The sequence below is a fragment of the Streptomyces sp. NPDC057438 genome (assembly GCF_042802995.1).
Taxonomy (GTDB): domain Bacteria; phylum Actinomycetota; class Actinomycetes; order Streptomycetales; family Streptomycetaceae; genus Streptomyces.
Map to the genome: position 1 here is coordinate 24,846 of NZ_JBHVDD010000050.1, position 41,718 is coordinate 66,563.

General features: G+C 71.9%; 32 protein-coding genes and 1 pseudogene. 16 read left to right on the forward strand and 17 right to left on the reverse strand.

The genetic code is table 11. The features are described from left to right. Positions 1-107: 107 nt before the first annotated feature. Entirely contained in the window at positions 108-245 is a 138-nt protein-coding gene (locus ACFU5F_RS25140; RefSeq protein ID WP_162934351.1) for a hypothetical protein, read from the reverse strand. Continuing rightward, positions 211-1,545 (reverse strand): OFA family MFS transporter, encoded by a 1,335-nt coding sequence (locus ACFU5F_RS25145; protein WP_383891335.1) that lies wholly within the window; start codon positions 1,543-1,545, stop codon positions 211-213. The genes ACFU5F_RS25140 and ACFU5F_RS25145 overlap by 35 nt, the downstream gene beginning before the upstream one ends. A gap of 274 nt (positions 1,546-1,819) precedes the next feature. Between ACFU5F_RS25145 and ACFU5F_RS25150 the strand changes: the two genes are divergently transcribed. From ACFU5F_RS25150 to ACFU5F_RS25175, 6 genes are all read left to right on the forward strand, one after another. After that, complete coding sequence (locus tag ACFU5F_RS25150; protein ID WP_383891338.1) at positions 1,820-2,791, forward strand: 2-dehydropantoate 2-reductase; 972 nt, start codon at positions 1,820-1,822, stop codon at positions 2,789-2,791. A 10-nt stretch (positions 2,792-2,801) separates the two neighbouring features. Next, the gene (locus tag ACFU5F_RS25155; RefSeq protein WP_383891341.1) at positions 2,802-4,727 is read left to right on the forward strand and encodes a molybdopterin oxidoreductase family protein; all 1,926 of its coding nucleotides are present in this window, start codon (positions 2,802-2,804) and stop codon (positions 4,725-4,727) included. A gap of 6 nt (positions 4,728-4,733) precedes the next feature. Continuing rightward, the gene (locus ACFU5F_RS25160; RefSeq protein ID WP_383891343.1) at positions 4,734-6,566 is read left to right on the forward strand and encodes an NADH-ubiquinone oxidoreductase-F iron-sulfur binding region domain-containing protein; all 1,833 of its coding nucleotides are present in this window, start codon (positions 4,734-4,736) and stop codon (positions 6,564-6,566) included. Beyond that, on the forward strand, positions 6,563-7,423 hold the full coding sequence (locus ACFU5F_RS25165; RefSeq protein WP_383891346.1) for a 2Fe-2S iron-sulfur cluster-binding protein: 861 nt from the start codon (positions 6,563-6,565) through the stop codon (positions 7,421-7,423). The genes ACFU5F_RS25160 and ACFU5F_RS25165 overlap by 4 nt, the downstream gene beginning before the upstream one ends. Before the next feature lie 8 nt (positions 7,424-7,431). Next, a complete protein-coding gene (gene fdhD, locus ACFU5F_RS25170; RefSeq protein ID WP_383891349.1) occupies positions 7,432-8,295 on the forward strand; it encodes a formate dehydrogenase accessory sulfurtransferase FdhD in 864 nt (287 codons plus the stop codon). 153 nt (positions 8,296-8,448) lie between these two features. Beyond that, positions 8,449-9,684, forward strand: coding sequence for a hypothetical protein (locus ACFU5F_RS25175; RefSeq protein ID WP_383891352.1), 1,236 nt, complete (start codon positions 8,449-8,451; stop codon positions 9,682-9,684). Here ACFU5F_RS25175 and ACFU5F_RS25180 read toward each other — a convergent pair. Further along, the gene (locus ACFU5F_RS25180; RefSeq protein WP_383891355.1) at positions 9,623-10,666 is read right to left on the reverse strand and encodes a bile acid:sodium symporter family protein; all 1,044 of its coding nucleotides are present in this window, start codon (positions 10,664-10,666) and stop codon (positions 9,623-9,625) included. The genes ACFU5F_RS25175 and ACFU5F_RS25180 overlap by 62 nt on opposite strands. A gap of 141 nt (positions 10,667-10,807) precedes the next feature. Here ACFU5F_RS25180 and ACFU5F_RS25185 point away from each other — a divergent pair, with 141 nt between their 5' ends. Both ACFU5F_RS25185 and ACFU5F_RS25190 read left to right on the forward strand, forming a co-directional pair. Further along, positions 10,808-11,683, forward strand: a complete 876-nt coding sequence (locus ACFU5F_RS25185; protein WP_383891415.1) for a LysR substrate-binding domain-containing protein — start codon at positions 10,808-10,810, stop codon at positions 11,681-11,683. Between the two features lie 472 nt (positions 11,684-12,155). Then, positions 12,156-13,982 (forward strand): AMP-dependent synthetase/ligase, encoded by a 1,827-nt coding sequence (locus ACFU5F_RS25190; protein ID WP_383891358.1) that lies wholly within the window; start codon positions 12,156-12,158, stop codon positions 13,980-13,982. Positions 13,983-14,018: 36 nt separating this feature from the next. Here ACFU5F_RS25190 and ACFU5F_RS25195 read toward each other — a convergent pair whose 3' ends face one another. After that, entirely contained in the window at positions 14,019-14,795 is a 777-nt protein-coding gene (locus tag ACFU5F_RS25195) for a Tat pathway signal sequence domain protein (RefSeq protein WP_383891361.1), read from the reverse strand. A 231-nt stretch (positions 14,796-15,026) separates the two neighbouring features. Here ACFU5F_RS25195 and ACFU5F_RS25200 point away from each other — a divergent pair, with 231 nt between their 5' ends. Continuing rightward, positions 15,027-15,863 (forward strand): aldo/keto reductase, encoded by an 837-nt coding sequence (locus tag ACFU5F_RS25200; RefSeq protein ID WP_383891364.1) that lies wholly within the window; start codon positions 15,027-15,029, stop codon positions 15,861-15,863. 144 nt (positions 15,864-16,007) lie between these two features. On the opposite strand, the pseudogene ACFU5F_RS25205 reads toward ACFU5F_RS25200, so the two are convergent. The 4 genes and pseudogenes from ACFU5F_RS25205 to ACFU5F_RS25220 all read right to left on the reverse strand — a co-directional run. Beyond that, positions 16,008-16,738, reverse strand: a pseudogene (locus tag ACFU5F_RS25205) (SDR family oxidoreductase); the annotation flags it as partial. Positions 16,739-16,856: 118 nt separating this feature from the next. Further along, positions 16,857-17,798, reverse strand: coding sequence for a class I SAM-dependent methyltransferase (locus tag ACFU5F_RS25210; protein ID WP_383891367.1), 942 nt, complete (start codon positions 17,796-17,798; stop codon positions 16,857-16,859). 139 nt (positions 17,799-17,937) lie between these two features. Next, complete coding sequence (locus ACFU5F_RS25215) at positions 17,938-18,534, reverse strand: dihydrofolate reductase family protein (protein WP_383891370.1); 597 nt, start codon at positions 18,532-18,534, stop codon at positions 17,938-17,940. A gap of 187 nt (positions 18,535-18,721) precedes the next feature. After that, positions 18,722-20,434: a glycoside hydrolase family 6 protein gene (locus ACFU5F_RS25220; RefSeq protein ID WP_383891373.1), complete on the reverse strand. Its 1,713-nt coding sequence runs from the start codon at positions 20,432-20,434 to the stop codon at positions 18,722-18,724. Between the two features lie 382 nt (positions 20,435-20,816). Between ACFU5F_RS25220 and ACFU5F_RS25225 the strand changes: the two genes are divergently transcribed. The 3 genes from ACFU5F_RS25225 (at position 20,817) to ACFU5F_RS25235 (ending at position 27,593) form a co-directional block, all read left to right on the forward strand. Beyond that, positions 20,817-23,732 (forward strand): glycoside hydrolase family 48 protein, encoded by a 2,916-nt coding sequence (locus ACFU5F_RS25225; RefSeq protein ID WP_383891376.1) that lies wholly within the window; start codon positions 20,817-20,819, stop codon positions 23,730-23,732. A 98-nt stretch (positions 23,733-23,830) separates the two neighbouring features. Continuing rightward, positions 23,831-26,491, forward strand: a complete 2,661-nt coding sequence (locus ACFU5F_RS25230) for a cellulose binding domain-containing protein (RefSeq protein ID WP_383891380.1) — start codon at positions 23,831-23,833, stop codon at positions 26,489-26,491. A 184-nt stretch (positions 26,492-26,675) separates the two neighbouring features. Then, on the forward strand, positions 26,676-27,593 hold the full coding sequence (locus ACFU5F_RS25235; RefSeq protein ID WP_383891383.1) for an endonuclease/exonuclease/phosphatase family protein: 918 nt from the start codon (positions 26,676-26,678) through the stop codon (positions 27,591-27,593). A 115-nt stretch (positions 27,594-27,708) separates the two neighbouring features. Here the strand turns inward: ACFU5F_RS25235 and ACFU5F_RS25240 are convergent, their stop codons facing one another. Beyond that, entirely contained in the window at positions 27,709-28,452 is a 744-nt protein-coding gene (locus tag ACFU5F_RS25240) for a class I SAM-dependent methyltransferase (RefSeq protein ID WP_383891386.1), read from the reverse strand. Positions 28,453-28,457: 5 nt separating this feature from the next. Then, on the reverse strand, positions 28,458-28,763 hold the full coding sequence (locus tag ACFU5F_RS25245) for a 4a-hydroxytetrahydrobiopterin dehydratase (RefSeq protein ID WP_383891389.1): 306 nt from the start codon (positions 28,761-28,763) through the stop codon (positions 28,458-28,460). Between the two features lie 205 nt (positions 28,764-28,968). Between ACFU5F_RS25245 and ACFU5F_RS25250 the strand changes: the two genes are divergently transcribed. Then, positions 28,969-29,826, forward strand: coding sequence for a helix-turn-helix domain-containing protein (locus ACFU5F_RS25250; protein WP_383891391.1), 858 nt, complete (start codon positions 28,969-28,971; stop codon positions 29,824-29,826). A 131-nt stretch (positions 29,827-29,957) separates the two neighbouring features. After that, positions 29,958-30,821, forward strand: coding sequence for a helix-turn-helix domain-containing protein (locus ACFU5F_RS25255; protein WP_383891394.1), 864 nt, complete (start codon positions 29,958-29,960; stop codon positions 30,819-30,821). A 32-nt stretch (positions 30,822-30,853) separates the two neighbouring features. On the opposite strand, the gene dnaK is transcribed toward ACFU5F_RS25255, so the two are convergent. The 4 genes from dnaK to ACFU5F_RS25275 all read right to left on the reverse strand — a co-directional run bounded on the left by dnaK (position 30,854) and on the right by ACFU5F_RS25275 (position 36,140). Further along, positions 30,854-32,731 carry a molecular chaperone DnaK gene (gene dnaK, locus ACFU5F_RS25260; protein WP_383891396.1) on the reverse strand — a complete coding sequence of 626 codons (1,878 nt, stop codon included), beginning with the start codon at positions 32,729-32,731 and terminating at the stop codon, positions 30,854-30,856. A gap of 105 nt (positions 32,732-32,836) precedes the next feature. Next, positions 32,837-33,262 (reverse strand): OsmC family protein, encoded by a 426-nt coding sequence (locus ACFU5F_RS25265; RefSeq protein ID WP_012999567.1) that lies wholly within the window; start codon positions 33,260-33,262, stop codon positions 32,837-32,839. Between the two features lie 124 nt (positions 33,263-33,386). After that, complete coding sequence (locus ACFU5F_RS25270; RefSeq protein ID WP_383891417.1) at positions 33,387-35,504, reverse strand: alkaline phosphatase family protein; 2,118 nt, start codon at positions 35,502-35,504, stop codon at positions 33,387-33,389. 147 nt (positions 35,505-35,651) lie between these two features. After that, positions 35,652-36,140 carry a hypothetical protein gene (locus tag ACFU5F_RS25275; protein ID WP_383891399.1) on the reverse strand — a complete coding sequence of 163 codons (489 nt, stop codon included), beginning with the start codon at positions 36,138-36,140 and terminating at the stop codon, positions 35,652-35,654. A gap of 163 nt (positions 36,141-36,303) precedes the next feature. Here ACFU5F_RS25275 and ACFU5F_RS25280 point away from each other — a divergent pair, with 163 nt between their 5' ends. Both ACFU5F_RS25280 and ACFU5F_RS25285 read left to right on the forward strand, forming a co-directional pair. Next, complete coding sequence (locus ACFU5F_RS25280; protein ID WP_383891401.1) at positions 36,304-37,077, forward strand: MBL fold metallo-hydrolase; 774 nt, start codon at positions 36,304-36,306, stop codon at positions 37,075-37,077. Between the two features lie 43 nt (positions 37,078-37,120). Beyond that, positions 37,121-37,735 carry a DedA family protein gene (locus ACFU5F_RS25285; protein WP_383891404.1) on the forward strand — a complete coding sequence of 205 codons (615 nt, stop codon included), beginning with the start codon at positions 37,121-37,123 and terminating at the stop codon, positions 37,733-37,735. A 92-nt stretch (positions 37,736-37,827) separates the two neighbouring features. Here ACFU5F_RS25285 and ACFU5F_RS25290 read toward each other — a convergent pair whose 3' ends face one another. The 3 genes from ACFU5F_RS25290 to ACFU5F_RS25300 all read right to left on the reverse strand — a co-directional run bounded on the left by ACFU5F_RS25290 (position 37,828) and on the right by ACFU5F_RS25300 (position 41,386). Continuing rightward, positions 37,828-38,916 (reverse strand): MBL fold metallo-hydrolase, encoded by a 1,089-nt coding sequence (locus tag ACFU5F_RS25290; protein WP_383891407.1) that lies wholly within the window; start codon positions 38,914-38,916, stop codon positions 37,828-37,830. A gap of 422 nt (positions 38,917-39,338) precedes the next feature. Next, a complete protein-coding gene (locus ACFU5F_RS25295) occupies positions 39,339-40,556 on the reverse strand; it encodes an aminotransferase class I/II-fold pyridoxal phosphate-dependent enzyme (RefSeq protein ID WP_383891410.1) in 1,218 nt (405 codons plus the stop codon). A gap of 134 nt (positions 40,557-40,690) precedes the next feature. Next, on the reverse strand, positions 40,691-41,386 hold the full coding sequence (locus ACFU5F_RS25300) for a hypothetical protein (protein ID WP_383891412.1): 696 nt from the start codon (positions 41,384-41,386) through the stop codon (positions 40,691-40,693). Positions 41,387-41,718: the final 332 nt, after the last annotated feature.

Below are 41,718 nucleotides of genomic sequence, written 5' to 3' on the forward strand. Positions count from 1 at the left end.
CGTGCTGGGGGGGGGGCGGGCGGGCGGCGCGGGGGGCGGCGCGCCCGCGGCCGGGGCCCCCCCGGGGCGCCCCCCCCCGCGCCCCGCCCCCCCCACGGCCGGAGTGCTCACCCGGTGAACAGTTGCGTGGCCTTGCGCACCAGTTCGTACAGTCCGTAGGCGAGGGGTACGCCCACCCACACCCAGGCGAAGGCGATCAGGGGGCGGCGGTCAGGCGGATTCGGACTGGCGTCGCTGGACTCCATCGGTGGCCTCCCTCGGGGCGGGGACGTGGAAGCGGGGGTTGACGGGGCGGACCAGCTCGTTGGCGACGAAGCCGATCACGAGCAGTCCGATCATGATGAAGAAGGACGTGCCGTACAGGTCGGGGCCTGACTTGCCCGCCTCCTCCTGCCGGTCCGCGATCCAGTTGACGATCAGCGGTCCGAGGACGCCGGCCGTGGACCAGGCGGTGAGCAGCCGGCCGTGGATGGCGCCGACCTGGTAGGTGCCGAACAGATCCTTCAGATAGGCCGGGACCGTGGCGAAACCACCGCCGTAGAAGGACAGGATGACCAGGGCACAGACGATGAACAGCGGCTTGGAGGAGTCGCCGAACTGGGCGATCAGCAGGTACATCAGCGCGCCGACGCCCAGGTAGACGCGGTAGATGTTCTTGCGTCCGATCAGGTCGGACGTGGACGACCAGACGATCCGGCCGGTCATGTTGGCCGCGGAGAGCAGTGCGACGAAGCCGGCGGCGGCGGTGACGGTGACCGGGGTGGAGGAGTCGGCGAAGAAGTCCGTGATCATCGGGGCGGCCTTCTCCAGGATGCCGATGCCCGCGGACACGTTCATGCAGAGGATGACCCACAGGCACCAGAACTGCGGGGTGCGGATGGCGTCGCGGGCCGAGACCTGGGGGCCGTCCAGCACGCTCGGTCCCGCCTCGACCGGCTTCTCGGTGCGCGGTACCCGTACGAGCAGCACGCCGAGCAGCATGAACACGGCGTACGCCAGGCCGTGCACCAGGAAGGCCAGGGCGATGCCGGAGGAGTCGGAGCCGAAGGACTCCAGCATCTGGGCGGACCACGGCGAGGCGATGAGCGCGCCGCCGCCGAAGCCCATGATCGCGATGCCGGTGGCCATGCCGGGCCGGTCGGGGAACCACTTGATCAGGGTGGAGACGGGCGAGATGTAGCCGATGCCGAGACCTATGCCGCCGACGAAGCCGTAGCCGAGGACGATCAGCCAGTACTGCTCGGTGGCCGCGCCGAGCGAGGCGATCAGGAAGCCGGAGGAGAAGCAGATCAGCGCCACCGTCATCGCCCAGCGCGGCCCGTTGCGCTCGACGAGGGTGCCGCCGAACGCGGCGGACAGGCCCAGCATGACGATGCCGAGCTGGAAGGGCAGGGCGCTCTGGGTGCCGCTGAGGCCGAGCGCGGATTCGAGTGGGGGCTTGAAGACGCTCCAGGCGTAGGCCTGCCCGATGGAGAGGTGAACGGAGAGCGCGGCCGGGGGGACGAGCCAGCGGCTCCAGCCCGGAGGTGCGACGGGGGGACTCATGATCCCGGACGGTAGGGAGCGGCGAGGGGGGTTGAACAGGCGGCGCGGCGACCGTATGCGGTGAGCGGTATGCACGGCGCGCCGAACGGTCGTTCCTCGGCCACGCCGCAGGTCCGCGTACCGGCCACCTTCATGTCCGGGTAATGGCTTGCCCGGTCGCTGCGGGAACCCTTGCCGCCTCAAGTTCCATACTGTAGACAATATTTCGTCGACACAGTTCGTCACCCGTGCTCCATCTCCGCGGTATCCCTCGACCGAACGGAGCTCCCTCACCATGAAAGTCGCAGTTCTCGGCGCCGGTGCGATCGGCGCCTACGTCGGCGCCGCGCTCCACCGCGCCGGCGCGGACACGCATCTCGTCGCCCGTGGACCGCACCTCGCGGCCATGAGGCGGGACGGGGTGCGCGTGCTCAGCTCGCGCGGGGACTTCACCGCCCGCGCCCACGCCACCGACGACCCGGCCGAGATCGGCCCGGTCGACTTCGTGTTCCTGGGCCTGAAGGCCAACTCGTACGCGGCGTGCGGGCCGCTGATCGAGCCCCTGTTGCACAGCACCACGGCGGTGATCGCCGCCCAGAACGGCATCCCCTGGTGGTACTTCCACCGGCACGGCGGCCCGCACGACGGCCGGCGTGTCGAGAGCGTCGACCCGGGCGGCGCGGTCAGCGCGGTGCTCGCGCCCGAACGGGCCGTCGGCTGTGTCGTCTACGCGGCGACCGAGCTCGAAGGCCCGGGTGTCGTACGGCATCTGGAAGGCACCCGGTTCTCCATCGGCGAGCCGGACCGCACGGTCTCGGCGCGCTGCCGGGCGTTCGGCGAGGCCATGGTCGCCGGTGGCCTGAAGTGTCCGGTGGAACCCGACCTCCGGGGCGACATCTGGATCAAGCTGCTCGGCAACATCTCCTTCAACCCGATCAGCGCCCTGGCCAGGGCGACCATGCGGCAGATGTGTCTGCACGGCGGCACCCGCAAGGTCATCGAGACGATGATGGCCGAGACGATGTCCGTCGCCCGCGCCCTGGGCTGCGAGGTCGGTGTCTCCGTCGAACGGCGGATGGCCGGGGCCGAACGCGTCGGCGACCACCGCACCTCCACGCTCCAGGACCTGGAGCGCGGCAAGCCGCTGGAACTCGACGTCCTGCTGGCCGCCGTCGTCGAGCTGGCGGACATCACGGGTGTCGAGGTGCCCACCCTGCGCACCGTCCACGCCATCTCGGACCTGCTCGCGCTGAGGAGCGCGGCATGAGGAGCGCCGTATGAGGAAACGAGACCGGACCCCGAAGACCTACACCCGGCTCACCCATCCACTCGTCCGCGACTCCCGCGACGAGCCCTTCCGGCGCGCGAGTTGGGAGGAGGCACTGGACCGCGCCGCGCGGGGCATCGCCCGCAACCGCGACGCGTTCGGTCTGTTCTCCTGCGCCCGCGCCACGAACGAGATGAACTACGTGGCGCAGAAGTTCGCCCGCGTGGTCATGGGCACAAACAACGTCGACTCGTGCAACCGCACCTGCCACGCGCCGAGCGTCGCCGGCCTCTCGGCGGCCTTCGGTTCCGGCGGGGGCACCTCCTCGTACGAGGAGATCGAGCACACCGACGTCATCGTGATGTGGGGTTCCAACGCCCGCTTCGCGCACCCGATCTTCTTCCAGCACGTGCTGAAGGGCATCCACAACGGCGCCCGGATGTACGCCGTGGACCCGAGGCGGACCTCCACCGCCGAGTGGGCGGAGAGCTGGATGGGGCTCAACGTCGGCACCGACATCCCGATGGCCCACGCGATCGGCCGGGAGATCATCCACGCCGGGCTCGCCAACGAGGCGTTCATCGAGCGCGCGACCAGCGGCTTCGAGGAGTACAGGGCGCTGGTCGAACCGTGGACGCTGTCGCTGGCCGAGAAGGTGACGGGCGTACCGGCCGCCGCCATAAGGGAGTTGGCGCACGCGTACGCCCGGGCCGAACGGGCCCAGCTGTGCTGGACGCTCGGCATCACCGAGCACCACAACGGCACGGACAACGTTCGCGCGCTGATCAACCTGTCGCTGCTGACCGGCCACGTGGGCCGCTACGCGTCGGGCCTGCAGCCCCTGCGCGGTCAGAACAACGTGCAGGGCGGCGGCGACATGGGTGCCATCCCCAACCGGCTGCCCGGCTTCCAGGACATCCTCGACCCCGCGACCCGGCTGAAGTTCGAGTCGGCGTGGGACACCGTCATCCAGCCGCACTACGGGCTGAACCTGACGGAGATGTTCGAGGCCATGGAGGAGGGCTCGCTGAAGGCCGTGTACTGCATCGGGGAGAACCCGGCGCAGTCGGAGGCCGACAGCGAGCAGGCCGTACGACGCCTGGGACAGCTGGACTTCCTCGTCGTCCAGGACATCTTCCTGACGAAGACGGCCCAGCTGGCGGACATCGTGCTGCCCGCGACCGCCGGGTGGGCCGAGACCGACGGCACCACCACCAACAGCGAGCGGCGCGTCCAGCGGGTACGCCGTGCCGTCACCCCGCCCGGTGAGGCCCGTGAGGACATCGACATCATCTGCGACCTCGCCTCCCGGCTCGGGCACGACTGGAAGTACGCCGACGCGGAGGCCGTCTGGAACGAGCTGCGGTCGGTGTCGCCGGACCACCACGGGATGACGTACGACCGGCTGGCGGAGCACCAGGGCATCCAGTGGCCCTGCCCGGACACGGACGGGCTCGAACCGCCCTATCTGCACGGGCGGTTGTGGGACCCGGACCCGGCGGGGCGCGGCAGGCCGGCGCCCTTCGGGATCGTCCAGCACGATCCGCCCGTGGATCTGACGGACGAGCGTTTTCCGATCCGGCTCACCACCGGGCGACGGCTGGACTCGTACAACACCGGTGTGCAGAGCGGTGGTTACGCCTCGCCGCTGCGGCGCGGGGAGTACATCGAGCTGTGCCCGGAGGACGCCGAACGCTACGGGGTCGCGGTCGGCGAGGAGGTCCAGGTGTCCTCGCGGCGCGGATCGGTGGTGGCACCGGTGTGGATCGACCTCGCCCTGCGGCCCGGTCTCGCCTTCATGACCATGCACTTCCCCGACGAGGTGGACACCAACCAGCTGACGATCGAGGCCAACTGCCCGATCGCGGGGACGGCGGAGTTCAAGGCGTCGGCGATCCGGATCGAGAAGCTGCCCGTCGCGACCATCGTGAGGTGATGTCAAGTGGACCTGCACTTCGGTGACAGCAAGCCCACGGACGAGGAGAGGGCGGCGGTCGACGCGTTGCTCGGGCCGCCGGAATCCTCCTGGGAGGGTGCGGCCCGCGACGAGATGACGGCCGGCGATCTGCGGTGGGCGCGCGGCGGCCGGGAGGCCCGGGACCGCCGAGACCTGCTGTTGCCGGGGCTGCACGCCCTCAACGACCGGGTCGGCTGGATCAGCGAGGGCGCGCTGGACTACCTCTGCCGGCGGCTGACCGTGCCGCCGGCGGAGGCGTACGGCGTGGCCACCTTCTACGCGATGTTCTCGGTCCGGCCGCGTCCCGCGACCGTGCTGCACGTCTGCACGGACCTGGCGTGCGCGGCCGCCGGGGCCGCCGACCTGTGCGCCGGGATCGAGGCCCACCTCGGCCCCGGCAGCGGGGTGAGCGTGCAGCGCGGCCCGTGCCTCGGGCTGTGCGAGCGGGCCCCTGCGGCGCTCGCGATCAGGGCGGGGGACCCGGTGCGTACGGCGGTGGCGGCGCCCGCGACCGTCGAGTCGGCCGTGCTCGCGGCGAGCGCGCCCGACTCGGCGGACGAGGAACCCCCGGCCGTCATGGCGGTGCCCCAGGCCGGGGACCCGTCCCTGACCCTGCTGAGCCGGGTCGGCGTCGTCGATCCTTCCTCCCTCGACGACTACCGCGCCCACGGCGGCTACTCCGCGCTGCGCCGGGCCTTCGCGCTGGGCCCCGCGGGGGTCATCCGGGAGGTCACCGACTCGGGCCTGGTCGGGCGCGGCGGCGCCGCCTTCCCCACCGGCCGGAAATGGCAGGCCACGGCGTCGCAGCCCGACCGCCCCCACTACCTCGTCTGCAACGCGGACGAGTCCGAGCCGGGTACCTTCAAGGACCGCGTGCTCATGGAGGGTGACCCGTTCTCCCTGGTCGAGGCGATGACGATCGCCGGGTACGCGACCGGTGCGCACCGGGGTCATCTGTATCTGCGGGGCGAGTACCCGCGGGCCCTGCGGCGGCTGGAGAACGCGATCGCCCAGGCCCGCGCCCGGGGGCTGCTCGGCGACGACGTCCTCGGGCAGGGCTACGCCTTCGACATCGAGATCCGCCGGGGCGCGGGCGCCTACATCTGCGGCGAGGAGACGGCTCTGTTCAACTCCATCGAGGGCTACCGGGGCGAGCCCCGCTCGAAGCCGCCGTTCCCGGTGGAGAAGGGCCTGTTCGGCAAGCCGACGGTGGAGAACAACGTCGAGACGCTCGTCAACGTGCTGCCGATCCTCACCCTGGGCGCCCCGGCGTACGCGGCGATCGGCACCGGCCGCTCCACCGGTCCCAAGCTGTTCTGCGTCTCGGGCAGCGTCGACCGGCCCGGCATCTACGAACTGCCGTTCGGGGCCACCCTCGGCGACCTGCTCACGCTCGCCGGGGTGCGGGACCGGCTGCGGGCCGTCCTCCTCGGCGGCGCCGCCGGCGGTTTCGTACGGCCCGACGAGCTGGACATCCCGCTCACCTTCGAGGGGACGCGGGAGGCCGGCACGACACTCGGCTCGGGGGTCGTGATGGCCTTCGACGACACCGTCCCGCTGCCCCGGCTGCTGCTGCGGATCGCGGAGTTCTTCCGCGACGAGTCCTGCGGGCAGTGCGTGCCCTGCCGGGTCGGGACCGTACGGCAGGAGGAGGCGCTGCACCGGATCGCCGAGCGGACCGGCGCGGCGGCGGCCGGTGACATCGCCCTGCTCAGGGAGGTCGGCCGCGCGATGCGGGACGCCTCCATCTGCGGTCTCGGGCAGACCGCGTGGAACGCCGTGGAATCCGCGATCGACCGCTTGGGGGCGTACGAATGACCGTGATCCCGCTGGGAGTGCCGCGTCGTCTGCTGGAGTTCACCCTCGACGGTGAGCCGGTGCGGGCGCCCGAGGGCTCGACGATCCTCGACGCCTGCCGGGCCGCGGGCAAGGACGTGCCCACCCTCTGCGAGGGCGACACGCTCGCCCCGAAGAACGCCTGCCGGGTCTGTGTCGTCGAGGTCGAGGGGGCCAGGACCCTCGTGCCGGCCTGCTCCCGCAAGGCCGAGCCCGGTATGGAGGTGCGCACGGACACCGAGCGCGCCCGGCACAGCCGCAAGATCGTCCTCGAACTGCTCGCCTCCTCGGTCGACCTCTCGACGACCCCCGAGGTCGCCGGGTGGCTCAAGGAGTACGAGGCGAAGCCGGACCGCTTCGGCCCGGACGCCGCCCGGCTGAACGAGGAGCCGAGGGTCGACAACGAGCTGTACGTGCGGGACTACGACAAATGCATCCTGTGTTACAAGTGCGTGGACGCCTGCGGGAGCCAGTGGCAGAACTCGTTCGCGATCTCCGTCGTCGGGCGCGGCTTCGACGCGCGGATCGCGGTCGAGCACGACGGCCCCCTGACCGATTCGGCCTGTGTGTACTGCGGGAACTGCGTGGAGGTGTGCCCGACGGGCGCGCTGTCCTTCAAGTCGGAGTTCGACATGCGGGCGGCGGGCACCTGGGACGAGTCGGCGCAGACGGAGACGACCACGGTCTGCGCGTACTGCGGTGTGGGCTGCAACCTCACCCTCCATGTGCAGGACAATGAGATCGTGAAGGTCACCTCGCCGCACGACAACCCGGTGACCCACGGCAACCTCTGCATCAAGGGCCGTTTCGGCTACCAGCACGTACAGAACCGGGACTGAGACACGACATGGGACGAGTCACGGAACGACGCAAGGTGATCCGCATCCGGGACGGTGCGGTCTCCACCCGCCCGGACACCCTCGTCGCCGAGGAACCGATGGAGATCCGGCTGAACGGCAAGCCGCTCGCGATCACCATGCGCACCCCGGGGGACGACTTCGCGCTGGCGGCGGGGTTCCTGGTCAGCGAGGGCGTGCTCGCCGAACGGTCGGACCTGCAGAACATCGTCTACTGCGCGGGGGCGGCCGCGGACGGATCCAACACGTACAACGTGGTGGACGTGCGGACCGCTCCCGGGGTCGTCGTCCCCGACATCACCCTCGAACGCAACGTCTACACGACCTCGTCCTGCGGGCTGTGCGGCAAGGCGTCGCTGGACGCCGTGCGGACGACCGCCCGGTGGGCCGTCGACGACACCCACGGGGGCGAGGCTCCCCCGGTCCGGCTCGACCCCGGCCTCCTCGCGGACCTCCCCGACCGGCTCCGCGCGGCGCAGCGGGTCTTCGACCGGACCGGGGGTCTGCACGCGGCGGCCCTGTTCTCCGAGGACGGCGAACTGCTCGACGTACGGGAGGACGTGGGGCGGCACAACGCGGTGGACAAGCTGGTGGGGCGGGCCCTGCAGAGCGGGGCGCTGCCGCTGTCGAGGGCGGTGCTGCTGGTGTCGGGGCGGGCCTCGTTCGAGCTGGCGCAGAAGGCGGTGATGGCGGGGATACCGGTGCTGGCGGCGGTGTCGGCGCCGTCGTCCCTCGCGGTCGACCTGGCGGCGGAGACCGGGCTGACCCTGGTGGGGTTCCTGAGGGGGGCCTCCATGAACGTGTACGCGGGCGAGCACCGGATCGCTCTGCGGGCCGCGGCCGACCGGAGCTGACCGGCGCTCCCGCGACACGGCGGCGGGGCCCCTTGCGGCGGGGAGCGCCCCCTGCGCCCTCGGGGCCCCGCCTTTCGCTCCGCGCGGAACACCGCGGCCGGATCCCGCGACTGCCCATGGACCGGGTGGACGCGGGCAACTAACGTCCCTCCCGTGCCCGACGACGCAGGAGCACGACGGCGGACGGGGGCCGGACCGGTCCTGATCCTGGCCCTGGTCCTGGCCCTCGCGGCCGTGCTGCTCACGGCCCTCCCGGACGACGACCGGGAGGGCGGCGGCGCCTGCACGGCGCGGACGGTCCGGGACTGGGACCCGGACGCGGCCCTGACCGGCGAGTTCACCAGGTACGGCGACGACGCGACCCGTACCGACGACTGGACCGGCGGCGACGGGACCCACTCGGTCCGGCTGCCCGACGGACGGCTGCTGTGGCTGTTCTCGGACACCTATCTGGGGCAGGTGCACCCTCCGCCCAACCCGGCGGGCGAGTCCGTGGCGTGGCGGGACACGGCGACGCCGCTGGTGCGCAACTCGGCCGTGCTGATGTCCCCCGCGGGCCGTCTCGAAGCCACGCTCCCGGCCCCGGTCTTCCCGGACCCCGCCCCGGGCCACTGGCGCTGGCCGGTGGCCGCCCGGGTGGAGCCCCGTTCCCCCGGCTCGGACGAGAAGGTCGTCCGGGTGCTGCTGTGGACGCGTACGACCGGCCGGTCGCCGTGGATCTACGGGGTGCCCACCTCCACCGAGGTCGCCACGCTGTCGCTGCCCGGTCTGCGGCTGGAGGGGATCACGACGGTGCTGGACCAGGCGTCGGTCACCGATCCTGCCCGTCGGGTGCTGTTCGGGACGACCGCCGTCGACGCGGGCGACTGGACGTACGTCTTCGGCGGCACCGACGCCCAGGCCGCCTCCCGGCCGACCTCGCACGCGTACGTCGCCCGGGTGCCGCGCGGCAGGCTCGGGGAGCCGGGGGCCTGGGAGTACTGGGGCGGCGAGCGGTGGGAGGTGCGGGGGCGGCCGGCGGCCGTGCTCGGGAACGGGGCGGACAAGGGGGTGGGCAGCGCCTTCACCGTCGTACGGGACGGGCGTACCTATGTGCTGCTCACCATGGCCGCCGGGACCGCGGGGCTGACGACGGTGACCGCCTACTGGGCCTGCTCCCCCACCGGGCCCTGGCACGGGCCCACCAAGGGGTTCCGTGCGCCACTGCCGGGCGCCGGGGTCGCGGCGTACAACCCGCAGGCGCACCGGGCGGCCGGGGACGGGCGGCTGGTGCTCAGCTACGACGTCAACTGGCTGGACGCCGACGCGGCCGCGGCGCAGCTGAACATCACGCGGAACGTGTCCCTGTACCGACCGCGGTTCGTATCGCTTCGTCTCGCTGCTCCGTGACGGCCGGATCCTCCACCGGGTCCTGGGCGCGGCGTTTGGCGATGACCGCGCAGACCATCAGCTGCATCTGGTGGAACAGCATCAGGGGCAGCACGGCGAGGGAGGCCTCGGGGCCGAACAGGACGCTCGCCATGGGCAGTCCGGAGGCCAGGGACTTCTTGGAGCCGGCGAACTGCAGGGCGATCCGGTCCGCCCGGTCGAAGCGCAGGGCCTTGCCGCCGTACCAGGTGAGCAGCAGCATCACCGCGAGCAGGACGGCCTCCACGCCGAGGAGTCCGGCCAGCCGCAGCGGGCTGACCTGGCTCCAGATCCCGCGGACCATGCCCTCGCTGAAGGCGACGTAGACGACGAGGAGGATCGAGGCCCGGTCGACCAGGCCGAGGACCCGCTTGTGCCGGGTGACGAAGCCACCGATCCAGCGGCGGGCGAGCTGTCCGGCGACGAACGGCACGAGCAGCTGGAGCACGATCTTCAGCACCGAGTCGGCGGAGAACCCGCCGGCTCCGCCGCCGAGCAGAGCGGCCGCCAGCAGCGGGGTGAGGACGATACCGGCGAGGGAGGAGAAGGAGCCGGCGCAGATCGCGGCGGGCACGTTGCCCCGGGCCATCGAGGTGAAGGCGATCGACGACTGGACGGTCGACGGGACGAGGGTGAGGAAGAGCAGCCCGGTGTAGAGGGAGTGGTCCAGGAACACCGGCTCCAGGCCGCGGGCCGCCAGGCCCAGCAGCGGGTAGACGACGAACGTGCAGGCCAGGACGGTGATGTGCAGCCGCCAGTGCTTGAGGCCGTCGAGTGCCTCGCGGGTGGAGAGCCGGGCGCCGTAGAGGAAGAAGAGGAAGGCGATCGCGGCCGTGGACGCGCCCGACGCCACCTCGGCGGCCGCACCGCGCGCCGGGAGGAGCGCCGCGAACCCGACGGTGGCGAGCAGCAGCAGGACATAGGGATCGATCGGCAGCCGGCTCGGCCACTTCAGGCGGTTCACGGTGCTCCACGTGCGTTCGACGAGGGTGGGTCCGGGGCCCGGAAGGCCCCCCTCCATCGTCCTCCCCGGCCCCTTGATCGGGAATCCGTCATACCGCACTGACTGTCATCACGTTTACCGATGACCGGTAGGGTGGCGATCGTGTACGACCCCTCCCAGCTGCGTACCTTCCTCGCCGTGGCGCAGACGCTGAGCTTCACGCAGGCCGCCCGGCGGCTGGGGCTGCGCCAGTCGACGGTCAGCCAGCACGTGCGCCGTCTGGAGGACGCGGCCGGGCGGCAGCTGTTCTCGCGGGACACCCACTCCGTGGAACTGACGGAGGACGGCGAGGCGATGCTGGGGTTCGCCCGGCGGCTGCTGGAGGTGCACGAGCAGGCGACGGCGTTCTTCACCGGCACCCGGCTGCGCGGACGGCTGCGGTTCGGCGCGTCCGAGGACTTCGTGCTCACCCGGCTGCCGGAGATCCTGGAGGCGTTCCGGCACGACCATCCCGAGGTGGATCTGGAGCTGACGGTCGAACTGTCGGGCACGCTGCACGAGCGGCTCGCGGCCGGGCGGCTGGACCTGGTGCTGGCGAAGCGGCGCCCGCAGGATCCGCGCGGCGAACCGGTGTGGACGGACCGGCTCGTGTGGATCGGAGCGGAGCGGCTCCGCGTGGACCCCGACCGCCCGGTCCCGCTGATCGTCTACCCGCCGCCCGGCATCACGCGCGCCCTGGCCCTGGAGGCGCTGGAACGCGAGGGCCGCCCCTGGCGCATCGCCTGCACCAGCGGAAGCCTCAACGGGCTCATCGCCGCCGCCCGAGCGGGCCTCGGCGTGATGGCCCACTCCCGCCGTCTGGTGCCCCCCGGCCTGGTGAGGGTCCCCGAGCGGGCCGGGCTGCCGGAACTCGGCGAGGTCGACTTCGTCCTCGTCCACGGCCGCCGCCCCGGGACGGCGACGAACGCGGCGGAAGCCCTGGCAGCGGCGATCCTCACGGGCGGAGACCGCCTGCACGGCGGGCCACGGAGACTGTGAGAACAGCCCCGGCCGGGGGTCGGCGGGGCGGGGTCCGGCCGGAGGTGGCCGCCTTCGCATCCGGCATCCGACATCCAGGCAAGGACCGTGACGCGTGCCCCGGCGACACCCGGCGGAACGCCCCGACGGCAGCCCGGCCGGAGGCCACGACCGCGCCCCCGCCGGAGTGCCGGTCCGCGCGTCGGGCCCTGCGCGGGGGCGGCCGGCGGACATGAGGGGTCTTCGTGTTCGGTGTGGCCGGTACGTGTCCGGAGGGACACGTACCGTCATGGGCGCGTGCGGGTTCGGTGGAGATTGACCTCGTGGAACTCGCCACGAGGCCGGGCAGTATGCCGGAGTCATCCGCTTCTGGGGACGTTTCCCGGTGTCGGCCCGTGCCATGCGTCCCTATGCGCCCCCTTCACAACCCTCCCGCCGGTTCTCGCGGTGAGGTAGCTTTCACGCGCTGTTCGGAGCGCCACGAGGAGCGGGTTTGCGCGAGTTCACCAACCCCCCGTTGGCGTCGGCGCCGCCGGTGGGCGGCCTGGCCGACGTCGTCTTCGAGCACGCCCAGGAGGACCCGGACCACATCGCGCTCGGCCGCAAGGACGAGCGGGGCGAGTGGCGCGACATGACCTCCGCCGAGTTCCGTGACGAGGTTCTCGCGCTGGCGAAGGGGCTGCTGGCGCAGGGCATCCGGTTCGGCGACCGGGTCGCCATCATGTGCCGCACCCGCTACGAGTGGACCCTGTTCGACTACGCGCTGTGGACCGTCGGCGCCCAGGTCGTCCCGGTCTACCCGACCTCCTCCGCCGAGCAGGTCTTCTGGATGCTCTACGACTCGCAGTGCACGGCGGCCATGGTCGAACACGAGGACCACGCGATGACCATCGCCACGGTCATCGACCGGCTGCCCCAGCTGCGCCGGCTCTGGCAGCTGGACGTCGGCGCGGTGCAGGAGCTGTACGAGTCGGGCGCGCACCTCGACGACGAGGTGGTGCACCGGCACCGTCTCGCGGTCACCCCGGAGTCGATCGCGACGATCATCTACACCTCCGGCACCACGGGCCGCCCCAAGGGCTGTGTCATCTCGCACGCCAACTTCATGGTGGAGGCGGACACGGTCATCGAACGCTGGGCCCCGCTGTTCACCTCCCGCAGGGGCGACGCGGCGGCGACGCTGCTGTTCCTGCCGCTCGCGCACGTCTTCGGGCGGATGGTGCAGGTCGCGGGCATCCGCGGGAAGGTCAAGTTCGGTCATCAGCCGCAGCTCAACGCGGCCGTTCTGCTGCCCGACCTCGCCGCCTTCCAGCCGACCTTCTTCCTCGCGGTTCCGTACATCTTCGAGAAGGTCTTCAACGCGAGCCGGCGCAAGGCCGAGCGCGAGGGGAAGGCCGGGCCGTTCGAGAAGGCGGTCGAGGTCGCCGTGAAGTACGCGGACGCGATGGAGGCGAAGGCCTGGGGCATCGGCCCCGGCCCGTCGGCGGGCCTGCGGATGCAGCACCAGTTCTTCGACAAGGTCGTCTACGCCAAGATCCGGGAGGCGATGGGCGGCCGGATCAAGTACGCGATGTCCGGCGGCTCGGCGATGGACCGGCGGCTCGGACTGTTCTTCGCGGGAGCGGGCGTCCACATCTTCGAGGGGTACGGCCTGACGGAGTGTACGGCGGCCGCGACGGCCAACCCCCCGGAGCGCACCCGGTACGGCACGGTCGGCCAGCCCATCCCGGGCATGAGCGTGCACATCGCGGACGACAGCGAGATCTGGCTGCGCGGGCCCAATGTCTTCCAGGGCTATCTGAACAACCCCAAGGCCACCGACGAGACCCTGCACGACGGCTGGCTCGCCACCGGCGACCTGGGCTCGCTGGACGAGGACGGCTATCTCACCATCACCGGGCGCAAGAAGGAGATCCTGGTGACGTCGGGCGGCAAGAGCGTCTCGCCGGCGATCCTGGAGGAACGGGTGCGCGACCACCCGCTGGTCGCCCAGTGCATCGTCGTCGGCAACGACCGTCCGTACATCGCGGCCCTGGTCACCCTGGACGGGGAGGCGGTCGAGCACTGGCTGCAGATGCGCGGCAAGCCGGCGCTGCCGGCGGCCGAGCTGGTGCGCGACCCGGAGCTGGAGACCGAGGTGCGACGGGCGGTGGTCGCCGCCAACACCTTGGTCTCACAGGCCGAGTCGATCCGTACGTTCCGTATCCTCGCGCACCAGTTCACCGAGGAGCACGGACTGCTGACGCCGTCGCTGAAGCTGAAGCGCAGGGCGATCGAGAAGGCGTACGCGAAGGAGGTGGAGGCGCTGTACCGGGCGTGACACCGCCCCGGCCGGCCCTGCCTCCCCCTTTCCCGGTCAGACCAGTTGGTAGCCCTTCATGTTCCGCAGCAGCAGGTGGCAGTTCCGCAGGGAGCCCGAGGTGTCTTTGAGGGAGCGGTAGATGCCCCACTTGGGGCGCAGGCGGTCGGCGAGGAAGGTGTCCACGCCGGAGCGGGAGACGTCGATCAGGGTGGCCGGGCCCTTCCTGAGGATCCAGCGCACCGAACCGGCCGAGTCGTTGCCGATCCTGACCTGGAAATCGACGTCGACCCAGGAGTCGTGCAGGGGCGCCAGGGCGGTGCGGCCGACGAGGATGCCGTCGATCGGCAGCGTCAGCTCGATGGTCTGTGTTCCGTCGACCCGCCGCAGGGACTGCACCACCAGTGGCGAGGTGCCGGCGCCGGGCTGCTTCATCTGCATGATGTGCGTGAAGCTGGTGGTCGCCCGCAGCGAAGCCGGAATGTACATCCCGTAGGTGACGCGCCAGGTCTGGCCCTCGGTCCAGCGCAGGAAGCCGCCGCCCGTGCGCAGGCCGGTGACCTCGTGACGCTGGCGGTCGGTGGCGGTGTCCCGGTCGACGGTGTGCATGTCGAAGCGCCAGGTGTCGCCGACGGCGCGGATGTGCGGCGAGGCGGAGGCGTGCGAGCCGGCGCGGTCGTCCTCCAGGGTCTCGAAGGCGCGCAGTCCGTCGGCGCTCGCCGAGGGGGACCACCTCAACTGCCAGGAGGCGGCGTGCGCGGCGGGGGCGGACAGCCCGGCCGCGGCGGCACCGCCGAGCGCGGCGCCGAGGACGTTCCTTCGCGTGGGGGTCATGAGCCATCCATTCGCGTATGTGACCATCAATCAGCGGCGCGCGCTGCGGCAGTGACAGAGTCTCCTCATGACCGTGTTCGGTCAATGGTCCAGACCGATACGCTTGAACCACCGGATCCATTTCCGGCCGATCTGCGATTCGGAGCGCGAGGGGTCCGCTCAGGAATGCATCGCGCTCCGTGATCGTTGACGATGGGAAGTACCACCCGACGACCTAAGGATCGAGAGCTCGTGAGCAGCAAGGTCCCCCCGATCATCCTGAACAACGGCGTCGAGATGCCCCAGCTGGGCTTCGGCGTGTGGCAGGTGCCGGACGACGAGGCCGAGCAGGCGGTCACCACCGCGCTGGAGGCCGGCTACCGCAGCATCGACACCGCCGCCATCTACGGCAACGAAGAGGGCACCGGCAAGGCCATCGCCTCGGCCGACGTGCCCCGCGAGGATCTCTTCGTCACCACCAAGCTCTGGAACAGCGACCAGGGCTACGACTCCACCCTCCGCGCCTTCGACACGTCCCTGGCCAAGCTCGGCCTGGAGTACGTGGATCTGTATCTGATCCACTGGCCGATGCCCGCCCGGGGCAGGGCCGTGGACACCTTCAAGGCGTTCGAGAAGATCTACGCGGACGGCCGCGCGAAGGCCATCGGTGTCTCCAACTTCCTTCCGGAGCACCTGGAGACGCTGATCGAGGCCACGAGCGTCATCCCGGCGGTCAACCAGATCGAGCTGCACCCGCACCTCCAGCAGCGCGCGGCCCGTGAGTACCACGCGGAGCAGGGCATCGCCACCGAGGCCTGGTCGCCGCTCGGCCAGGGCAAGGGGCTCCTGGAGGTCCCGGCGCTCATCGCGATCGCGCAGAAGCACGGCCGCACCCCCGCCCAGGTGGTCCTGCGCTGGCACCTCCAGCTGGGCAACGTGGTCATCCCCAAGTCGGTGACCCCGTCCCGCATCAAGGAGAACATCGAGGTCTTCGACTTCTCCCTGGACGCGGAGGACATCGCCGCGATCAGCGCGCTGAACGAGGACCGGCGCATCGGTCCGGACCCGGCGACGTTCGACCAGGCCTGAGACCGGGCCCCGCCCCGCGCCTGCCCGGCGCGCCGGGAGCACGGGGACGGCTGACCGCCCGTCGGACCTCGTCCGGCGGGCGGTCCGGCGTGCCGGCGCCGCGTCCGGGAGCACGCCCGCCAGGACGCGGCGCGGTTCTCGGACCGGCTGCCCGATCGGGCGCGCGACGACGGTGTTGACGTCGACGCCGGGCGGCTGCCGGATCGCCCGGACCACGGAGTCGGCGATCTGGTCGGCCGTCAGGAGGCGGCCGGGCGGCAGGCTGCCGCAGGCGTCCCAGAACGGGGTCTCCACACGGCCGGGCGCGATCAGGGTCACGCCGACGCCCCACTCGGTGACCTGCCGCCTGGTGTTCTCGGCGAGCCCGGTCACCGCCCTCCCCCACTCTCGGCTTCGCTCGAGCGGGAGGTACCCCCATGGTCGCCCGTAGATGTTGCCGGGACCGCGGATGAACCCGGCGACGCTGCCGACCAGCATGATCCGCCCCCGGGTCTCCTTGAGGGCGTCGGTGGAGGCCCTCACGAGCAGGCCGGACCCGGCACATCGGTCAGCACCATCTCCGTCCACCCCGCGGGGTCCCCCTCGGCGACGGTGTCGTGGGTGCCGAACCCGGCGTTGGCGACGACGGTGTCGATCCGCCCGAACTCCTTCAGCGTGGCATCCACCGCCGCCTGGACGTCCGCGTACTCGGCGGCGTTGCCCGGAATCGTCAACAGTCCCTCGGGATCACCGAGTTCGACGGCGAACGCCCGCAGCCGCTCGGCCCTGCGGCCGGTGACGACCACCCGGTGGCCGAGGTCGAGCAGCCGCCGGACGACCGCGGCGCCGATGCCACTGCCGCCGCCGGTGATGAGCGCGACCGGTGCTTCGGGCATGGGCTTCCCCCTCTTTCTCCTGTCGGCCGACCGGAGTGGGGCCGACAGACGGAGTCCACCACGTGAAGCGTTCTCGAAGTCGAGGCCGGTCGTCGTCGGTGCGCGCCGGGGACGTGCGTCAGCGCCGGGCCATGTGCACCGTCTGGGCCGCGAGGACGAACAGGTCCGTGCGGTGGTGCAGGCTCGCCTTGTCGTCGGGGTCGAGGAGCCGGTCGACGGTCGCGAGGTCGGTGGCGTCGAGGAGGTCCGCGAGGTTCCCGCGGCCGCGCTGGAAGGAGGCCACGGCGTAGGCCCGGGCGGCCTCCGGGACGGGAGCCGGAACGTCCAGCAGGAAGGTGCGGGACGTCGCCTCGCGCAGGCCCGCCGCGGTCAGCAGCCCCGGCCAGTCCTCGGGCTCCGCGACGCTGCCGGGCAGCGCGGCCCGCATCTCGCCGAACCACCGGTCCTCCGCGGCGTCGAGCCGGGACTGCAGTCCGGGGCGGCCGATGCCGATGTCACGCGGCAGGAACCGGCTGGGCAGCCCGCCCTCGACGACGGCCAACGTGCCACCGGGGGCCAGGCGTTCGGCGAAGGCGGCGAGGCCCGCGCGCTGGTCGCCGAGGTGGTGCAGACTGCGGCTCGCCCACAGCAGGTCGGCGGGGTACTCCAGGTCGCCCAGCCCGTCCGGCAGTTCGGCCTCCAGGATGCCGAACCGGTCGGCGAGCCCGAGCCGTTCGGCACGGGCGCGGGCCCGCTCCAGCAGCGGTCCGGAGCCGTCCAGGGCGACGACCCTGGCACCGGGGAACACCTCGGCCAGCAGACAGCTCACGACCCCCGGCCCGCTGCCGACGTCGACGACCAGCCCCGGGTCGGGCTGCCGGGTGGCGACCCAGGCGGCGGCCTGCCGGTTCAGCGGCGCGAACAGCTCGGCCTGTTCCTCCAGATGCTCGGCCAGCTCGCCCCAGTCGACGTCGTTGTGGCCACTGTGGCCACTGTGGTGTTGATGGCCGTGCTGGCCGCTGTGGTGTTGATGGCCGTGCTGGCCGCTGTGGTGTTGATGGCCGTGGTGGTGCTGTCCCATGGCGGTGTGCCTCTCTTCCGGGTGCGGCCAGCTTGCTCCGACGCGCCGGAGAAGGGCCACTCCCCTTGCCATATCGGCAAAACCGCTGTGCCGATACAGCGTCGATACACCTCTGACGCGCGGCCGACGGAACGCCGGCTCAGTCCTGGTCCGCCGTCCGGTAGACGCACACGTTCGCCCCCGTACCACTGGTGGTCGTGGAGACCAGTTCCAGGGTGCGCTTGGCGCCGTCGCCGGGGAAGATCGTCTTTCCGCCGCCGAGGACGACCGGCATGACGATCAGGACCAGTTCGTCGGCGAGACCCTCCGCGAGGAGGGTGCGGGCGAGGGTGGGGCTGCCCATGACGAGCAGGTCGCCGCCGTCGGCCTCACGGAGTTTGCGGAGGTGCGCGACGGCCTCCGCGCCCGGGATCCGCGTGGTGTTCTCCCAGGTCAGTTCGGATTCGGCGAGCGTGGCGGACACGACGTACTTGCGCAGGGAGTTCATCCGGTCGGCGAAGGGGTCGCCCGCCCGGTCCGGCCACGCCCCGGCCATCGCCCGCCAGGTGCGGCGGCCGAAGAGGAGCGCGTCCGCCCGGCCCAGCGCGCCGTCCCAGGCACCGCCCACGACCTCCGGGTCGAAGAACGGGTGCGTCCAGCCGCCGTGGGCGAACCCGCCCTCGGTGTCCTCGTCGGGACCGCCGGGCGCCTGCACGACGCCGTCCAGGCTCATGAACTCGCAGATCACGATGCGCATGGGGTTCTCTTTTCCTGCCACTGTCACTGTCACGGGCTTACGGCGATGAAGACCGCCGCGCCGCCCGGAACTCATCGCTCCCGCCCACCTCCCTCATCGTGACGTGGCTCACACGGACATGCCACCGGTCCGCCAGAGGGTGGGGGAAGTGTGACTGCCCCTGGCGGACCGGCTCAGCGGAGCGGACTCAGAGCGCGGGGTACGCGTTCTGCATCAGCTGCTGGAACTGGGCGGAGAACCATTTCCCGGAGATCGGGGCGTTCCCGAGGGCACCGGACATGTTGTGGTTGTTGCGCGGGTTGCCCGTGTACGTCGGGTCGCACATGCGGTCGAAGCCCTTGCCCTCGTCGTTCGGGATGAGGGAGCTGGACCCGTCGGACTCACCCGGCGGCTTCATCCACACGTAGGCGTCGATCCCCGTCGCCGGGGCGGCCTTCGGACGTTCCCCGAGACCGGCTCCGGCCTGGTTGCACCAGTTGCCGGTGTTGAAGCGGCGGTCGTAGCGCCCGCCGTCCACGTACGTGTCGACGGTGGTCGTCGCCCCCGGTCCGGTGGGCCGTGCGGCGCCGCCCCAGCCGTTGCGGGAGGTGTCGATCAGCATGCCGATGTTCGAGTTGAAGCCCGCCGTGACCGCCTGGGCACGGAAGGCCTGGGCGAAGGACAGCTCGTCGACGTAACGGTTCCAGTCCACCCACTTCGACTCACGGACCGACTTGCCGCCCGCGGTGTCGTTGATGGTGAAGTTGTTCTCCTTCAGCGCGCTGTAGTTGGCCGTGTTGGTGATGAAGCCGTGGACGTCGTTGACCGTGGCGCCCTCGGCGGTCGCGGCCTCCTTCATGATGGCGGCGGAGGGGGCGAAGTTGTCGTCCCAGCCGAGCCAGCCGTGGTGGCCGGCGTCGACGTAGTTGTAGACGTTGGGGACGTCACCCAGCTTGTTGAGCGCGTACCCGACACCCTTGACGTAGTTCCCGTTGGCCTTCATCACGTCGCACTGGGGCACGGCCGTCGGGCGGCTGCCGACGTTGGTGACGAGGTTGGGCAGCGAGTCGATCTCGATCGTGGTGACGATCCGCAGGCCGGCGTACTTGGAGTCGGCGAGGATCGCCTTGATCGGGTCGATGTACTGCGTCTTGTACTTGTCGATCTCCGTCGGGCCCAGCTCGCCGTTGGAGGCGAGGGCCGAGCAGTCACGGCCGGGCAGGTTGTAGATCACCAGCTGGACGACGAGTTCGCCCGAGCCCTTCTGCTTCAGCGCCTCGTCGAGGTGGGCGCGCAGGCCCATCTTGCCGCCCGCACCCGCGATGGCGGCGGTGCGGTCCAGCCAGACGCCCGTCGGCTGGTTGGAGATCCGGCTGCCGCCCGGTTCGGCGGCGGCGTTCGCGGACCACTCCGGGTTCACGTACACCTTGGCGCCGGAGTACGGGTTGTCCACCCTGCTGCCCGGCGTGCCGGGGCCCGGCTCGCCCGGGCCGCCACCGCCGTCGTCGACGTTGCAGGTGACGCCGTCGAGCGTGAAGGTCGCCGGCAGGGCGTTGCTTCCGCTGTAGGAGGCCTGGAAGCCGAAGCTGACCGAACCGCCGGTGGCCAGCGTGCCGTTGTACGTCTCGTTGGCGGCGGTCACCGACGAACCGCTCTGGGTGATCCGGGAGTTCCAGCCGTTGGTGACCTGCTGGTTCCCGGCGTACGACCACTTCGCGGCCCACGAGGACTTCGCAGCACCGTTGTTGGTGATGGTGACGGCGGCGGTGAATCCGGTGGACCACTGGTTCTGGACCTTGTAGTCGACCGTGCAGGGAACCGCCTGGACGCCGGAGTCGTCCGGCACCGCGGCCATGGAGGTCCCGGCGGCACCGGCGACCAGCGCCAACGCAGCCAGAAGTGCTGTTCTGGTACGGCTCATGAGTGCGGGTTTCCTCTTCCGTAGTGGGGTGTACGAGGAGGAGTCGTCGCGCTGTCGCCGAGGCGAGTAAAAGACCTGAACACTGGGGGTGTTCTTCGAGCGTCCCTCGCAGCTCGGACGCGTCTGGGACGAACGCGTCGACTGGTGGAACCGCTCCCACTGGTGCTGGTGAAGGTAGCGCCAAGTCACGGTAAAAGACAGAGGTCTTGCGTTATTGCGACGGATGAATCTTTCCTCCCCTGATCGAATCTTTTCGACTCTTCAAACGCCTTGACCCCTTGCGCCCTCCTCCTCAATATGGGAGCGCTCCCACTGGTTCAAGGCTTGTTGTTGCCGCTCCGCCCCCACCTTCGCGCCAGAGCCGCACGGAAGGAACCAGCGCATGCACCCCAGACGGAGACGCCGTGCCTCTCGGCGCCTGTGGACGGCCGTGGTCGCGGCCTTCGCCCTCCCCCTGACGATGCTCGCCACCGGCTCGACCTCGGCCAGCGCGGCCGCGGTCGCCTGCAACGTCGACTACAAGACCAACGACTGGGGCTCGGGATTCACCGCCGAGCTGACGATCACCAACCGGGGTACCGAGGCCATCAACGGCTGGACCCTGACCTACGCCTACGCCGGCAACCAGACGCTCAGCAACGGCTGGAGCGGCACCTGGTCGCAGTCCGGCAAGTCGGTGACGGCGAAGAACGCGTCCTGGAACGGCACGATCGCCGTCGGGGCCGCCGTGAGCACCGGTGCCCAGTTCACGTACAGCGGCGCGAACGCGGCGCCGACCGGCTTCGCGGTCAACGGCACCACCTGTGTGGGCGCGCACCAGCCGCCGATCACGGTGCTGACCAGCCCGGCGCCGGGCGCGGTGTACTCCCAGGGCACCGCCGTGCCGATGGCGGCCACCGCGGCCGCCGCGGACAGCGCGACCATCACCAAGGTCGAGTTCTACGACGACACCACGCTGCTGGGCACGGACACGACCGCGCCGTACACCCACTCGGCCACCGGGCTGGGCGTGGGCGGTCACTCGCTGGTGGCCAAGGCGTACGACAGCCTGGGCGCGTCCGCGAGCTCCACGCCGGTCGGCATCACGGTCGCCTCGGGTCCCGCCGTGGTGGTCTCGCCGTCCCAACTGGGTGTCCGTCAGGGCCAGTCGGGCACGTACGACGTGAAGCTCTCGACACAGCCGTCCGGCAACGTGACGGTCACGACCGCGCGGGCGTCCGGCAACACCGGGCTCTCCGTGACGGGCGGCGGATCGCTGACCTTCACGCCGTCGAACTGGAACACCGCGCAGAAGGTGACCATCGGAGCGAACGCCTCCGGCACCGGCTCGGCGGTCTTCGACTCGACGGCCACCGGCCACGCCAAGGCCTCGGTGACCGTCACCCAGCTGGCCGCGTCGAGCACCTACGACGAACGCTTCCTGGAGATGTACGGCAAGATCACCAACCCGGCGAACGGCTACTTCTCCCCCGAGGGCATCCCGTACCACTCGGTGGAGACCCTGATCGTCGAGGCGCCGGACCACGGCCATGAGACGACCTCGGAGGCGTACAGCTACCTCCTGTGGCTGCAGGCCATGTACGGCAAGGTGACGGGCGACTGGTCCAAGTTCAACGGCGCCTGGGAGATCATGGAGAAGTACATGATCCCGACCAAGCAGGACCAGCCCACCAACTCCTTCTACAACGCCTCCAAGCCGGCGACCTACGCGCCTGAACACGACACCCCCAACGAGTATCCGGCGCAGCTCAACGCCAACGTCTCGGTCGGTTCGGACCCCATCGCCGCCGAGCTCAAGAGCGCCTACGGCACGGACGACGTGTACGGCATGCACTGGCTGCAGGACGTCGACAACGTCTACGGCTACGGCAACTCGCCCGGCAAGTGCGAGGCGGGTCCGGCGGACACCGGTCCTTCGTACATCAACACCTTCCAGCGCGGGCCGCAGGAGTCCGTGTGGGAGACCGTGCCTCAGCCCACCTGCGACCAGTTCAAGTACGGCGGCAGGAACGGCTACCTGGACCTGTTCACCCGTGACACCTCCTACTCCAAGCAGTGGAAGTTCACCAACGCCCCGGACGCCGACGCGCGGGCCGTGCAGGCCGCGTACTGGGCGGACAAGTGGGCCAAGGAGCAGGGCAAGGGCGGCGACGTCTCCGCGACCATCGGCAAGGCCGCGAAGATGGGTGACTACCTGCGCTACGGGATGTACGACAAGTACTTCAAGAAGGTCGGGAACTGTGTGGGTCCGACCAGTTGCCCCGCGGGCACCGGCAAGGACTCCTCCTTCTATCTGCTCTCCTGGTACTACGCGTGGGGCGGCGCCACCGACACCAGCGCCGGCTGGTCCTGGCGCATCGGCTCCAGCCACACGCACGGCGGCTACCAGAACCCGCTGGCCGCGTACGCCCTGGCCAACTACGCCCCGCTGAAGCCGAAGTCGGCGACCGGGCAGGCGGACTGGGCCAAGTCCCTCGACCGGCAGATCGAGTTCTACCGCTGGCTGCAGTCCGACGAGGGCGGCATCGCGGGCGGCGCCACCAACAGCTGGGCGGGGCGGTACGCCACTCCCCCGGCCGGGACGCCGACCTTCTACGGCATGTTCTACGACGAGAAGCCCGTGTACCACGACCCGCCGTCCAACCAGTGGTTCGGCTTCCAGGCGTGGTCCATGGAGCGCGTCGCCGAGTACTACCAGCAGACGGGCAACGCGGCGGCGAAGACCGTGCTGGACAAGTGGGTGGACTGGGCGCTGTCGAAGACGACGGTCAACCCGGACGGGACCTACCGGATTCCGTCGACCCTCCAGTGGTCCGGCGCGCCCGACACCTGGAACGCGTCGAGTCCCGGCGCCAACGCGGGACTGCACGTCACCGTCGCCGACTACACCGACGACGTGGGCGTGGCGGCCGCGTACGCCAAGACCCTGACGTACTACGCCGACCGCTCCGGTGACGCGGACGCGGCCCGGGTCGCGAAGGCGCTGCTGGACGGGATGTGGGACCACCACCGGGACGGGCTCGGGATCGCCGTCCCCGAGACACGGGCCGACTACAACCGGTTCGACGACCGGGTGTACGTGCCGAGCGGGTGGACCGGGACCATGCCGAACGGCGACACGATCAACTCGTCGTCGACGTTCGAGTCGATCCGGTCGTTCTACGAGGACGATCCGGCCTGGTCGAAGATCGAGGCGTACCTGGCCGGTGGCGCCGCGCCCTCGTTCACCTACCACCGGTTCTGGGCCCAGGCGGACATCGCTTTGGCCATGGGTTCGTACGCGGAACTCCTGGAGTAGACAGCCGCGCACCGCGCACGGCCCCGCGCCCCTCACGGGCGCGGGGTCCGTGTGCCCTTTTCTGAGATTTCCCCCCACTCGTCAGGAGAGGATCCCCCTTGCGAAGAACCCGCGTCCTCACCACCGTCCTGGCCCTCGCGGCCGGCCTTCTCGCCGGATCCCCACCCGCGTTGGCCGCAGGAAAGGCCGAGAAGCCGGTCTCCGTCGCCGCCGACACCTACACCTGGAAGAACGCCCGGATCGACGGCGGCGGCTTCGTCCCCGGCATCGTGTTCAACCGCAAGGAGAAGAACCTCGCTTACGCGCGCACCGACATCGGCGGGGCCTACCGCTGGGTGGAGTCGTCGAAGACCTGGACCCCGCTGCTGGACTCCGTCGGCTGGGACGACTGGGGGCACACGGGGGTCGTGAGCCTCGCCTCCGACTCCGTCGACCCGAACAAGGTGTACGTGGCGGCCGGGACGTACACCAACAGCTGGGACCCGGGGAACGGGGCGGTCCTGCGGTCGTCGGACCGGGGGGCCAGCTGGCGGAAGGCCGATCTGCCGTTCAAGCTGGGCGGGAACATGCCGGGCCGGGGCATGGGCGAGCGGCTGGCCGTCGACCCGAACAAGAACAGCGTGCTGTACCTGGGGGCGCCCAGCGGCAAGGGCCTGTGGCGCTCGACGGACTCGGGGGCCACCTGGTCGCAGGTGACGAACTTCCCCAACGTCGGCAACTACGTGGCCGATCCCTCCGACACGAGCGGGTACAACAGCGACAACCAGGGCATCGTCTGGGTCACCTTCGACGAGACCACGGGGACCTCCGGCAACGCGACGAAGACCATCTACGTCGGGGTCGCCGACAAGGACAACGCGGTGTACCGGTCCACCGACGCGGGCGCGACCTGGTCGCGCGTGGCCGGACAGCCGACCGGATACCTGGCCCACAAGGGCGTCCTGGACGCGACGAAGGGTTACCTGTACCTGTCGTACAGCGACAAGGGCGGGCCCTACGACGGGGGCAAGGGCCAGCTGTGGCGGTACGCCACCGCGACGGGCACCTGGACGAACATCAGCCCGGTGGCCGAGGCCGACACCCACTACGGCTTCAGCGGGCTGAGCGTCGACCGGCAGGATCCGGGCACGGTCATGGCGACGGCCTACAGCTCCTGGTGGCCGGACACCCAGATCTTCCGCTCGACGGACAGCGGCGCGACCTGGACGCGGGCGTGGGACTACACCTCCTATCCGAACCGCTCCAACCGCTTCACCATGGACGTCTCGTCCTCCCCCTGGCTGACCTGGGGCGCCAGCCCCGCACCGCCGGAGCAGACCCCCAAGCTCGGCTGGATGACCGAGGCGCTGGAGATCGACCCGTTCGACTCGAACCGGATGATGTACGGGACGGGCGCCACGATCTACGGCACGGAGAACCTGGGGAACTGGGACAGCGGCGGCCAGTTCGCCATCAAACCGATGGTGCGGGGCCTGGAGGAGACGGCGGTCAACGACCTGGCCTCGCCGCCGTCCGGTGCCCCGCTGCTCAGCGCGCTCGGTGACGTCGGCGGCTTCCGGCACACGGACCTGACGAAGGTCCCGTCGATGATGTTCACCCAGCCGAACTTCACGACGACGACCAGTCTGGACTTCGCCGAGGCCGACCCGAACACGGCCGTGCGGGTCGGCAACCTGGACTCCGGCCCTCACATCGCCTTCTCCACGGACAACGGGGCCAACTGGTTCGCCGGTACGGACCCGTCGGGCGTGAGCGGCGGCGGCACGGTCGCGGCGGCCTCGGACGGCAGCCGGTTCGTGTGGAGCCCGGCGGGCACGGGCGTGCGCCACACGGCCGGATTCGGTACCTCGTGGTCGGCGTCGAGCGGCATCCCGGCCGACGCGGTCGTCGAGTCCGACCGGGTGGACCCGAAGACCTTCTACGGCTTCAAGTCGGGCAAGTTCTACGTCAGTTCGGACGGCGGGGCCACCTTCACCGCCTCGAACGCGACCGGTCTGCCGAGCGGCGACAGCGTGCGCTTCAAGGCGCTGCCCGGGGTGAAGGGTGACGTGTGGCTGGCGGGCGGGGCCGCGGACGGCGCGTACGGTCTGTGGCACTCCACGGACGCGGGCGCCACCTTCACCAAGCTCGCCGGCGTCGAGCAGGCCGACACGATCGGCTTCGGCAAGGCGGCCTCGGGGGCGTCGTACCAGACGCTGTACACCAGCGCGAAGATCGGCGGGGTGCGCGGCATCTTCCGCTCGACGGACAAGGGCGCGACCTGGACCCGGATCAACGACGACGCCCACCAGTGGGGCTGGACGGGGGCGGCGATCACGGGTGACCCGCGGGTGTACGGGCGGGTCTATGTCTCCACGAACGGGCGCGGGATCGTCTACGGCGACTCCTCCGACACGGGCGGCGGGGGCGGGGGCACGGACCCCGGTCCGGGGCCGACGGGGGCCTGCGCGGTGACGTACAAGGTCACGGGCGAGTGGCCGGGTGGCTTCCAGGCGGACGTGCGGCTCGCCAACACGGGGACGAGCGCGTGGACCGGCTGGTCCCTCGGCTGGACCTTCCCGAACGGCCAGACCGTCTCCCAGCTGTGGAACGCCGACCACACACAGTCGGGGTCGGCGGTCACGGCGAAGAACATCGCCGGGAACGGCAATGTGGCGGCCGGTTCGTCGGTGAGCTTCGGCTTCACCGGGAGCTGGTCGGGGACGAACGGCAGACCGACCGTGTTCAAGCTCGGTGACCAGTCCTGCGCGGTGACCTGACACCCGGGCAGGACGAGAAAGAGGGCGCGCGTCCGGGTCGGGCGCGCGCCCTCTTCGAACCCTGTGCAGCCGCCCTGTCGAACCCCGCACCCCTTCTCTCTCTACATGTTCATGACGGGCACGGTGGGGCATCCCAGAGTGTGTACGCACGGCTCGCCCGGAGACCTTCACAGAAGGAGCCCCTGTGCCGAACCACAGCCGCGTCACGCGCCGACTGGGCCTCAAGACCGCCCTCGCCGCGGCGGTACTGTTGCCGTTGTCCCGCACCTCCGGACTGACCAGCGCACCGGCCGCCGCGGCGGCGGAAGAGGAGGCCGCCGTGCCCCCGCTCTCCACCATGTCCTTCAATCTGCGGTACGCGAACACCGTCCGGCCCCACAGCTGGGCCGTTCGCAGACCCGTGACGCGGGCCCTGCTGCGACAGGAGGCACCCCATGTCATCGGCACCCAGGAGGGCCTCCACCAGCAACTGCTCGACATCGAGACCGACCTCGGCGGGAACCACCGCTGGATCGGCACCGGACGCGCGGGCGGCAACCGCGACGAGTTCATGGCGGTCTTCTACGACACCCGCCGGCTCGCCCCCGTGGAGTACCGGCACTTCTGGCTCTCCGACACCCCGGAGGTGCCCGGCTCGAACACCTGGGGCGGCGGCTCCATCCGGATGGTCACCTGGGTCAGGTTCCGCGATCTCCAGGACGGCGACCGGGAGTTCTACGTCCTCAACACCCATCTCGACAACCTCAGCCAGTACGCCCGCGACCGCGCCGCCGCCCTGATCGTCCGGCGTATCGCCGGGCTCGACCGGTCGCTCCCCCTCGTCGTCACCGGGGACTTCAACGTGGCGGCCCACCGCAACCCGGTCTACGACACGATGCTGGGCGCCGGGCTCGTGGACACCTGGGACTCGGCGGCCGAGCGCACCGACCTGTACGCCACGTTCCACGGCTACCGCCCGCTGACCCCGGGCGGCGACCGTATCGACTGGATCCTGACCACCCCGGGCGTCACGGCACACCGGGCGGCCATCAACACCTTCGCGTCGAACGGCCAGTTCCCCAGCGACCATCTGCCCGTCCAGGCGTCGCTGACGCTGGGCTGAGCGGCCCGGCACGGCCCGCCCGGGTCCGGGGGCGGGGCCGGCCCCCGGACCGGCGCTACGGGGCGTGGACCGTCGGCTCGGCCAGTTCGGCCAGTTCGGCCGTGGTCTCGGCGGCTCAGGCGGACTTGCGGAACGCCCTGAGGCTGAACTCCGGGTCCGGGCGCGGGCGGTCCTGGTCGGGGAGGGAGGCGAGCCGTACCGCGTAGGCGTCGGCGAGCGGTTCGCCGGGCGGGAGGGTCACGAACCAGCCGCGCCGCAGGTCCGCGACGGTACGGCGGGGGCTGCGGCCCTGGCCCCGGCCCGGAAACCGGGCGTGCCCGGCGACCCGCAGCCCGTGTTCGGAGGCGTACTCCTCGACGGCCGCCGCGGGATCCATGGCCGGGGCCCGGGGGCGCGGCGCGAGCACGGCGTCGATGTCGCTGCCCACGTTGTGGGAGGCGGCCTTGTCGACGGTGGTGACGTAGACACCACCGGGGCGCAGCACCCGGGCGCACTCGCCGACCACGGCCCGTACGTCCTCGGGACCGCCCAGCAGATGCAGCAGCCAGACGCTGGACACGGCGTCGAACTCCCCGTCGCGGAAGGGGAGCCGGCGACCGTCACCGATCACGACGGAACCGGGCAGCCGGACGGCGGCGCGGCTCGCCATGGCGTGGGTGAGGTCGAGGCCGGTGACCCGCATCCCGTCCCGCGCCGCCGCGAGCCGCCGGGTCACGATCCCGGTGCCGCAGGCGATGTCGAGCATCCGGCGGGCTCCCTCGGGGACGAGGCCCAGGACGGCGCGCGCGGCGGCCTCGGCGCGGGGCTCGCCGCCGCGCAGGGCGTCGTAGTCGCCGGCCTCCTTGTCGTAGTCCAGCACCCGCCTCAGCCCGCCCCGTGGCCGGGCGCGAGCGCCTCCACCCTGCGGGCCAGCTCGAAGTCCTTCTCGGTGACGGCGCCGCCCGCGCTGTGCGTGCTGAGGGTCAGCGAGACGGTGTCGTAACCGAGGGTGAGGTCGGAGTGGTGGTTCAGCTCCTCCTGCGTCTGGGCGATGTGCACGACCAGCGCGGTGGCCGCGAAGTGCGAGCCGAGGCGGTAGGTGCGCGCGAGCCGGTCCCCGGCCAGCGACCAGCCGGGCAGTTCCGCCAGCCGGTCCTCGATCTCCTCCGGCGACAGGGGTGCGACAGACATGACCCACTCCTTCCCAGACGCCCCTCCGTGATGCGCGGTCCCTTTCAGCGTGCCACAGCCCCGCGGCCGGTTCCCAGGTCAGGCGGCCGCCCGACGGCCGGAGGCGTACACATCCGGCCGTGCGAACGGTGTTCGAGGCCGTCTGCGCCCTGCATCCGGCGGAGGAGCACGGGCCTGCCTCCACCTCCTCGGTTACGTTTTCCGTATGACCACTGTCCCGATCACTGCCCCGACCGGTGCCCCGGGCCGGCCGACCGCCCTCCCCGATCCGGGCGTGGGCCCGCTGCTGCGGGCCTGGCGGGAGCAACGCCGGGTCAGTCAGCTGGAGTTGGCGCTGCGGGCCGGTTCGTCGGCGCGGCACATCAGCTTCGTCGAGACGGGCCGGTCCCGGCCGAGCGAGGAGATGGTGCTGCGACTGGCCGAGCACCTGGACGTGCCCGTGCGCGAGCGCAACGCCCTGCTCCTCGCGGCCGGTTACGCCCCGCACTACCCGGAGACCCCGCTGGACGACCCGTCGATGGCCGCCCTGCGCGAGGGCATGGAACGGCTGATCCAGGGCTACGAGCCGTATCCGGCGCTGGTGATGAACGCGACGTACGAGGTGCTGGCCGCCAACCGGGGCGTCCTGATGCTGCTCGACGGTGTCCCCGGGTCGCTGCTCGCGCCGCCGCTCAACGCGATGCGGCTGACCCTGCACCCGCAGGGCATGGCGCCGCGCATCCGGAACCTGCGCGCCTGGCGCGGGCATCTGCTGGAGCAGATGGGCCGGCAGCTCGCCCTGCGCCGCTCGGAGCCGCTGCGCGCGCTCTACGAGGAGGTGGCGGCGTACCCGCTGCCACCGGGCACTCCCGACGACGAACCCGGCGAGGAGCCCGGTGCGGGACCCGTCGCCTACTTCGCGTTGCCGATGCGGATCGAGCACGAGGGCCGGGTGCTGTCCTTCATCTCCTCGGTGTCCACGTTCAACACGCCCATGGACGTGACCGTGGCGGAGCTGGCCATCGAGACCTTCCTCCCGGCCGACCCGGCGACGGTGAGGTACCTGCACTCGCTGATGCCCTGAGCCGCCACGACGACGGCGTGCCGGCCCGTCCGGCATCCGGAACACGAGGAGGCCCTTCCGGCCGCCTTGGTGAGATGCCCTCCGGAACATGACAGACTGGTCGGGTACCTCGGCCCGTGGGGAGGCGTGGCGTGAGTGAGCGGCGGCCCGCCCCGACCGTGGGCCAGGTGGTGCTCGGCAGGCGTCTGCAGGAACTGCGGGAGACGGCCGGACTCAGACGCGAGGAGGCGGCGCGGGCCCTCCACGTCGCCCCGGCGACGGTACGGCGCATGGAGACGGCCGACGTCGCGCTCAAGATCCCGTACGTCCAGGTCCTGCTGTCGACGTACGGCGTCGGCGAGGACGACGCCGCGGCGTTCGTGGCGCTGGCCGAGGAGGCGAACAAGCCGGGGTGGTGGCAGCGGTTCCACGACGTGCTGCCCGACTGGTTCAGCGTGTACGTCAGCCTGGAGGGCGCGGCGCACCTGATCCGGCAGTACGAGCCGCACTTCGTGCCGGGATTGCTGCAGACCGAGGAGTACGCGCGCGCCGTGCTGGAGGCCGGGACCGTCGGCCGGACCGGTCCCGAGACGATCGAACGCCATGTGTCGCTGCGGATGGCGAGACAGAAGCTCCTCACCCAGGAGACGCCGCCGCACCTGTGGGTGATCATGGACGAGACGGCCCTCAGTCGTCCGGTGAGCAACCGTTCCCAGGTGATGCGCGACCAGATCGACCGGCTGCTGGAGATCACCGAGAAGGATCACGTCATCCTTCAGGTCTGCGAGTTCGCCGACGGTCCCCACCCGGGTACCTACGCCCCCTTCTCGCTGTTCCGCTTCGCCGAACCGGAACTCCCCGACATGGTGTACACCGAGTACCTCACCGGCGCCCTCTACCTCGACTCCCGCACCGAGGTGGCGCTGCACCTGGAGGTCCTCGACCACATGGCCGCCCACGCGGCGTCCGCCGAGCGGACGAGGACCCTGCTCAGGCACTACCGCGACCGGTACTGAGCCCGGCCGGCGGCCGGCTCCCGCGGCTCCCCCTACGCCGCTCCCCCCTTCGGTCCCTCCTTCGGTCCCTTCTCGTCGTCCACGATCTCCGCGTCGACGACACCCTCCTCCTCGGCGGGGCCGGGCGGCGGTCCGTCGGAGGCCGGGGCGGCGGAGGCCGCGGCCGCCGCGTACATGGCCTGGCCCATGCGCTGGCTGACGGTCGCCAGGTGCTCGGTGGCTGCGCGCAGGGCCGCGGTGTCCTCGGGGGTCTCCAGCAGGCGCTTCAGGTCGGCGACGGCGGACTCGACCTCGGTGCGGCTGTCGGCGGGGACCCGCTCGGTGTTCTCCCGGAGGAACTTCTCCGTCTGGTGGACGAGTTGCTCGGCGTGGTTGCGGGTCTCGGCGGCCTCGCGGCGCCTACGGTCGTCGTCGGCGTACTGCTCGGCCTCCCGCATCATGCGGTCGATGTCGTCCTTGGGGAGGGCGGAGCCGCCGGTCACCGTCATCTTCTGTTCGCGGCCCGTCGCCAGGTCCTTCGCCGACACGTGCATGATGCCGTTCGCGTCGATGTCGAAGGCCACCTCGATCTGGGGGACTCCCCGGGGCGCGGGCGGCAGACCGGTGAGGTCGAAGACGCCCAGCTTCTTGTTGTACGCGGCGATCTCCCGCTCGCCCTGGTAGACCTGGATGCCGACCGAGGGCTGGTTGTCGGCCGCCGTCGTGAAGATCTCCGAACGGCGGGTCGGGATCGTCGTGTTGCGCTCGATCAGCTTGGTCATGATGCCGCCCTTGGTCTCGATGCCCAGGGACAGCGGGGTGACGTCGAGCAGCAGCACGTCCTTCACGTCGCCCCTGATGACACCCGCCTGGAGCGCGGCGCCCACCGCCACCACCTCGTCGGGGTTCACGCCCTTGTGCGGGTCCTTGCCGGTGAGTTCCCGCACCAGGTCGCTCACCGCGGGCATCCGGGTCGAGCCGCCGACGAGGACGACCCGGTCGATGGCGGCGAGTTTCACGCCCGCGTCCGTGACGGCCTGGTGGAAGGGGGTGCGGCAGCGGTCGAGCAGATCGGCGGTCAGTTCCTGGAACTGAGCGCGCGTCAGCTTCTCCTCCAGGTGCAGCGGTCCGTCGGCGGAGGCGGTGATGTACGGCAGGTTGACGGACGTCTCGGAGGAGCTGGACAGCTCGATCTTGGCCTTCTCGGCGCCCTCGCGCAGCCGTTGGAGCGCCATCTTGTCCCTGCCGAGGTCGACGCCGTGCTGCCCCTGGAACCGTTTGACGAGGTACTCGACGACCCGCTGGTCCCAGTCGTCGCCCCCGAGGCGTGTGTCGCCGTTGGTGGCCTTCACCTCGATGACCCCGTCGCCGATCTCCAGGAGGGAGACGTCGAAGGTGCCGCCGCCGAGGTCGAAGACGAGGACGGTCTGCTCCTCGCCCCGGTCCAGACCGTAGGCGAGGGCCGCGGCCGTGGGCTCGTTGATGATCCGCAGGACGTTCAGGCCCGCGATCTCGCCCGCCTCCTTCGTCGCCTGCCGCTGGGCGTCGTCGAAGTACGCGGGCACGGTGATGACGGCGTCGGTGACGTCCTCCCCTAGGTACGACTCGGCGTCCCGCTTCAGCTTCTGCAGGACGCGCGCCGACAGTTCCTGGGCCCGGTAGCGGGTACCGTCCACCGAACCCTGGCCGGGAAAGCGCCAACTCCCGTCGCCCATGTAGCGCTTGACGGAGCGTGCGGTGCGCTCCACGTTCGTCACCGCCTGGCGTTTGGCGACCTCGCCCACCAGGACCTCGCCGTTCTTGGCGAACGCCACCACCGACGGTGTGGTCCGCTGCCCCTCCGCGTTGGCGACGACCGTCGCCTCGCCGCCCTCCAGCACGGCCACCACCGAGTTCGTGGTACCGAGATCGACCCCGACCGCACGCCCCATCGCCGTCCCCTTCCCGCAAGGTTCCGCCCGGTGTTCTCGGCACCAGCACAAAACTTGAGCGGGTTCTTGTCAACGGGGCGTCGACGGGGCGCGCGAAGCAGGCCGTCAGGCCAGTTCGGCCGTCAGCGTGATCGTCGTGCCGGTGAGGGCCTGGCTGACCGGGCAGTTCTTCTTTGCGCCCTCGGCCGCCTCCTGGAAGCCGGCCGCGTCCAGGCCGGGGACCTCGCCGCGGACGGTGAGGTGGATGCCGGTGATGCCCTCACCGGGCTGGAAGGTCACGTCGGCCTTCGTCTCCAGACGGGTGGGCGGGGTGCCCGCGCCGGTCAGGCCGTGCGAGAGCGCCATGGAGAAGCAGCTGGAGTGGGCGGCCGCGATCAGTTCCTCGGGGCTGGTCTTGCCGTTCGCCTGCTCCGCGCGCGACGGCCACGACACCGGCTGCGAACCGATGCCGGAGGAGTCGAAGGTGACGGTGCCGGTGCCCTTGAGGAGCTCGCCTTCCCAGACCGTGTGTGCGGTGCGCGTGGTTGCCACGATGAGTCCTTTCGATGAGGTCCCGTTGCCGGGTTCCGTGCCCCCATCCGATCACACTCCGGGCGGTCCGGGCCTCATCTCACCCTGAACACCGGCCCCCAGCGCGGTGAACGACGGCCGGGCCCTAGGCGTCCGCCGGGTTCTGCTCCTTGACGGGTGCGGGGCCGTCGTGGCCCGTCGCGCGGTTCCGCGCGGGCGCGTCGGCCTCGGTGTCGGCCTCGGCCAGCGGGACCTGGGGGCCGTTCGCCTCCCGCAGCCATCGCCTGAGCACCCGGTGGATGTGTTCGGCGCCGACCAGGTCCTCGTCCTTGCCCGCCGGTTCGGAGAGGGCGAGGGGGGACATGAGGAAGGGGCGGGACTGGCAGCCGCCGAGGCCGCCGTGGGAGCCGATCTGTTCCTCGAAGGCGAGGACCTCGCCCTCGGCGGGGTCGTACCAGGAGTTGACCATGATGTCGGCGGCGCGCGGGAAACCGTGGGTGCGGCGGACGGCGTCGGCTGCACCGGGGCCGAAGTCCGCGAGCGGGCCGGGGTGTTCGTCGCCCAGGTCGCCGATCGGGATCTCCGCGCCGTGGGCGCCGAGCACGACACCGCCGTGCTCCTCGCTGCGGACGAGGACGAAGCCGATGCCGGGATGGTTGGCGAGGGTGGAGAGCAGGGCGGGATGGCGGGCGTCGATCTCCTCACGGCTCATCCGGTGCGGGACGTCCGGGAAGGAGACGAGGCCGAGGTTGCCGGAGGCGAGGACGACCGGCTCGGAGCGGCGCGTCGTCCGGTGCTCCTCCGCCCGTTCCTCGACGGGGATGCGCAGCGCGGCCCGGACGGCTGTGCGCGCCTCGGCGCCGCTGTGGGTGCGCCGGGCCCGGCGCGGTACGGGCAGGCCGCAGCCGGCGCGGACCAGGTTGCCGAGGGTGAGGCCGTAGCGGCCGAGGAAGGTCTCGCCGGGACTCTGGCCGTGGTCGGAGAGGAGGACGATCCGGTAGGCGCGCGGGGCGTGTCCGGCGACCTGGGCGATCAGCGCGAGGGAACGGTCGAGGCGTTCGAGGACCTGGGCGGCGTCGCGGCTGTGCGGGCCCGAGTGGTGGGCGACCTCGTCGTAGGCCACGAGGTCCGCGTAGATCGCCGCGCGGCCCGCGAACATGTCCCCGATCACCGCGGCGACGACGACATCGCGCTCGACGACGGTGGCGAAGGCGCGGATGAACGGGTAGAGGCCGCCGCGCTTGACGCGGGGCCGCTGCCGCGCGAACCGGGCACGGGTGGACTGGCCGATCTCCCGCAGGACGTCGGCGACGAAGGACATGGCGGTGCGGACGGCGTTGGCCGGGTCGGAGAAGTAGGCGAAGTACCCGGCCCGGGAACGGGTGCGCCGGCCCCGGCGGGCGGCGATCGACAGGACCAGCGCGAGCTGCTCCGCGCCACCGCTGAAGAGGTTGCCCCGGCTCGCGCCGTCGACGGTGAGCAGACCGCCGTCGCCGGTGCGGTCGATGGCCCGGCGCTGGAGTTCGGCGGCGCCCGAGGGCCGGTTGCAGACCATCACCTCCCGGGTGTCCTTCTCGTACCAGCGGAAGGCCGGCACGTCGTGGTTGGTGCCGTGCAGGATGCCGAGCTGGCTGGCGCCGGTCTGGCTGGACCAGTCGGTGCGCCAGGGGGTGAGCCGGTGGGTGGGACGGGGGCGGACGGTGCCGTCGGCCGGGTGGCCGAGCCAGGCGGCGACGGTCGGCATCAGGCCCTTCTCCACGGCCGCCTCCAGCACGTCGTGGCCGACACCGTCGAGCTGGAGGAAGACGGTGCCGGGTCCGGCCGGGCCCCGGCCGCCGTCGGCGTTCCGGCGGCGCCGGTCGGCCAGCCGGTACAGACGGCGCCGGTAGGCGTCGTCGTCCCGTACGGCGAGGGCGCCGCCGGTGGCGGAGGCCACGGCGGACATCACGGCGGCGACCACCACGGCGGTCTCCGGTGCGGCCTCCCCCTGGCCGGAGGGGTTGATCCGCAGGGCGAGCAGCAGCAGCGAGCCGTTGAGGAAGAAGACGAGCAGGCCGAGCACGAGCGCCGGCACCAGCAGCAGCGCCCGCACGAGCAGCGGCCACACGAGGGCGGAGAGCAGGCCGAACGCGCCGGCGCCGAAGGCCGCGGTGACGGCGATCTGCGTGGCGCTCTCACCGGACTCGGCCTGCAGCCGGAAGTCGGGGAGCGCACCCGCGAGCACGAGCATGGTCAGGGTGGACACCGCCCATACGGAGAGCATGCGCCCGACGCCGCTCAGCACTCTCCGCCAGCGTGCACCGCCCACGTCCGGTCACCTCACGTCCTGTTCGTGGGCCCAGACTGTCATACCGGGTGGGGGCGCCGGGGTGGCGTTCAGGGGTGGCACGGGGGCAGGGCACGCCGCCGCTCAGCGGCCGTCGTAGCCCGCCGTCGGCATGGACAGACGGCGGTGGACCCGGGCCTTCATCTGGGAGTCGTAGGCGGGTTCGGCGCGGCCCACGGTCTCGATGCGGATGCCGCGCCGGGCACACTCGGCGGTGAAGTCCTCGACGGAGGCGAGGGCACGTTCGAGGACACGGCGGCTGGGGGCGACGAAGAGGTCGACGAGGCCGGCGTCGACATCGGCCCACAGGGCGCAGTGGTCGGGACGCAGTGCGCGCACGAGCAGCTCGCGCGTCACCACATAGCCGCGCTCGGCGGCCCAGCGGGCGCACATGGCGTGCTGGCTGCGGGAGTCCACCAGGAAGGGGTCCGCCTCGAGCTCCTCCAGCGGCGTCAGGCTCGCGATGGCCGCGACGCGCACCACGGTGCCGCGTCCCGCCGCTCCGCCGCACCCGCGCACCGTGTCCTGGCACGCCACGCCGGATGCGCCGCCGACGTCTGCCTCGTCTCCCATGGTGTCCCCCTCACCTCCGGGTCCCGGAGCCCCTCCGCCGGAACGAGCCGCGGACGCGGGGTCCGGCACGCCTGTGGACGGCATGATCCGCCGGACAGGCCCAGGCCGCAGACCCTACTCCAGCCCGTAGGCTCGGGGGAGTAGCGCGAAGGAGGCGAACGGAGTGCCGGTGGAGATCACCTGGTGGGGCCATGCGACCTGCACCGTGGAGGACTCGGGCACGAGAGTGCTCACCGACCCCCTGTTCGCGCGCCGGCTAGCGCATCTGAGAAGGCGCCGGGGTGCGCCTCCCCCGGCGGAGGCCGCCGTCGCGGACGTCGCGCTGGTGTCGCATCTGCACGCCGACCATCTGCACGTTCCCTCGCTGGCCCGACTCGCCCCGGGGACACGGGTGGTGCTGCCGAAGGGCGCGTCACGCCAGGTGCCGGGGCTGCGCAGGCTGGCGCATCTGCGCCTGTGCGAGGTGGCGGCCGGGGACCGGTTGAACGTCGGTGACCTGGTCGTCCGTGCCGTGCCCGCCCGGCACGACGGGCGGCGGCTGCCGCTCGGACCGCACCGTTCGCCGGCGCTCGGCTTCGTCGTCGAGGGCGACGCGCGGACGTACTTCGCCGGGGACACCGGGTTGTTCCGGGAGATGGCCGATGAGGTCGGGCCGGTCGACGTGGCGCTGTTGCCGGTCGGCGGCTGGGGGCCGTATCTCGGCGAGGGCCATCTGGACGCGGGGCGCGCGGCGGAGGCGCTTGCGCTGCTCGCGCCCCGGAGCGCGGTTCCCGTGCACTACGGCACGTACTGGCCGATCGGGATGGACGCCGTGCGCCCCCATGAATTCCATGCCCCCGGTGAGGAGTTCGTCCGTCTTGCCGCCGCGCGCGCTCCCGGGGTGGCCGTGCACCGGCTGGCACACGGGGAGAGCGTACGGCCGGGGGTGGCGCGGTGATACACGGGCCGACGGCGGGCGCCCGGGTCGTGGCGGAGGCCCGGTGAACCTCCTGGCCGCCGTGAGCACTCCCGGGTCGTACGCGTCCACCCAGCAGGCGATCGGCTATCCGACGCTGTTCCTGCTGGTGCTGGCCGGGGCTCTGGTGCCGGTGGTGCCGACCGGGGCGCTGGTCAGTTCGGCGGCGGTGGTGGCGTTCCATCAGGAGGCGCCGTTCTCGCTGCTGCTGGTGTTCGTGGTGGCGTCGGTCGCCGCGTTCCTCGGCGACATCGCGCTGTACTGGCTGGGGCGGCGTGGGATGGGCTCGAAGAACGGCTCGCGCTGGCTGGAGGCGATCCGCCGGCGGGCGCCCGAGGACCGGTTGACGCAGGCACAGGCGAAGCTGGACGACCACGGCGTGGCCGTGCTGGTGCTGTCCCGGCTGATGCCGGCGGGGCGTATCCCGGTGATGCTGGCCTGTCTGCTGGCGAAGATGCCGTTGCGGCGGTTCGCCCGGGGGAATCTGCCGGCGTGCCTGGCATGGGCCGTGACCTACCAGTTGATCGGCATTCTGGGCGGGTCGCTGTTCAAGGAGCCGTGGGAAGGGGTCGTGGCGGCGGTCACGCTGACGTTGCTGCTCAGCGTGGCGCCGGGGGTGTGGCGGCGGCTGGTCCGCTGACCGGTCCGCCCGCGAGCGCGCCGCCCCGTGCTCCCCGGCGGGTCTCGCCCCTCCGGGTGCACGGGGGTGCCAGGGCCGGGTCGGTCGCCGGGTCAGTCGAGGACCCGGGAGGCTCCGATCGACAGGTCCCAGAGGTTCTCCCGGGGCAGGCCCGCCGCCCGCCATGCCGCCCGCACCCGCGTCAGGGGTTCCAGGACCGGTTCCGCGGACAGGACGAACGTGGCCCAGTGCATGGGGGCCATACGCCGGGCGCCGAGGTCCTGGAAGGCGCGGACCGCCTCCTCCGGGTCGCAGTGGACGTCGCTGAGCCACCAGCGGGGGTCGTAGGCGCCGATCGGCAGCAGGGCGAGGTCGATACCGGGATAGCGGCGGCCGATGAGGGAGAACCAGTGGCCGTAGCCGGTGTCGCCGGCGAAGTAGAGGCGCTCGCCGTCGGGGGCGGTCAGGACCCAGCCGCCCCACAGCGAGCGGCAGGTGTCGGTGAGGGTGCGCTTGGACCAGTGGTGGGCCGGTACGAAGTCGAGGCGGACGCCGTGCAGTTCGGCCGCCTCCCACCAGTCCAGCTCGGTGACCATGCCGAACCCGCGCCGCCGGAACCAGCGGCCGAGCCCGGCGGGCACGAAGACCGGTGTGTCGCGCGGGAGCCGGGCCAGGGTGGGGGCGTCGAGGTGGTCGTAGTGGTTGTGGCTGATGACGACGGCGTCCACCCGGGGCAGCGCGTCCCAGTCGAGGCCGACGGGGGTGATCCGGGCCGGGGTTCCGAGGATCCGGCGGGACCAGACGGGGTCGGTGAGGACGGTGAGCCCGCCGATCCGTACCACCCAGCTCGCGTGTCCGGCCCAGGAGACGGCGACGGTACGCGCGTCCACCCGGGGCAGCGGGCCGGGTTCGTACGGCAGTCGCGGGATGTCGAGGAGCCCTTCCGGGCCGGGCCGGACCGAGCCCTCGCGGGCGAACCGGGCGAGGGCCTTCAGGCCGGGCAGGGGTGTGGTCAGCCGGTCGGCGAAGGAACGGGGCCAGTGGCGCCGCTCACCGAGCGGGCGGGGCTCGGTGAGCGGCGGGGGTGCGAGGGGGCCGCCGAAGGACGGCTCGAAGCGTGGCCCGGACGCCGGATCGTCGGTGTCCGCGGCCGTGGTCGTGGAGGTGGGGCAAGAGGTGGTCGACTCGGACTGCTGCGTCATCGAGGAGGCTCCCGTCGCCGAGCGTCGTCACGAAGAATCGTCGTCGCTGAAGATCACTGGAAGATCACTGAATGTCGCTGAGGGCCGCTGAAAGTCGCTGAGGGCCGCTGAAGGTCGCTGATGGGTGCGGGTGGTCGCTGATGGGTGCGGGTGGGTGCGGGTGGGTGCGGGTGGTCGCTGCTGATGAGTGTCGACGAGTGCTGATCACCCAGGGTCGGTGGAGGTCGCCACGGGCCGGCGAAGGGTCCGGGCCACGGGCCCCGCCGGGGTCGATGGGGCCCGCGGGTTCGCCGGTACGGCTGGAGTCGCGAGTGGGGGCTGAAGTCGTCGGGACGGCCGAAGGGACGGGGCTGCTGACGTCGCAGGTGCGGTCGAAACGCGGGTGCCGCCGAAGGCGCCGAAGCTCCTCCGTAGGACCCGCGTCATCGAAGGCCCTCGAAAGCCGCTCCGAAGACTGTCAACGCACGTTCCACATGCGGTAGTTCCAGGGGGTCGGACACATCGAGGACCCGCGCGCGCTCCGCGTCCGTACCGCCGAGGAACGCGGCGGTGGAGAGCCGGACCCGTAGCGCCCCGAGGTCGTCCCCGAACCGGTGGCCGCCGGGCGCGGGCATCCCGAGCCGGGCGGCGAGGAAGTCCTCCGCCTCCTGGGCGTCACCGACCCCGTGCGCCAAGAGCGAGGAACGCAGCGGGGCGAGGTCGGCGTACAGGTGCCGTCCGGCGCGCGGCGGCAGGGCGAGCGCCCCGCCGGCCACCACGGCCCGGTGCGCGGCGGCGGCGAGGCTCGCGTGCAGGCGTACGGCGGCGGCGAGCCGCTCGGTGACGGGGGCGGGCTCGGCGAGGGCGTAGGCGGCGGCCGCGGCGACCGGAGTGGCGACCCGGGCGCCCAGCGCGGTGAGCACGTCGAGGACCCGGTCGCGCAGGCCCGTCCCCTCTCCGTTCGCGGGGAACCGGGCGACCGCGGCCGGCCAGCCCGGCGGCAGGAAGGGTCCGGCGAGGTCGGTGACGACGGTGACCCGGTCGGGCAGCATCTCGGCGGGGCTGAGGAGCACGGTGTCGTGCGGGTCGTGCACGGTGTCGCGCCAGGTCTCGTCGCTGACCAGGTGCAGCCCCTCCCCCTGGGCCGCTTCCATGGCCTCGTGCACCAGTTCGGGCGGGGCCACGGTGGCGGTCGGGTCGTCGGCGACGCAGAGGACGAGCAGCCGGGGGTCGCCTCCCTCGGCCCGGATCCTGCGGACGGTCTCCAGCAGCGCGTACGGGTCCGGCACGCCCCCGCACTCGGCGGGCGTGGCCACGTGGAAGACGCTTCGCCCCAGCGCCCGCGCCTGTGGCTCCCACCAGGCGGCACACGGCCGTGGGAGCAGCACGTCGCCGCCGATCGCGGCGGTCAGGGCGAGGAGCAGGGCGGGCGCGCCGGGGGCGGCGGCGGCCCTGTCCGGGGTGGTGGGCAGTCCACGGCGGTCCCAATAGCCGCAGGCGGCCTCCAGGAGGGCCGCGTCACCACCGGGCGGTACGGCACGGGGGTCACCCGCCGCGGCGGAGAGCACGGCGGCCAGTTCGGGCAGGACGGGCAGGCCCTGGGCGGGCAGGGGCGGGCCGTAGCGGACCGGGCCGTGCCCTTCCGGATCCGTGCCCCGCATGGATGCCTCCGCGCAGTCGTGGTGCGTCGTGCCGCACGTGGTCGCCTGCCGTGCCGAAACGGCGCCGTACGCGCCCTAGGCCTGTCGGTACCCAGGCTCACGCGCCCCATGGGCGCCCGTACGCGTCGCGCCGGTCACACGGGCGGGGTCCCCCGGTCCCGGCGGCGCAGCCGGTGGACGGCCGCGCCCAGGGCCCCCACGATGAGCAGGCCGCCCGCGGCCATGGCCGGGACGGAGTCGGTGAAGGCACCCCCGCCGCCCGCGTGGACGCCCCGCTGGACGGGAGCGGTGGGGTGGCCGGTGGGGTGTGCGGGCCGGTGCGACGGCTGATGCGTCGGGTCCTTCGCCGGCGGGTGCGTCGGCGGGTGGCTGGGGTACCGCTCCAGGTCGTACGGCTGCGCGTCGCTGCCCGGCGCGACGTCGAAGGTGGCGCTCCACTGCCTGCCCTCGCCGCCGGGGGCCGCCGGGCAGAGGCCGTCGACGCCCCACTCGGTGGCGGAGTTCGCCGCGTCGGCACCGGTCTCGAAGTCCGCGGCCGGCGCGATCTTGGCGGTGCCCTGGTAGGAGGGGCCGCCCGCGGAGTCGTCGGTGCCGGGGAGACGCTGCAGGGTGACCGTGCCCTGTTCGAAGGCCTGGGAGCTGGCGTCGATGGTCTCGGGGGCGGGGCCGCCGGTGGGATCGCAGGAGACGGAGAACGTGAGCGTGCCGCCCGGTGCGACGGAGTGCGGGTTCACCTCGGCCGCCGGATCGGCCGAACAGGGCGGGGCGGCGGCGCCCAGGACGGCACCGATCAGCGCGGTGGCGGACAGGACACGGGCTCTGCGGCGCATGGGCGGGGCTCCTTCGGCCGGCTCCGGCGGGCGGGGCACGACCGCCGTGCCCTTCGTCCATCAGAGCGCCGCACCCGGGAGGGCGCGCGCGGCCGGGCACCATTCGCGGGACACGGGGCCGCCGAGCGGGTGACGGTGCGCGCCGCCGGGCCGACGCCCGCACGACGGACCCGGCGCACCGGCGACGGACCCGTCGCACCCGCGAGGTGGCGGACCGGCGGCCATGGCGGCCGGCCGCCATGGCCGCCACACCCATGACCGCGGGAGTCCCGGATACGACCCCCGGTCAGGGCGGCGCCACTCGCTCGGGCGCCCTCTCCGGGCTCTTGCAC

Excerpts from the sequence above, each read along its gene's own strand:
- ACFU5F_RS25150 (WP_383891338.1), top strand. The coding sequence starts at position 1,820 with ATGAAAGTCGCAGTTCTCGGCGCCGGTGCGATCGGCGCCTACGTCGGC.
- ACFU5F_RS25225 (WP_383891376.1), top strand. The coding sequence starts at position 20,817 with ATGCACCCCAGACGGAGACGCCGTGCCTCTCGGCGCCTGTGGACGGCC.
- ACFU5F_RS25250 (WP_383891391.1), top strand. The coding sequence starts at position 28,969 with ATGACCACTGTCCCGATCACTGCCCCGACCGGTGCCCCGGGCCGGCCG.
- ACFU5F_RS25165 (WP_383891346.1), top strand. The coding sequence starts at position 6,563 with ATGACCGTGATCCCGCTGGGAGTGCCGCGTCGTCTGCTGGAGTTCACC.
- fdhD (WP_383891349.1), top strand. The coding sequence starts at position 7,432 with ATGGGACGAGTCACGGAACGACGCAAGGTGATCCGCATCCGGGACGGT.
- ACFU5F_RS25140 (WP_162934351.1), bottom strand. The coding sequence starts at position 245 with ATGGAGTCCAGCGACGCCAGTCCGAATCCGCCTGACCGCCGCCCCCTG.
- ACFU5F_RS25245 (WP_383891389.1), bottom strand. The coding sequence starts at position 28,763 with ATGTCTGTCGCACCCCTGTCGCCGGAGGAGATCGAGGACCGGCTGGCG.
- ACFU5F_RS25210 (WP_383891367.1), bottom strand. The coding sequence starts at position 17,798 with ATGGGACAGCACCACCACGGCCATCAACACCACAGCGGCCAGCACGGC.
- ACFU5F_RS25295 (WP_383891410.1), bottom strand. The coding sequence starts at position 40,556 with ATGCGGGGCACGGATCCGGAAGGGCACGGCCCGGTCCGCTACGGCCCG.
- ACFU5F_RS25270 (WP_383891417.1), bottom strand. The coding sequence starts at position 35,504 with ATGCTCTCCGTATGGGCGGTGTCCACCCTGACCATGCTCGTGCTCGCG.
- dnaK (WP_383891396.1), bottom strand. The coding sequence starts at position 32,731 with ATGGGGCGTGCGGTCGGGGTCGATCTCGGTACCACGAACTCGGTGGTG.
- ACFU5F_RS25275 (WP_383891399.1), bottom strand. The coding sequence starts at position 36,140 with ATGGGAGACGAGGCAGACGTCGGCGGCGCATCCGGCGTGGCGTGCCAG.
- ACFU5F_RS25195 (WP_383891361.1), bottom strand. The coding sequence starts at position 14,795 with ATGACCCCCACGCGAAGGAACGTCCTCGGCGCCGCGCTCGGCGGTGCC.
- ACFU5F_RS25300 (WP_383891412.1), bottom strand. The coding sequence starts at position 41,386 with ATGCGCCGCAGAGCCCGTGTCCTGTCCGCCACCGCGCTGATCGGTGCC.
- ACFU5F_RS25215 (WP_383891370.1), bottom strand. The coding sequence starts at position 18,534 with ATGCGCATCGTGATCTGCGAGTTCATGAGCCTGGACGGCGTCGTGCAG.
- ACFU5F_RS25155 (WP_383891341.1), top strand. The coding sequence starts at position 2,802 with ATGAGGAAACGAGACCGGACCCCGAAGACCTACACCCGGCTCACCCAT.
- ACFU5F_RS25220 (WP_383891373.1), bottom strand. The coding sequence starts at position 20,434 with ATGAGCCGTACCAGAACAGCACTTCTGGCTGCGTTGGCGCTGGTCGCC.
- ACFU5F_RS25290 (WP_383891407.1), bottom strand. The coding sequence starts at position 38,916 with ATGACGCAGCAGTCCGAGTCGACCACCTCTTGCCCCACCTCCACGACC.
- ACFU5F_RS25145 (WP_383891335.1), bottom strand. The coding sequence starts at position 1,545 with ATGAGTCCCCCCGTCGCACCTCCGGGCTGGAGCCGCTGGCTCGTCCCC.